The organism is Escherichia sp. E4385, from assembly GCF_963883145.1.
In the GTDB taxonomy this organism is placed as follows: Bacteria; Pseudomonadota; Gammaproteobacteria; order Enterobacterales; family Enterobacteriaceae; genus Escherichia.
Genome location: NZ_CAWOOJ010000019.1, coordinates 1 through 56,659, shown reverse-complemented (window position 1 = coordinate 56,659; position 56,659 = coordinate 1). Strand labels below are relative to the sequence as shown.

General features: G+C 53.1%; 58 protein-coding genes and 5 tRNA genes (1 of these 63 cut by a window edge). 46 read left to right on the top strand and 17 right to left on the bottom strand.

What is annotated here, in order from left to right; all coding sequences use genetic code 11:
• The 11 genes from cysN to rpoS all read left to right on the top strand — a co-directional run.
• Positions 1-1,225, top strand: the 3' portion of a protein-coding gene (gene cysN / locus AACS80_RS19235) for a sulfate adenylyltransferase subunit CysN (RefSeq protein WP_135409703.1). It extends 203 nt beyond the left edge of the window; only the last 1,225 of its 1,428 coding nucleotides appear in the window; its start codon lies off the left edge, out of view; it ends in the stop codon at positions 1,223-1,225.
• A complete protein-coding gene (cysC, locus tag AACS80_RS19230) occupies positions 1,225-1,830 on the top strand; it encodes an adenylyl-sulfate kinase (protein WP_135409709.1) in 606 nt (201 codons plus the stop codon). The genes cysN and cysC overlap by 1 nt, the downstream gene beginning before the upstream one ends.
• A gap of 49 nt (positions 1,831-1,879) precedes the next feature.
• A complete protein-coding gene (locus tag AACS80_RS19225) occupies positions 1,880-2,203 on the top strand; it encodes a DUF3561 family protein (protein ID WP_064528120.1) in 324 nt (107 codons plus the stop codon).
• A 193-nt stretch (positions 2,204-2,396) separates the two neighbouring features.
• Positions 2,397-2,708, top strand: coding sequence for a cell division protein FtsB (ftsB, locus tag AACS80_RS19220; RefSeq protein WP_000517476.1), 312 nt, complete (start codon positions 2,397-2,399; stop codon positions 2,706-2,708).
• A gap of 18 nt (positions 2,709-2,726) precedes the next feature.
• Positions 2,727-3,437 carry a 2-C-methyl-D-erythritol 4-phosphate cytidylyltransferase gene (gene ispD / locus AACS80_RS19215; protein ID WP_130207661.1) on the top strand — a complete coding sequence of 237 codons (711 nt, stop codon included), beginning with the start codon at positions 2,727-2,729 and terminating at the stop codon, positions 3,435-3,437.
• A complete protein-coding gene (gene ispF / locus AACS80_RS19210; RefSeq protein WP_001219242.1) occupies positions 3,437-3,916 on the top strand; it encodes a 2-C-methyl-D-erythritol 2,4-cyclodiphosphate synthase in 480 nt (159 codons plus the stop codon). Before ispD ends, ispF begins: the two co-directional genes overlap by 1 nt.
• Positions 3,913-4,962 carry a tRNA pseudouridine(13) synthase TruD gene (truD, locus tag AACS80_RS19205; RefSeq protein WP_135409702.1) on the top strand — a complete coding sequence of 350 codons (1,050 nt, stop codon included), beginning with the start codon at positions 3,913-3,915 and terminating at the stop codon, positions 4,960-4,962. The genes ispF and truD overlap by 4 nt, the downstream gene beginning before the upstream one ends.
• Positions 4,943-5,704 (top strand): 5'/3'-nucleotidase SurE, encoded by a 762-nt coding sequence (gene surE, locus AACS80_RS19200; RefSeq protein ID WP_001516955.1) that lies wholly within the window; start codon positions 4,943-4,945, stop codon positions 5,702-5,704. Before truD ends, surE begins: the two co-directional genes overlap by 20 nt.
• Positions 5,698-6,324 (top strand): protein-L-isoaspartate O-methyltransferase, encoded by a 627-nt coding sequence (gene pcm, locus AACS80_RS19195; protein ID WP_000254703.1) that lies wholly within the window; start codon positions 5,698-5,700, stop codon positions 6,322-6,324. Before surE ends, pcm begins: the two co-directional genes overlap by 7 nt.
• 193 nt (positions 6,325-6,517) lie before the next feature.
• A complete protein-coding gene (gene nlpD / locus AACS80_RS19190) occupies positions 6,518-7,606 on the top strand; it encodes a murein hydrolase activator NlpD (RefSeq protein ID WP_240727085.1) in 1,089 nt (362 codons plus the stop codon).
• A 62-nt stretch (positions 7,607-7,668) separates the two neighbouring features.
• Positions 7,669-8,661 carry an RNA polymerase sigma factor RpoS gene (gene rpoS / locus AACS80_RS19185; protein ID WP_135409700.1) on the top strand — a complete coding sequence of 331 codons (993 nt, stop codon included), beginning with the start codon at positions 7,669-7,671 and terminating at the stop codon, positions 8,659-8,661.
• A 99-nt stretch (positions 8,662-8,760) separates the two neighbouring features.
• On the opposite strand, the gene AACS80_RS19180 is transcribed toward rpoS, so the two are convergent.
• Positions 8,761-9,168 carry a MarR family winged helix-turn-helix transcriptional regulator gene (locus tag AACS80_RS19180; protein WP_135409699.1) on the bottom strand — a complete coding sequence of 136 codons (408 nt, stop codon included), beginning with the start codon at positions 9,166-9,168 and terminating at the stop codon, positions 8,761-8,763.
• Between the two features lie 146 nt (positions 9,169-9,314).
• Here AACS80_RS19180 and AACS80_RS19175 point away from each other — a divergent pair, with 146 nt between their 5' ends.
• From AACS80_RS19175 to AACS80_RS19165, 3 genes are read left to right on the top strand one after another with little or no spacing between them, the layout of a single operon-like run.
• On the top strand, positions 9,315-9,908 hold the full coding sequence (locus AACS80_RS19175) for a non-oxidative hydroxyarylic acid decarboxylases subunit B (RefSeq protein ID WP_130221533.1): 594 nt from the start codon (positions 9,315-9,317) through the stop codon (positions 9,906-9,908).
• Complete coding sequence (locus AACS80_RS19170) at positions 9,908-11,335, top strand: non-oxidative hydroxyarylic acid decarboxylases subunit C (RefSeq protein WP_135409698.1); 1,428 nt, start codon at positions 9,908-9,910, stop codon at positions 11,333-11,335. The genes AACS80_RS19175 and AACS80_RS19170 overlap by 1 nt, the downstream gene beginning before the upstream one ends.
• Positions 11,336-11,345: 10 nt before the next feature.
• Entirely contained in the window at positions 11,346-11,582 is a 237-nt protein-coding gene (locus AACS80_RS19165) for a non-oxidative hydroxyarylic acid decarboxylases subunit D (RefSeq protein ID WP_130207652.1), read from the top strand.
• Between the two features lie 40 nt (positions 11,583-11,622).
• Here the strand turns inward: AACS80_RS19165 and pphB are convergent, their stop codons facing one another.
• Together pphB and mutS are read right to left on the bottom strand one after the other, a co-directional pair.
• Positions 11,623-12,279, bottom strand: coding sequence for a protein-serine/threonine phosphatase (gene pphB / locus AACS80_RS19160; RefSeq protein ID WP_135409697.1), 657 nt, complete (start codon positions 12,277-12,279; stop codon positions 11,623-11,625).
• A 105-nt stretch (positions 12,280-12,384) separates the two neighbouring features.
• A complete protein-coding gene (mutS, locus tag AACS80_RS19155; protein ID WP_135409696.1) occupies positions 12,385-14,946 on the bottom strand; it encodes a DNA mismatch repair protein MutS in 2,562 nt (853 codons plus the stop codon).
• A gap of 286 nt (positions 14,947-15,232) precedes the next feature.
• Between mutS and AACS80_RS19150 the strand changes: the two genes are divergently transcribed.
• Complete coding sequence (locus AACS80_RS19150; protein ID WP_021560470.1) at positions 15,233-15,577, top strand: nitrous oxide-stimulated promoter family protein; 345 nt, start codon at positions 15,233-15,235, stop codon at positions 15,575-15,577.
• Between the two features lie 40 nt (positions 15,578-15,617).
• Here AACS80_RS19150 and AACS80_RS19145 read toward each other — a convergent pair whose 3' ends face one another.
• From AACS80_RS19145 to hypA, 7 genes are all read right to left on the bottom strand, one after another.
• Positions 15,618-16,046, bottom strand: coding sequence for a TOBE domain-containing protein (locus AACS80_RS19145; protein ID WP_131162378.1), 429 nt, complete (start codon positions 16,044-16,046; stop codon positions 15,618-15,620).
• Between the two features lie 44 nt (positions 16,047-16,090).
• On the bottom strand, positions 16,091-18,169 hold the full coding sequence (gene flhA, locus AACS80_RS19140; protein ID WP_135409695.1) for a formate hydrogenlyase transcriptional activator FlhA: 2,079 nt from the start codon (positions 18,167-18,169) through the stop codon (positions 16,091-16,093).
• 71 nt (positions 18,170-18,240) lie between these two features.
• Positions 18,241-19,251 carry a hydrogenase maturation carbamoyl dehydratase HypE gene (hypE, locus tag AACS80_RS19135; RefSeq protein WP_130207638.1) on the bottom strand — a complete coding sequence of 337 codons (1,011 nt, stop codon included), beginning with the start codon at positions 19,249-19,251 and terminating at the stop codon, positions 18,241-18,243.
• Positions 19,248-20,369: a hydrogenase formation protein HypD gene (gene hypD / locus AACS80_RS19130; protein WP_135409694.1), complete on the bottom strand. Its 1,122-nt coding sequence runs from the start codon at positions 20,367-20,369 to the stop codon at positions 19,248-19,250. Before hypD ends, hypE begins: the two co-directional genes overlap by 4 nt.
• Positions 20,369-20,641, bottom strand: coding sequence for a hydrogenase 3 maturation protein HypC (gene hypC, locus AACS80_RS19125; protein ID WP_000334874.1), 273 nt, complete (start codon positions 20,639-20,641; stop codon positions 20,369-20,371). Before hypC ends, hypD begins: the two co-directional genes overlap by 1 nt.
• Positions 20,632-21,504, bottom strand: a complete 873-nt coding sequence (gene hypB, locus AACS80_RS19120; RefSeq protein ID WP_135409693.1) for a hydrogenase nickel incorporation protein HypB — start codon at positions 21,502-21,504, stop codon at positions 20,632-20,634. Before hypB ends, hypC begins: the two co-directional genes overlap by 10 nt.
• A 3-nt stretch (positions 21,505-21,507) precedes the next feature.
• Positions 21,508-21,858: a hydrogenase maturation nickel metallochaperone HypA gene (hypA, locus tag AACS80_RS19115; RefSeq protein WP_130207634.1), complete on the bottom strand. Its 351-nt coding sequence runs from the start codon at positions 21,856-21,858 to the stop codon at positions 21,508-21,510.
• A 211-nt stretch (positions 21,859-22,069) separates the two neighbouring features.
• On the opposite strand from hypA, the gene hycA reads away from it, so the two are divergent.
• The 12 genes from hycA (at position 22,070) to AACS80_RS19055 (ending at position 31,619) form a co-directional block, all read left to right on the top strand.
• Entirely contained in the window at positions 22,070-22,531 is a 462-nt protein-coding gene (gene hycA / locus AACS80_RS19110) for a formate hydrogenlyase regulator HycA (protein WP_130207632.1), read from the top strand.
• A gap of 124 nt (positions 22,532-22,655) precedes the next feature.
• Positions 22,656-23,267, top strand: a complete 612-nt coding sequence (hycB, locus tag AACS80_RS19105; protein ID WP_135409692.1) for a formate hydrogenlyase subunit HycB — start codon at positions 22,656-22,658, stop codon at positions 23,265-23,267.
• Positions 23,264-25,090, top strand: a complete 1,827-nt coding sequence (hycC, locus tag AACS80_RS19100) for a formate hydrogenlyase subunit 3 (RefSeq protein WP_135409691.1) — start codon at positions 23,264-23,266, stop codon at positions 25,088-25,090. Before hycB ends, hycC begins: the two co-directional genes overlap by 4 nt.
• 2 nt (positions 25,091-25,092) lie before the next feature.
• On the top strand, positions 25,093-26,016 hold the full coding sequence (gene hycD / locus AACS80_RS19095) for a formate hydrogenlyase subunit HycD (protein WP_138183927.1): 924 nt from the start codon (positions 25,093-25,095) through the stop codon (positions 26,014-26,016).
• 17 nt (positions 26,017-26,033) lie between these two features.
• A complete protein-coding gene (hycE, locus tag AACS80_RS19090; RefSeq protein WP_001288122.1) occupies positions 26,034-27,743 on the top strand; it encodes a formate hydrogenlyase subunit HycE in 1,710 nt (569 codons plus the stop codon).
• Positions 27,744-27,752: 9 nt separating this feature from the next.
• On the top strand, positions 27,753-28,295 hold the full coding sequence (gene hycF / locus AACS80_RS19085; RefSeq protein WP_000493785.1) for a formate hydrogenlyase subunit HycF: 543 nt from the start codon (positions 27,753-27,755) through the stop codon (positions 28,293-28,295).
• On the top strand, positions 28,295-29,062 hold the full coding sequence (gene hycG, locus AACS80_RS19080; RefSeq protein WP_000067399.1) for a formate hydrogenlyase subunit HycG: 768 nt from the start codon (positions 28,295-28,297) through the stop codon (positions 29,060-29,062). Before hycF ends, hycG begins: the two co-directional genes overlap by 1 nt.
• Positions 29,059-29,469, top strand: a complete 411-nt coding sequence (hycH, locus tag AACS80_RS19075; RefSeq protein WP_135409690.1) for a formate hydrogenlyase assembly protein HycH — start codon at positions 29,059-29,061, stop codon at positions 29,467-29,469. The genes hycG and hycH overlap by 4 nt, the downstream gene beginning before the upstream one ends.
• A complete protein-coding gene (hycI, locus tag AACS80_RS19070; RefSeq protein WP_135409689.1) occupies positions 29,462-29,932 on the top strand; it encodes a hydrogenase maturation peptidase HycI in 471 nt (156 codons plus the stop codon). Before hycH ends, hycI begins: the two co-directional genes overlap by 8 nt.
• A gap of 42 nt (positions 29,933-29,974) precedes the next feature.
• A complete protein-coding gene (locus AACS80_RS19065; RefSeq protein ID WP_135409708.1) occupies positions 29,975-30,730 on the top strand; it encodes a hypothetical protein in 756 nt (251 codons plus the stop codon).
• A 161-nt stretch (positions 30,731-30,891) separates the two neighbouring features.
• The gene (locus tag AACS80_RS19060; RefSeq protein WP_000547557.1) at positions 30,892-31,203 is read left to right on the top strand and encodes a type II toxin-antitoxin system HigB family toxin; all 312 of its coding nucleotides are present in this window, start codon (positions 30,892-30,894) and stop codon (positions 31,201-31,203) included.
• On the top strand, positions 31,200-31,619 hold the full coding sequence (locus tag AACS80_RS19055) for a helix-turn-helix domain-containing protein (protein ID WP_000126294.1): 420 nt from the start codon (positions 31,200-31,202) through the stop codon (positions 31,617-31,619). The genes AACS80_RS19060 and AACS80_RS19055 overlap by 4 nt, the downstream gene beginning before the upstream one ends.
• A 113-nt stretch (positions 31,620-31,732) precedes the next feature.
• Here the strand turns inward: AACS80_RS19055 and ascB are convergent, their stop codons facing one another.
• Both ascB and ascF read right to left on the bottom strand, forming a co-directional pair.
• Positions 31,733-33,157 (bottom strand): 6-phospho-beta-glucosidase AscB, encoded by a 1,425-nt coding sequence (gene ascB, locus AACS80_RS19050; protein WP_138183926.1) that lies wholly within the window; start codon positions 33,155-33,157, stop codon positions 31,733-31,735.
• An 8-nt stretch (positions 33,158-33,165) separates the two neighbouring features.
• Positions 33,166-34,623, bottom strand: coding sequence for a PTS cellobiose/arbutin/salicin transporter subunit IIBC (gene ascF / locus AACS80_RS19045; protein WP_135410318.1), 1,458 nt, complete (start codon positions 34,621-34,623; stop codon positions 33,166-33,168).
• Positions 34,624-34,882: 259 nt separating this feature from the next.
• Here ascF and ascG point away from each other — a divergent pair, with 259 nt between their 5' ends.
• The 3 genes from ascG (at position 34,883) to hypF (ending at position 38,974) form a co-directional block, all read left to right on the top strand.
• Complete coding sequence (ascG, locus tag AACS80_RS19040; protein WP_167852413.1) at positions 34,883-35,893, top strand: DNA-binding transcriptional regulator AscG; 1,011 nt, start codon at positions 34,883-34,885, stop codon at positions 35,891-35,893.
• Positions 35,894-36,041: 148 nt separating this feature from the next.
• A complete protein-coding gene (hydN, locus tag AACS80_RS19035; RefSeq protein WP_001078777.1) occupies positions 36,042-36,569 on the top strand; it encodes an electron transport protein HydN in 528 nt (175 codons plus the stop codon).
• A 152-nt stretch (positions 36,570-36,721) separates the two neighbouring features.
• A complete protein-coding gene (gene hypF / locus AACS80_RS19030) occupies positions 36,722-38,974 on the top strand; it encodes a carbamoyltransferase HypF (protein WP_135410316.1) in 2,253 nt (750 codons plus the stop codon).
• A 175-nt stretch (positions 38,975-39,149) separates the two neighbouring features.
• Here hypF and norW read toward each other — a convergent pair whose 3' ends face one another.
• Together norW and norV are read right to left on the bottom strand one after the other, a co-directional pair.
• Positions 39,150-40,283, bottom strand: coding sequence for an NADH:flavorubredoxin reductase NorW (gene norW / locus AACS80_RS19025; protein ID WP_135410315.1), 1,134 nt, complete (start codon positions 40,281-40,283; stop codon positions 39,150-39,152).
• A complete protein-coding gene (gene norV / locus AACS80_RS19020; RefSeq protein WP_138183925.1) occupies positions 40,280-41,719 on the bottom strand; it encodes an anaerobic nitric oxide reductase flavorubredoxin in 1,440 nt (479 codons plus the stop codon). The genes norW and norV overlap by 4 nt, the downstream gene beginning before the upstream one ends.
• A gap of 186 nt (positions 41,720-41,905) precedes the next feature.
• Here norV and norR point away from each other — a divergent pair, with 186 nt between their 5' ends.
• The gene (norR, locus tag AACS80_RS19015) at positions 41,906-43,420 is read left to right on the top strand and encodes a nitric oxide reductase transcriptional regulator NorR (protein ID WP_135410314.1); all 1,515 of its coding nucleotides are present in this window, start codon (positions 41,906-41,908) and stop codon (positions 43,418-43,420) included.
• Here norR and gutQ read toward each other — a convergent pair.
• On the bottom strand, positions 43,417-44,382 hold the full coding sequence (gutQ, locus tag AACS80_RS19010; RefSeq protein ID WP_016159596.1) for an arabinose-5-phosphate isomerase GutQ: 966 nt from the start codon (positions 44,380-44,382) through the stop codon (positions 43,417-43,419). The genes norR and gutQ overlap by 4 nt on opposite strands.
• Before the next feature lie 253 nt (positions 44,383-44,635).
• On the opposite strand from gutQ, the gene mltB reads away from it, so the two are divergent.
• Entirely contained in the window at positions 44,636-45,721 is a 1,086-nt protein-coding gene (gene mltB, locus AACS80_RS19005) for a lytic murein transglycosylase B (protein ID WP_130207614.1), read from the top strand.
• A gap of 45 nt (positions 45,722-45,766) precedes the next feature.
• Here mltB and AACS80_RS19000 read toward each other — a convergent pair whose 3' ends face one another.
• Positions 45,767-46,000 carry a hypothetical protein gene (locus tag AACS80_RS19000; RefSeq protein ID WP_240730957.1) on the bottom strand — a complete coding sequence of 78 codons (234 nt, stop codon included), beginning with the start codon at positions 45,998-46,000 and terminating at the stop codon, positions 45,767-45,769.
• Positions 46,001-46,180: 180 nt separating this feature from the next.
• Between AACS80_RS19000 and pncC the strand changes: the two genes are divergently transcribed.
• The 14 genes from pncC to luxS all read left to right on the top strand — a co-directional run bounded on the left by pncC (position 46,181) and on the right by luxS (position 56,075).
• A complete protein-coding gene (pncC, locus tag AACS80_RS18995) occupies positions 46,181-46,678 on the top strand; it encodes a nicotinamide-nucleotide amidase (RefSeq protein ID WP_130214441.1) in 498 nt (165 codons plus the stop codon).
• A gap of 79 nt (positions 46,679-46,757) precedes the next feature.
• A complete protein-coding gene (gene recA / locus AACS80_RS18990) occupies positions 46,758-47,819 on the top strand; it encodes a recombinase RecA (RefSeq protein ID WP_135410313.1) in 1,062 nt (353 codons plus the stop codon).
• A gap of 68 nt (positions 47,820-47,887) precedes the next feature.
• Complete coding sequence (gene recX / locus AACS80_RS18985) at positions 47,888-48,388, top strand: recombination regulator RecX (RefSeq protein WP_135410312.1); 501 nt, start codon at positions 47,888-47,890, stop codon at positions 48,386-48,388.
• A 127-nt stretch (positions 48,389-48,515) separates the two neighbouring features.
• Positions 48,516-51,146, top strand: a complete 2,631-nt coding sequence (gene alaS, locus AACS80_RS18980; RefSeq protein WP_135490238.1) for an alanine--tRNA ligase — start codon at positions 48,516-48,518, stop codon at positions 51,144-51,146.
• A 234-nt stretch (positions 51,147-51,380) separates the two neighbouring features.
• Positions 51,381-51,566, top strand: a complete 186-nt coding sequence (csrA, locus tag AACS80_RS18975) for a carbon storage regulator CsrA (protein ID WP_000906486.1) — start codon at positions 51,381-51,383, stop codon at positions 51,564-51,566.
• Positions 51,567-51,880: 314 nt separating this feature from the next.
• Positions 51,881-51,973, top strand: a tRNA-Ser gene (locus tag AACS80_RS18970).
• Between the two features lie 3 nt (positions 51,974-51,976).
• Positions 51,977-52,053 (top strand) — tRNA-Arg (locus AACS80_RS18965).
• Between the two features lie 61 nt (positions 52,054-52,114).
• Positions 52,115-52,191 (top strand) — tRNA-Arg (locus AACS80_RS18960).
• Positions 52,192-52,253: 62 nt separating this feature from the next.
• Positions 52,254-52,330: transfer RNA gene (locus tag AACS80_RS18955), tRNA-Arg, on the top strand.
• 101 nt (positions 52,331-52,431) lie between these two features.
• A tRNA-Arg gene (locus AACS80_RS18950) sits at positions 52,432-52,508 on the top strand.
• A gap of 281 nt (positions 52,509-52,789) precedes the next feature.
• Positions 52,790-53,356, top strand: a complete 567-nt coding sequence (yqaB, locus tag AACS80_RS18945; RefSeq protein ID WP_135410311.1) for a fructose-1-phosphate/6-phosphogluconate phosphatase — start codon at positions 52,790-52,792, stop codon at positions 53,354-53,356.
• On the top strand, positions 53,353-53,781 hold the full coding sequence (locus tag AACS80_RS18940) for a YqaA family protein (protein ID WP_064529936.1): 429 nt from the start codon (positions 53,353-53,355) through the stop codon (positions 53,779-53,781). The genes yqaB and AACS80_RS18940 overlap by 4 nt, the downstream gene beginning before the upstream one ends.
• A 72-nt stretch (positions 53,782-53,853) precedes the next feature.
• The gene (gene gshA / locus AACS80_RS18935) at positions 53,854-55,410 is read left to right on the top strand and encodes a glutamate--cysteine ligase (protein WP_000611804.1); all 1,557 of its coding nucleotides are present in this window, start codon (positions 53,854-53,856) and stop codon (positions 55,408-55,410) included.
• 149 nt (positions 55,411-55,559) lie between these two features.
• Entirely contained in the window at positions 55,560-56,075 is a 516-nt protein-coding gene (gene luxS, locus AACS80_RS18930) for an S-ribosylhomocysteine lyase (RefSeq protein ID WP_001130211.1), read from the top strand.
• Positions 56,076-56,194: 119 nt separating this feature from the next.
• On the opposite strand, the gene AACS80_RS18925 is transcribed toward luxS, so the two are convergent.
• Positions 56,195-56,659, bottom strand: a 465-nt coding sequence (locus AACS80_RS18925) for an autotransporter outer membrane beta-barrel domain-containing protein (protein ID WP_138183923.1), incomplete at its 5' end; no start/stop codon positions are given.

Sequence of the window (56,659 nt, the reverse complement as noted above, 5' to 3'; positions counted from 1 at the left end):
TCACGGCACCCAGGGCGAAAAACTGGATCTGGCGCTGCTGGTGGACGGCCTGCAAGCGGAACGCGAACAGGGCATCACAATCGATGTGGCTTATCGCTATTTCTCCACCGAGAAGCGTAAATTTATTATCGCCGATACCCCTGGGCATGAGCAGTACACCCGCAATATGGCGACCGGCGCGTCAACGTGTGAGCTGGCGATCTTATTGATCGACGCCCGTAAAGGCGTGCTCGATCAAACCCGTCGTCACAGTTTTATCTCCACGCTGTTGGGGATCAAACATCTGGTTGTAGCGATCAACAAAATGGATCTGGTGGATTACAGTGAAGAGACATTCACCCGCATTCGTGAAGACTACCTGACTTTTGCCGAACAATTGCCGGGCAATCTGGATATTCGCTTTGTGCCGCTCTCTGCGCTGGAAGGCGACAATGTAGCTTCGCAAAGTGAAAGAATGCCGTGGTACAGCGGCCCAACATTACTTGAAGTGCTGGAAACCGTGGAGATTCAGCGAGTGGTTGATGCCCAGCCGATGCGCTTCCCGGTTCAGTACGTTAACCGCCCGAATCTCGATTTTCGTGGCTATGCCGGAACGCTGGCATCCGGTCGTGTGGAAGTCGGGCAGCGTGTCAAAGTGCTGCCCTCTGGTGTGGAGTCAAGCATCGCGCGGATCGTCACTTTTGATGGTGATCGCGAAGAAGCTTTTGCTGGAGAAGCGATCACCCTGGTGCTGACGGACGAGATCGACATCAGCCGTGGCGATCTGCTGCTGACAGCAGATGAAGCGTTATCGGCGGTGCAGAGAGCGTCAGTTGATGTGGTATGGATGGCGGAACAGCCGCTTTCCCCAGGCCAGAGTTATGACATCAAAATTGCCGGTAAGAAGACGCGTGCTCGTGTTGATGGCATTCGTTATCAGGTTGATATTAATAACCTTACCCAACGCGAAGTTGAAAACCTGCCGCTGAATGGGATAGGCCTCGTGGATCTCACCTTTGACGAGCCGCTGGTGTTAGATCGTTATCAACAAAATCCGGTGACGGGTGGGCTGATTTTTATCGATCGCCTGAGCAACGTGACTGTTGGTGCCGGTATGGTGCATGAGCCGAAAAACGAGGCCGCCGTTGCGCCGTCGGAATTTAGCGCATTCGAGCTGGAACTGAATGCGTTAGTACGCCGCCACTTCCCGCACTGGGGCGTGCGCGATTTACTGGGAGGAAAATGATGGCGCGGCATGACGAAAACGTCGTCTGGCATAGCCACCCAGTAACTCCGCAACAGCGTGAACAACACCACGGCCATCGTGGTGTTGTACTGTGGTTTACCGGCCTCTCTGGTTCCGGTAAATCAACGGTCGCGGGGGCGCTGGAGGAGGCGTTACATAAACTTGGCGTCAGTACATATTTACTGGATGGCGACAATGTCCGCCACGGTTTATGCAGCGATCTCGGTTTTAGCGATGCCGATCGCAAAGAAAATATCCGTCGGGTCGGTGAGGTGGCGAATTTAATGGTCGAAGCCGGATTGGTGGTGCTGACGGCGTTTATCTCACCACACCGCGCCGAACGGCAGATGGTTCGCGAACGTGTAGGAGAAGGGCGGTTTATCGAAGTGTTTGTCGATACGCCGCTGGCGATTTGTGAGTCTCGCGATCCAAAAGGCTTATATAAAAAAGCACGCGCTGGTGAACTGCGTAACTTTACCGGAATAGATTCCGTTTACGAAGCGCCTGAATCGGCAGAAATTCATCTCAATGGTGAACAATTAGTAACAAATTTGGTTCAGCAATTATTAGATCTACTGAGACAGAACGATATTATCAGATCCTGAGACACCACCGGGTTTTCATGCCCGGTTCGTCAAAGTAACAGGATCTGATATGCGTAATAGCCATAACATTACACTAACAAATAGTGATAGCCTTACCGAGGATGAAGAAACCACATGGTCGCTACCAGGGGCCGTGGTCGGTTTTGTGTCCTGGCTGTGTGCACTGGCGATTCCGATGTTGATTTATGGCTCTAACACGCTGTTTTTCTTTATCTACACCTGGCCTTTCTTTCTGGCGCTGATGCCTGTTGCGGTGGTGGTAGGTATTGCGCTGCATTCCTTGATGGACGGGAAATTACGCTACAGTATTGTTTTCACTTTTATCACCGTTGGCATTATGTTTGGTGCACTGTTTATGTGGTTGTTGGGCTAATCTGTTCTTTCCTGTTCATTCTGTCCATAATTCAAACCGTAACCAATAATGAGATTATGTTCTGCGCGCCCTGGGTATACGTAACAGTGGACAAATGTGGTACATTTGCCCGCGTTGTCGCGGTATCCCCAACAGAGGATGTAGAGTCGTCTTCGGATGCATGGGATGAGGATGCCGTTTTTCAGGGGGCAGGATGGGTAAACTAACGCTGCTGTTGCTGGCTATTCTGGTCTGGCTACAGTATTCGCTGTGGTTCGGTAAGAACGGTATACATGACTATACCCGCGTCAATGATGATGTGGCGGCACAGCAAGCTACAAACGCGAAACTTAAAGCGCGAAACGATCAGCTTTTTGCCGAAATTGACGATCTCAATGGCGGCCAGGAGGCGCTCGAAGAGCGTGCGCGTAATGAACTCAGCATGACCAGGCCGGGCGAAACTTTTTATCGTCTGGTGCCTGACGCGTCGAAGCGCGCGCAGTCTGCGGGGCAAAACAATCGATAAATCAGCCCAGGAATTAACATGGCAACCACTCATTTGGATGTTTGCGCCGTGGTTCCGGCGGCCGGATTTGGCCGCCGAATGCAAACGGAATGTCCTAAGCAATATCTCTCAATCGGTAATAAAACCATTCTTGAACACTCGGTGCATGCGCTGCTGGCGCATCCCCGGGTGACGCGTGTCGTCATTGCAATAAGCCCTGGCGATAACCGCTTTGCTCAACTTCCTCTGGCGAATCATCCGCAAATCACCGTTGTTGCTGGTGGTGAAGAGCGTGCTAATTCCGTGCTGGCAGGTCTGAATGCCGCTGGCGATGCGCAGTGGGTGTTAGTGCATGACGCCGCTCGCCCTTGTCTGCATCAGGATGACCTCGCGCGCCTGTTGGCGTTGAGCGAAACCAGCCGTACGGGGGGCATTCTCGCCGCGCCGGTGCGCGACACGATGAAACGCGCCGAGCCAGGCAAAAATGCCATTGCTCACACCGTTGATCGCAACGGCTTATGGCACGCGCTTACGCCGCAATTTTTCCCTCGTGAGCTGTTACATGACTGCCTGACACGCGCTTTAAATGAAGGCGCTACCATTACTGACGAAGCCTCAGCGCTGGAATACTGCGGTTTTCATCCGCAGCTTGTCGAGGGCCGAGCGGATAACATTAAAGTCACGCGCCCGGAAGATTTGGCGCTTGCCGAATTTTATCTCACCCGAACCATCCATCAGGAGAATACATAATGCGAATTGGACACGGTTTTGATGTTCACGCCTTTGGCGGCGAAGGCCCAATTATCATTGGTGGCGTGCGCATCCCTTATGAAAAAGGGCTGCTGGCACATTCTGATGGCGACGTGGCGCTGCACGCGCTGACCGATGCATTACTTGGTGCAGCGGCGCTGGGGGATATCGGCAAGCTATTCCCGGATACCGATCCGGCATTTAAAGGCGCTGACAGCCGCGAGCTGCTACGCGAAGCCTGGCGACGCATTCAGGCGAAGGGCTATACCCTCGGCAACGTCGATGTCACTATCATCGCTCAGGCACCGAAGATGCTGCCACATATTCCACAAATGCGCGTGTTTATTGCCGAAGATCTCGGCTGCCATATGGATGATGTTAACGTGAAAGCCACTACTACGGAAAAACTCGGATTTACCGGACGTGGGGAAGGGATTGCCTGTGAAGCGGTGGCGCTACTCATTAAGGCAACAAAATGATTGAATTTGATAATCTCACTTACCTCCACGGCAAACCGCAAGGAACCGGGCTGCTGAAAGCCAACCCGGAAGACTTTGTGGTGGTGGAAGATTTAGGCTTTGAGCCTGATGGTGAAGGTGAGCATATCCTGGTGCGAATCCTCAAAAACGGCTGTAATACCCGTTTTGTGGCCGACGCACTGGCGAAATTCCTGAAAATTCATGCTCGCGAAGTCAGTTTCGCCGGGCAGAAAGACAAACATGCCGTTACGGAACAATGGTTATGCGCTCGGGTACCGGGCAAAGAGATGCCTGATCTGAGCGCGTTTCAACTGGAAGGCTGCCAGGTACTGGAGTATGCGCGCCACAAACGTAAACTGCGTTTAGGGGCGCTGAAAGGCAATGCCTTTACCCTGGTGCTGCGAGAAGTGAGCAATCGTGATGACGTTGAACAGCGACTGATCGATATTTGCGTGAAAGGTGTACCGAATTACTTTGGCGCGCAACGTTTTGGTATTGGCGGTAGTAACTTGCAGGGGGCGTTGCGCTGGGCGCAAACCAATACTCCGGTGCGCGATCGCAATAAGCGTAGTTTTTGGTTGTCGGCTGCTCGTAGTGCGTTGTTTAATCAGATTGTTGCTGAGCGTCTCAAAAAAGCAGAAGTTAATCAGGTTGTTGACGGTGATGCGCTACAATTAGCCGGGCGCGGCAGCTGGTTTGTTGCCACGAATGAAGAACTGGCGGAATTACAGCGTCGCGTGAACGATAAAGAGCTGTTCATTACCGCTGCAATGCCGGGTAGCGGCGAATGGGGAACCCAGCGTGAGGCGCTGGCATTCGAACAAGCAGCTGTCGCCGAAGAAACGGAATTACAAGCCTTACTGCTGCGCGAAAAAGTTGAGGCGGCGCGCAGAGCGATGCTGTTATATCCGCAACAATTAAGCTGGAACTGGTGGGATGACGTCACCGTCGAAATCCGTTTCTGGCTTCCGGCAGGAAGCTTTGCAACCAGCGTTGTCAGGGAACTTATCAACACAACAGGTGATTATGCGCATATTGCTGAGTAATGATGACGGGGTACATGCACCCGGTATACAAACGCTGGCGAAAGCTCTGCGTGAGTTTGCTGACGTTCAGGTGGTCGCCCCCGATCGTAATCGCAGCGGCGCTTCAAATTCTCTGACGCTGGAATCCTCCCTGCGCACGTTTACCTTTGAAAATGGTGATATCGCCGTGCAAATGGGAACCCCGACCGATTGTGTCTATCTTGGCGTGAATGCTCTGATGCGTCCGCGCCCGGATATTGTGGTTTCGGGTATTAACGCCGGGCCGAATCTGGGTGATGATGTTATTTATTCCGGCACGGTAGCCGCCGCGATGGAAGGCCGTCATTTAGGCTTTCCGGCACTGGCCGTTTCACTTGACGGGCATAAACATTACGACACTGCTGCAGCAGTCACCTGTTCCATTTTGCGTGCACTGTGTAAAGAGCCGCTGCGTACCGGACGTATTCTCAATATCAACGTACCTGATTTACCGCTGGATCAGATTAAAGGTATCCGCGTGACTCGCTGCGGTACACGACATCCGGCAGATCAAGTGATTCCGCAGCAGGATCCGCGCGGTAATACGCTGTACTGGATTGGCCCGCCGGGCGGTAAGTGTGATGCCGGTCCGGGGACCGATTTTGCTGCGGTAGATGAAGGCTACGTCTCCATCACGCCGCTGCATGTAGATTTAACCGCGCACAACGCGCAAGATGTGGTTTCAGACTGGTTAAACAGCGTGGGAGTTGGCACGCAATGGTAAGCAGACGCGTACAAGCACTTCTGGATCAATTACGTGCGCAAGGTATTCAGGATGAGCAGGTGCTTAATGCACTTGCTGCCGTGCCGCGTGAAAAATTCATCGATGAAGCGTTTGAACAAAAAGCCTGGGACAATATCGCATTGCCGATAGGTCAGGGGCAGACAATTTCGCAGCCGTATATGGTGGCGCGAATGACTGAATTACTTGAACTGACGCCGCAGTCGCGAGTGCTGGAGATCGGCACTGGTTCAGGATATCAAACAGCAATTCTGGCACATCTTGTCCAGCATGTATGCTCGGTCGAGCGGATTAAAGGGTTGCAGTGGCAGGCGCGCAGGCGTCTGAAAAATCTTGATTTACACAATGTTTCAACCCGTCACGGCGATGGATGGCAAGGTTGGCAAGCACGTGCGCCGTTTGACGCTATCATTGTAACGGCTGCACCGCCCGAAATTCCGACAGCGTTAATGACGCAACTGGACGAAGGCGGCATTCTCGTCTTACCCGTAGGGGAAGAGCACCAGTATTTAAAGCGGGTGCGTCGTCGGGGAGGCGAATTTATTATCGACACCGTGGAGGCTGTGCGCTTTGTTCCCTTAGTAAAGGGGGAGCTGGCTTAGCGCGTGAGGAAAATACCTGGAATTTTCCTGGTTATTTTGCAGCAGGTCAGCGTATCGTGAACATCTTTTCCAGTGTTCAGTAGAGTGCCTTGCACGGTAATTATGTCACTGGTTATTAACCAATTTTTTTCCTGGGGGATAAATGAGCGCGGGAAGCCCAAAATTCACCGTTCGCCGTATTGCGGCTTTGTCACTGGTTTCGCTATGGTTGGCTGGCTGTTCTGACACTTCAAATCCACCGGCACCTGTCAGCTCCGTCAATGGCAATGCACCTGCAAATACCAATTCTGGTATGTTGATTACGCCGCCACCGAAGATGGGGACGACGTCTACAACGCAGCAACCGCAAATTCAGCCGGTACAACAGCCACAAATTCAATCGGCTCAACAGCCGCAAATCCAACCGGTACAGCCTGTTGCCCAACAACCTGTGCAAATGGAAAACGGACGCATTGTCTATAACCGTCAGTACGGAAATATTCCGAAAGGCAGTTATAACGGCAGTACTTACACCGTGAAAAAAGGCGACACGCTTTTCTATATCGCCTGGATTACCGGCAACGATTTCCGTGACCTTGCCCAACGCAACAATATTCAGGCGCCTTACGCTCTGAACGTAGGTCAGACCTTACAGGTGGGGAATGCTTCCGGTACGCCAATCACTGGCGGAAATGCCATTACCCAGGCCGACGCAGCAGAGCAAGGAGTTGTGATCAAGCCTGCACAAAATTCCACCGTTGCTGTTGCGTCGCAACCGACAATTACGTATTCTGAATCTTCGGGTGAACAGAGTGCTAACAAAATGTTGCCGAACAACAAGCCAACTGCGACCACGGTCACAGCGCCTGTAACGGTACCAACAGCAAGCACAACCGAGCCAACTGTCAGCAGTACAACAACCAGTACGCCGATCTCCACCTGGCGCTGGCCGACTGAGGGCAAAGTGATTGAAACCTTTGGCGCTTCTGAGGGAGGCAACAAGGGGATTGATATCGCAGGTAGCAAAGGACAGGCAATTATCGCGACCGCAGATGGCCGCGTTGTTTATGCCGGTAATGCGCTGCGCGGCTACGGTAATCTGATTATCATCAAACATAATGATGATTACCTGAGTGCCTACGCCCATAACGACACAATGCTGGTCCGGGAACAACAAGAAGTTAAGGCGGGGCAAAAAATAGCGACCATGGGTAGCACCGGAACCAGTTCAACACGCTTGCATTTTGAAATTCGTTACAAGGGGAAATCCGTAAACCCGCTGCGTTATTTGCCGCAGCGATAAATCGGCGGAACCAGGCTTTTGCTTGAATGTTCCGTCAAGGGATCACGGGTAGGAGCCACCTTATGAGTCAGAATACGCTGAAAGTTCATGATTTAAATGAAGACGCGGAATTTGATGAGAATGGAGTTGAGGTTTTTGACGAAAAGGCCTTAGTTGAAGAGGAACCCAGTGATAACGATTTGGCCGAAGAGGAGCTGTTATCGCAGGGCGCAACACAGCGTGTGCTGGATGCGACTCAGCTTTATCTTGGTGAGATTGGTTATTCGCCACTGTTAACGGCCGAAGAAGAAGTTTATTTTGCGCGTCGCGCACTGCGTGGTGATGTCGCCTCTCGCCGCCGGATGATCGAGAGTAACTTGCGTCTGGTGGTAAAAATTGCCCGCCGTTATGGCAATCGTGGTCTGGCGCTGCTGGACCTTATCGAAGAGGGCAACCTGGGGCTGATCCGCGCGGTTGAGAAGTTTGACCCGGAACGTGGTTTCCGCTTCTCAACTTACGCAACCTGGTGGATTCGCCAGACGATCGAACGGGCCATCATGAACCAAACCCGTACTATTCGTTTGCCGATTCACATCGTAAAGGAGCTGAACGTTTACCTGCGAACCGCACGTGAGTTGTCCCATAAGCTGGACCACGAACCGAGTGCGGAAGAGATCGCAGAGCAACTGGATAAGCCAGTTGATGACGTCAGCCGTATGCTTCGTCTTAACGAGCGCATTACCTCGGTAGACACCCCATTGGGTGGTGATTCCGAAAAAGCGTTGCTGGATATCCTGGCCGATGAAAAAGAGAACGGTCCGGAAGACACCACGCAAGATGACGATATGAAACAAAGCATCGTCAAATGGCTGTTCGAACTGAACGCCAAGCAGCGTGAAGTGCTGGCACGTCGATTCGGTTTGCTGGGATACGAAGCGGCAACACTGGAAGATGTAGGTCGTGAAATTGGCCTCACCCGTGAACGTGTTCGCCAGATTCAGGTTGAAGGCCTGCGCCGTCTGCGTGAGATTTTGCAGACTCAGGGGCTGAATATCGAAGCGCTGTTCCGCGATTAAGCAAGCATCTGTCAGAAAGGCCAGTCTCATATGAGGCTGGCCTTTTTCTTTTGTATAGGGAGTTGGTGTGTTTTGTCGCCTGGATAAGATGCGACAGCGTTATGTGTTCATCATTTTTCGCACCAGCTGCATAAACAGCTCTTGCTCATCTCTACTCAAACGCCCCAAAAATTCTTCATCCACGCCGTCACCAATGGGGATAGCTGCCGCAAGTACCTTTTCTCCTTCGGCAGTCAGCCAGACAAAGCGACGCCGCTTATCGATGGTGTCATGCTCTCGTCTGACCAGGCCACGATTTTCCATTCTTGCCAACATTTCCGCCAGCGTTGCCTTTGTGCTGACAGCTGCTTCTATCAGCGCAACCTGCTCTATACCGGGGTGTTCAGCAATAGCGCGCATCACCGCATACTGCGGTTTGGTCAGTTCAGGTAACTCATGCTGCCAGCGAGACGTGTGTTGCTGAAAAAGCTGTCGTAACTGATGGAACGCTTTATTTCGTAACGCCATGTAAACTCCGGGCTAACTTTCTGTCGCTATCATAGCGGTTTTTTAGTGACGAAGAAGATGTTGTTACTTTTCCGCACTTGCCGCTACGTGAATAGAAGGGTATGTTAATAATAACGTTCGTGTACGAACAATTAAGGGAATAAAAAATGAGACTGATCGTCGGGATGACTGGGGCTACAGGTGCGCCTCTTGGTGTGGCATTACTGCAAGCACTAAAGAAGATGCCCGGTGTTGAAACACATCTTGTGATGTCGAAGTGGGCGAAAACCACCATTGAACTGGAAACGCCCTACAGCGTCCACGATGTCGCGGCCCTGGCAGACTATTGCCATAACCCGGCGGATCAGGCGGCGACTATCTCCTCAGGTTCCTTTCGTACCGATGGCATGATCGTTATTCCGTGCAGCATGAAGACGCTGGCTGGTATTCGTGCTGGCTATGCCGATGGGCTGGTGGGGCGCGCAGCTGATGTTGTTCTCAAAGAAGGGCGCAAGCTGGTGCTGGTGCCGCGTGAAATGCCGCTCAGTACTATCCACCTTGAAAATATGCTCGCGCTTTCCCGTATGGGCGTGGCGATGATACCGCCCATGCCTGCCTTCTATAACCATCCCGAAACGGTAGATGACATTGTCCACCACGTGGTTGCCCGCGTGATGGATCAGTTTGGCCTCGAACATCCTCAAGCCAGGCGCTGGCAAGGATTGCCGCAGTCCGGGAGTTTTTCTCTGGAGAATGAATAATGGCTTTTGATGATTTACGCAGCTTTTTACAGGTACTTGACGACCAGGGGCAATTGCTGAAAATCAGTGAAGAGGTTAACGCCGAGCCAGATCTGGCCGCTGCTGCCAACGCCACCGGGCGTATCGGCGACGGCGCACCCGCGCTGTGGTTTGATAATATTCGCGGCTTTACCGATGCCCGCGTGGCGATGAACACCATTGGGTCCTGGCAGAACCACGCGATTTCCCTCGGCCTGCCGCCGAACACGCCGGTTAAAAAACAGATTGATGAGTTTATCCGCCGCTGGGATAACTTCCCGATTGCCCCGGAGCGCCGCGCCAATCCAGCCTGGGCGCAGAACACTGTCGATGGCGAAGAGATTAACCTGTTCGATATTCTGCCGCTGTTTCGCCTGAACGATGGCGATGGCGGTTTCTATCTCGATAAAGCCTGCGTGGTTTCCCGCGATCCGCTCGACCCGGATAACTTCGGCAAGCAGAATGTCGGCATCTACCGTATGGAAGTGAAGGGCAAGCGTAAGCTCGGCCTGCAACCGGTGCCAATGCACGATATCGCCCTGCATCTGCATAAAGCGGAAGAGCGTGGAGAAGATTTGCCGATAGCCATCACCCTTGGTAACGATCCGATCATCACGCTGATGGGCGCTACACCGCTGAAATACGATCAGTCTGAGTACGAAATGGCGGGCGCACTGCGCGAAAGCCCATACCCGATCGCTACCGCCCCGCTGACCGGTTTTGATGTGCCGTGGGGCTCGGAAGTAATCCTCGAAGGGGTTATCGAAAGCCGCAAACGCGAGATTGAAGGGCCGTTCGGTGAGTTTACCGGCCACTACTCCGGCGGGCGCAACATGACCGTGGTGCGCATTGATAAAGTCTCTTACCGCACGAAACCGATTTTCGAATCGCTCTATCTCGGTATGCCGTGGACTGAAATCGACTACCTGATGGGGCCAGCCACCTGTGTGCCGCTGTATCAGCAACTGAAAGCCGAGTTCCCGGAAGTGCAGGCGGTGAACGCCATGTACACCCACGGCCTGCTGGCGATAATCTCCACCAAAAAACGCTACGGCGGCTTTGCCCGCGCGGTGGGCCTGCGTGCGATGACCACGCCGCACGGTCTGGGCTATGTGAAGATGGTGATTATGGTCGATGAAGACGTTGATCCGTTCAACCTGCCGCAGGTGATGTGGGCGCTCTCGTCGAAAGTGAACCCGGCGGGCGACCTGGTGCAGTTGCCAAATATGTCAGTGCTGGAACTCGACCCAGGCTCAAGTCCGGCGGGGATCACCGACAAGCTGATTATCGACGCCACCACGCCTGTCGCCCCGGACAACCGTGGTCACTACAGCCAGCCGGTGGTGGATTTACCGGAAACTAAAGCCTGGGCTGAAAAACTGACCGCTATGCTGGCCGCACGTAAATAAGGAGAACAAGATGATTTGTCCACGTTGTGCCGATGAACAGATTGAAGTGATGGCGAAATCGCCGGTGAAAGATGTCTGGACGGTCTACCAGTGCCAGCATTGCCTTTATACCTGGCGCGATACCGAACCGCTACGCCGCACCAGCCGTGAACATTATCCGGAGGCGTTCCGTATGACGCAAAAAGATATTGATGACGCGCCGATGGTGCCGAGCATTCCGCCGCTGCTGGCGACAGATAAGCGTTAATAAAAAATGCCGGGTAGAGGATTTACTTTACCCGGCTACGTTATTTAATTTTATAAAACGACAGGCGTCCGCTTTTCGGCGATCCGGTATCAATGTAAATCTGGTTAGCGAACGTCTGAATGTTATCAAACATCATATGTCCAAATATAAAATAGTCAGCGCCGTTTATTTCTTCTAACTCGCCATTAAGCGATTTCTGCACACGATCAACAGGCCAGAGTAATTCGCTTTCCGCTATTTCTTTTCCGAACTGATATTCATTACCCGGATAATCAGCATGTGCGATGACATATTTTATGATGTCGTTAGTGATTTCAATAATGTGCGGGAGATGATGGAATTTCAGCAACAGATCTATTGCCTCCTGCTGTTCCGTATCATTTAAATCGAAAAACCAGTTGCCACCGCTGGCAAGCCACATATTGCCATCGCCAGTCTCGAATGCCTCAAGCGCCATCGCTTCGTGGTTGCCTTTTACGGTGTTAAACCAGGGCTGGTTTAACAGGCGCAGCACATTAAGACTCTCCGGCCCACGATCGATGTTATCGCCGACAGAAATAAGTAAGTCTGTTTCAGGGCAAAAAGAGAGTTGATGTAAGCGGGATTGTAATAATGGATAGTCACCATGAATATCACCAACGGCCCAGATATGGTGATAATTATGAGTGTCGATTTTTTGATAGCGTGTAGATGGCATGGTTATACCCTGTAAAATAAGAACTACTATTATACAGGGTATGTTTATTTGATTCTTTAGTTGTTGTTAATATTCCCGATAGTCTTTTACTATCGGGAATTATTTTTACACCAAACTTTTCAACCGATAAATCCACTCTAACGCCTGACGCGGGGTGAGTGAATCTGGATCAAGATTTTCCAGAGCTTCGACCGCAGGCGAAGTTTCTTCTGGTACTGATAGCAAAGACATTTGTGTACCATCCACCTGCGTAGCGGCTACATTCGGCGAAATGCTTTCCAGCTCGCGCAGTTTTTGCCGCGCGCGTTTGATCACCTCTTTCGGCACGCCTGCTAGCGCAGCAACCGCCAGGCCGTAGCTTTTGCTCGCCGCGCCGTCCTGCACGCTGTGCATAAAGGCGATGGTGTCGCCGTGCTCCAGCGCATCGAGGTGCACGTTAGCGACGCCTTCCATTTTCTCCGGTAGTTGAGTCAGCTCGAAGTAGTGAGTGGCAAACAGCGTCAATGCCTTAATCTTATTCGCCAGATTTTCCGCGCACGCCCATGCCAGTGACAGACCATCGTAAGTGGACGTCCCGCGTCCAATCTCATCCATCAACACCAGACTGTACTCGGTGGCGTTATGCAGAATATTAGCGGTTTCGGTCATCTCCACCATAAAGGTTGAACGCCCGGATGCCAAATCGTCCGCCGCGCCCACACGGGTAAAGATACGGTCAATCGGGCCAATCTCGACTTTTTGTGCCGGTACATAGCTGCCGATATAGGCCATCAGCGCAATCAGTGCGGTCTGGCGCATATAGGTACTTTTACCGCCCATATTCGGGCCAGTAATGATTAACATGCGACGCTGTGGCGACAGGTTCAGCGGGTTAGCGATAAACGGCTCGTTCAGCACCTGTTCAACCACCGGATGGCGGCCTTCGGTAATGCGAATGCCAGGTTTATCAATAAAGGTCGGGCAGGTGTAGTTCAGGGTATAGGCCCGTTCTGCCAGGTTCACCAACACGTCGAGTTCTGCCAGCGCGCTCGCGCTCTGTTGCAGCGCTTCCAGATGCGGCAACAGCAGGTCGAACAACTCTTCATAAAGCTGTTTTTCCAGTGCTAGTGCTTTGCCTTTTGAAGTGAGGACTTTGTCTTCGTACTCTTTCAGCTCTGGAATAATGTAACGTTCAGCGTTTTTCAGCGTCTGGCGGCGCATATAGTTGATTGGCGCCAGATGGCTTTGCCCACGGCTGATCTGAATGTAATAACCATGAACCGCGTTAAAGCCGACTTTCAGCGTGTCCAGGCCGGTACGTTCACGCTCGCGGATTTCCAGACGCTCCAGATAATCGGTCGCGCCGTCAGCCAGCGCCCGCCACTCATCCAGTTCTTCGTTATAGCCTGGTGCGATAACACCACCGTCGCGTACCAAGACCGGCGGCGTGTCGATGATTGCGCGCTCCAGCAGATCGCGCAGCTCGGCAAACTCGCCCATCTTCTCACGTAGCGCCTGTACCGGTGCACTATCGACAGTTTCTAACTGCGCGCGCAGTTCCGGCAGTTGCTGGAAGGCGTGGCGCATACGAGCCAGATCGCGCGGGCGAGCAGTACGCAACGCCAGACGCGCCAGAATACGTTCCAGGTCGCCCACCTGACGCAGTACCGGCTGTAACTCAGCGGTGAAATCCTGCAATGCGCCAATAGTTTGCTGGCGCTCAAGTAACACACGGGTGTCGCGCACTGGCATATGCAGCCAGCGCTTCAGCATACGGCTACCCATCGGCGTGACGGTGCAATCGAGCACGGAAGCCAATGTATTTTCCGCGCCGCCCGCCAGATTCTGGGTGATTTCCAGGTTACGACGTGTCGCAGCATCCATAATGATGCTGTCCTGCTCACGTTCCATAGTGATAGAACGGATATGCGGCAGGGTGGTGCGTTGGGTATCTTTCGCATACTGTAACAGACAACCGGCAGCACAAAGCCCGCGAGGCGCGTTCTCGACGCCGAAACCAATCAGATCACGAGTGCCAAATTGCAGGTTCAACTGCTGGCGCGCGGTGTCGATTTCAAACTCCCACAGCGGGCGACGACGCAGGCCGCGACGACCTTCAATCAGCGACATCTCGGCGAAATCTTCTGCATACAGCAGCTCTGCCGGATTGGTGCGTTGCAGCTCTGCCGCCATCGTTTCGCGGTCAGCCGGTTCGCTCAGACGAAAACGCCCGGAGCTGATATCCAGCGTCGCATAGCCAAAACCTTTGCTGTCCTGCCAGATAGCCGCCAGCAGGTTATCCTGGCGCTCTTGCAACAGGGCTTCATCACTGATAGTCCCCGGCGTGACGATACGGACAACCTTGCGCTCAACCGGCCCTTTGCTGGTTGCAGGATCGCCAATCTGTTCGCATATAGCGACGGACTCGCCCTGATTCACCAGTTTGGCGAGATAGTTTTCCACTGCATGGTAGGGGATACCCGCCATCGGGATCGGCTCGCCCGCAGACGCGCCGCGTTTGGTCAGCGAAATATCCAGCAGCTGCGACGCCCGTTTTGCGTCGTCATAAAATAGCTCGTAAAAGTCACCCATCCGGTAGAACAGCAGGATCTCAGGATGCTGGGCTTTCAGCTTGAGATACTGCTGCATCATAGGCGTATGGGCGTCGAAATTTTCTATTACACTCATGGAATTAGATCCGGTTCCCTGATGTTAAATGTAGTGTGATGGTTTTTATTTTCGTTGTAATCACATAAGGCGCACATGATACCGGAGTTAATCATTTCAGGGGAAGACGCGAAAGGTCAGTTCTTGATGCCGGTTCCGCGAAAAATGCTGCTTTGCAGCTTTTGCGTGATGACTATGAAACAAGATCGCAAAATTACATCGGTTGAAGAAACCTCCTCCTTCAGAGCCATAGTCCCCTTTAGAATTAAGTTGTAATATAAATGCACCTTAAGAGTATGGAGGCAGCATGTCCGGCAAGCGTATCTCTCGTGAAAAACTGACGATTAAAAAAATGATCGATCTTTATCAAGCGAAATGCCCGCAGGCGTCAGCGGAGCCGGAGCATTACGAGGCGTTGTTTGCTTATGCGCAAAAGCGGCTGGATAAATGTGTGTTTGGCGAAGAGAAACCGGCGTGTAAGCAGTGTCCGGTGCACTGTTATCAGCCAGCGAAGCGTGAGGAGATGAAGCAGATTATGCGGTGGGCGGGGCCGAGAATGCTGTGGCGTCATCCGATCTTAACCGTGCGTCATCTGATTGATGATAAACGTCCAGTACCAGAACTGCCGGAAAAATATCGCCGGAAGAAATAAATTTGCCGGAGGAATTTATTCTCTCCGGCAAATACGGCGCTTACGCTTTGGTCGCAATCAGGATTGCTGATGCCTTGATCAATGCAATAACGCGCGATCCTGTGGTGAGTTTCATTTCATCCTGGCTTTCATTGGTTACCACTGCCACAACTTCAAAACCCGCATCTGTTTTGATATGGACAGTGGCATTCACTGCGCCTTCGGTGATTTTCGAAACGCTGCCAGCAAACTGGTTGCGAGCAGAGAATTTCAGTCCACAGTCTTCCGTTGCCAGCGTTACCCACGGGGCTTTAATCAGGGCAATCGCTTCTTTCCCTTTTGCCAGCCCCAGGGCTTGCTGGCTACTGTGAGTAACAACCGCTACCAGCTTTGCGCCACCTGCCAGCGTCAGTTCTACTTCATCATTCACCGCGCCCATTGCGACTGCGCTAACTGTTCCGGTTAATTGATTTCTTGCTGAAACTGCCATACTGCCTCCTTTCATTGAATGTTGATCGAGTATAACCACATCTGTTAAACCAATGCCGCTTTATCTATCCCCAGCCGCTTCATCCGTGACAGCAGAGTGGTGCGTTTTAACCCCAGACGTTGTGCAGCGCCTTTTGGCCCGGCAACCACGCCATTAGTCTCTTTTAATACGCGGACAATCAGTTGATATTCATCTTCGCCTTCCTGGGCGACGACCGTCGCGGCCGGTGGTGTTTCAGGTTCTGACAGAGGGATATCGGGTAAAGAGAGTTGTAGAACGTTACCGCGAGTCAGCAACACCGCGCGCTCAATGACGTTTTCCAGTTCGCGCACGTTACCTGGCCATTCCATATTGCTCAATGCGCGCAGAGTCTCGGCAGGAATGCTGTCAATATTACGACCCAGGCGGCGGGCAATTTTAAATGTAAAGGCTTTAGCCAGCAGCGGAATATCTTCCGGGCGCTCGCGCAGCGGCGGCAGATGAATCGGGAAGACGTTCAGGCGGTAGTAGAGATCGCTACGGAACTCGCGGTCGGCGACCATTTTTTTCAGATCGCGGTTAGTCGCGGCGATTAAACGCACGTCCGTCTGAATGATTTTATTGCTCCCGAGGCGTTCAAACTCCTGTTCCTGCAATACGCGCAGCAACTTCGGCTGTAACTCCAGTGGCATATCGCCCACTTCATCGAGGAACAGCGAGCTTTTATCCGCCAGTTCAAAACGACCAATGCGCTGAGCGCTGGCACCAGTAAAGGCACCACGCTCATGACCAAACAGGTCACTTTCCAGTAATCCGGCAGGCATGGCGGCGCAGTTCATCTTCACCATTCGCCGATCATTGCGGTTGCTGAGATTGTGGATCGCGCGGGCAATCAGTTCCTTACCCGTCCCCGTTTCACCGAGAATGAGTACGGTACTGTCGCTTTGCGCTACCATCTCAACCTGCTTGAGCACGCTATACATGGCTTCGCTGCGACCAATAATCTCGCCAAATTCGCTATCCACATTATTGAGCTGTTCGGTCAGAGCAAGGTTTTCGTCAACCAGGCGCTCTTTCAGTCGGTGGATTTCCTGATAGGCGAGGGCGTTATCCACGGCAATCGCCACACGTTCCGCAATCTGGCGCAGCAAACTCAGGTTAGTGGTGGTAAAGGTTTTCTCTTCGCACTGCGCCAGTTTCAGCACGCCCAGCATGGTGTTGCCAGACATCAACGGTAGCAGGCACAGCGTCTGGATCTGGTTGCCCCAGGTGTCGAACAACATGCGTTCGTAGGGGGCTAAATTGTCTCGCTCGTGGAGATTAAGCAGCAGCATCTCTTTGCTTTTAAATACGCGCTCGGTGAGGGTTCCGGCCTCATCAACTTCACTCTGTTCGTGAGTGGGATGCTGTTTATCGAGATAGTGAGTAGAGTAAACGTTGAGTTTGTTTTTGCGGTGGCTACGTAAGACGATGCTGATATCGTCGATATCGAAGTAGTAGTGGATTTCTTTAGCCACTTCGCTGACCAGCTCGTCCATGTCCAGGCGAGAAAGTACCGCGTTGGTGATGGCAACCAGGATGCGGAAGTTATCCCGTTCCCGGCATAGCAGTTCGTAGTCGACATTGTTGATGACGCGGCTCTGAATTTGCTCGCTGACAACAGAAACAATCTGCGTAAATGTTTGCAGTCGATTGAACTCTTTTTCGCTCCACGGGCGATCGTCATAACGAATAAATTCACAACCGCCAAAAATATGTCCTTCCGCGGCCTGCGGCATCAGGCAATAGTGACCAAATTTGGGGTATAGCCCACTCGTAGCCAGTTGCGGCCAGGTGTCACAAAATTCTTCGTAGCTGCAGTGCAGTGTGTCAGGGCGCGATAAAATGCTGCGCACCGGACCATGTGCCAGAATGGTTTCGTCTTCGTATTTAATGGGATTGTCTTTGTCACGCGACGCGTAATAAGTCGCACGTTGAGTCTGCGCTTGCCACAACACAATAGCTGCGTTGTCGGCGAGCGCAGAACGCTTTACCAGTTGCGAAAGAGCCTCACACAGCGAGGCCAGATCGGGCTGCTGCAATAGTGTCCGAGTGATGTCGAACAACCCTTGTTGCCCGAGATCACTCATCGGTGTATACGACATGTTGTTCTTCCAGGAAAGCACCGCTAAGCGGTGCAAAAGGTAAATGACAAATTCCAGGGGCTAGATTTTTATTAGCATATACGAGGTAGCGGTTCGGCGTGTGGTAGATCGAGAGTTCGTTTCACGCCATAAAGCCCAGCGAGACGAACACCTTTACGCTCAACCACTTCGCCAATTAATGCTGCATCTTGTCCCAGTGGGTGGGAACGCAGCGCCGCCAGCACTTGCTCTGCCGCGTTACGCTCTACAGCAATCACCAGCTTACCTTCGTTGGCAAAGTTGAGGGCATCAAGACCCAGCAGCTCGCAAACGCCACGCACGGCAGGTTTAACCGGCAGCGCTGCTTCTGAAAGTTCAATACCGCAACCGCAGGCTGCCGCGAACTCATGAACTACCGCGTTCACTCCACCACGGGTAGCATCGCGCAGCGCTTTCACGCCGGGAATGTCGCGCAGCGTCTGAATCAGCGGCGTCAGTACCGCGCAATCGCTGACCAGTTCGCCGTCCAGCCCCAGCTGCTCGCGCAGGTTAAGGATAGTTGCTCCGTGGTCGCCGAGCGTACCGCTAACCAGCAGAACATCGCCTGCGGTGAGAGTTTGTGCTCCCCAGTGAATATTCGCCGGAATTGCACCCATGCCTGCGGTGTTGATAAACAGTTTATCTGCCGCCCCACGCTGTACCACTTTAGTGTCGCCAGTGACGATGGCGATTCCTGCCGCGCGGGCGGTTTCTGCCATGCTGGTCACTACCGCTTTCAGCGTCTCCATCGGCAATCCTTCTTCGAGGATAAATCCACAGGAGAGATAACGTGGGATAGCGCCGCTGACCGCAACGTCATTGGCCGTGCCGCAAATCGCCAGCTTGCCGATATTACCGCCAGGGAAGAACAGCGGGTCGATGACGTAGCTGTCAGTGGAGAAGGCCAGACGATCGCCTTCTGCCATTAATTGCGCCAGGTCAAGACGAGCCTGATCTTCCTGTTCTGCCAGCCACGGATTAGCAAACGCCTCCATAAACAGGCTGTTGATTAATTGCTGCATCGCCTGGCCGCCGCTGCCGTGGGCGAGTTGGATATTATTCACACTTCACTCTCCTGCTGACGATACTGATACCATGCGGCACATGCTCCTTCGGAGGAAACCATAAGTGCGCCGAACGCGGTTTGAGGATTACAGGTGTTACCAAACAGCGGGCATTGATGCGGCTTACATTTGCCGGTCAATACTTCACCACAACGTGCGCGCGGGTCATCACAAACCTGCTGCGGTGCCGGGCGGAAATGTGCTTCGGCATCGAATCGTTGATAATCCGGCGTCAGGTGCACACCAGAAGATTCAATCACGCCTAAGCCGCGCCATTCGCTGTCGCCATTGACGCAGAAGACGTCAGCAATCGCCTGTTGTGCCAGCAAATTACCCGCATCTGGCACCACTCGCCGGTACTGATTCTCTACTTTGCTGTGGGCCGCTATTTTCTGCTCTACCAGCATCACCACGCCTTGCAGTAGATCAAGTGGTTCGAAACCAGCGACCACCAGAGGACGATGAAAATCGCGGGCGATAAAATTATAGGCGTCGGTGCCGATTACCATACTGACGTGGCCCGGCGCGAGGAACGCGTCGATGCCATTGTCCGGCTGTTCCAGCAAACTGCGCAGCGTGGGGATCAGCGTAATGTGCTGGCAGAAGAAGTAAAAATTCTGCACATCGCGGGCTTTTGCCTGTTGCAGCGTGATTGCGGTGGTCGGCATGGTGGTTTCAAACCCTAAGCCGAAAAACACCACTTTACGAGTTGGGTTCTCCTGCGCCAGTTTCAACGCATCCATTGGCGAGTAGACGATGCGCACATCAGCACCGCGTGCTTTTGCCTGCAACAACGACCCCTGTTTCCCCGGTACGCGCATGGCGTCGCCAAAAGTACAGAAGATGACTTCCGGATGGCTGGCAATCTCCACGCAGGTGTCGATTCTGCCCATCGGCAGAACGCACACGGGGCAACCAGGTCCGTGGATAAACTCAACGTTTTCCGGCAGTAACTGGTCGAGGCCGAATTTAAAGATGGCGTGGGTATGACCGCCGCACACTTCCATAATCCGCAGAGGGCGTTCGGCGGTGTATGAAAGATGTGAAGCACGTTCGCGCAGATGCTCAATTAACTGCATCACCTGTTCCGGCGCGCGATATTCATCAACAAAACGCATTATTTTTCCTCGCCATACAACAGCGCGCCGACATCCGGCTCAACGTCAAACATGTTTTGTAAGGCGTCGAGAGTGTCGCGCGCTTCGGCTTCATTAATTACGCTCATGGCAAAGCCAACGTGAACCAGTACCCACTGGCCCACGCGTGGCTGACCGTTTTCATCGCAGCTGCCGACTAACGTTAAATCGACATCGCGCTGAATGCCGCAGACGTCGACTTTCGCCAGGTTGCCGTCAATGGTGCGAATCTGGCCAGGAACGCCTATGCACATCGCTGTGCCTCCAGCCAGTTCAGCCACTGGTCCATCCCTTCGCCGCTGGTGGCGGAAATAAGGATGATTTCAATTTCTGGATTGACTTCGCGGGCGCAGGCGATGCACTTCTCAACGTCGAAATTGAGATACGGCAGCAAGTCAACTTTGTTGAGCAGCATCAGCGAGGCGGCGGCAAACATATGCGGATATTTCAGCGGTTTGTCTTCACCTTCGGTAACGGAAAGCACCGCCACTTTGTGTTTTTCACCGAGATCGAAGCTGGCCGGGCATACCAGGTTGCCAACGTTTTCGATAAACAGAATACCGTTATCGTCCAGTGGCAGGCGCGGCGCGGCGTCGGCAATCATCTGAGCGTCAAGATGGCAGCCTTTACCAGTGTTCACCTGAATCGCTGGTGTGCCGGTAGCGCGAATGCGGGCGGCATCGTTCACAGTTTGCTGGTCGCCTTCAATCACCGCACACGGAACGCTGTCTTTCAGGCGCATTAAGGTTTCCGTCAGCAGCGTGGTTTTACCGGAACCAGGGCTGGAAACCAGGTTGAGCACCAACTGATTGCGGGCAGCAAAGCGCGCGCGGTTGCGTTCAGCCAGACGGTTGTTTTTGTCCAGCACGTCAATTTCGACTTCCAGCATCCGACGCTGGCTCATACCTGGCGCATGAGTGCCCGCTTCGCCGTGACCATAATGCAGGTCGCCTTTTTCGGTCTGGCTGGGGGTAAATTCAGGCGCTTTAATGCCGGTGATTTTCATCTTCGGCCGTGCCGCCGGGGCAAATGGCGCGCTACGAAACGCGGAATGAGGGTTATGTTCATCACCCTCGATATACAGGTTGCCTTCACCGCAACCGCATGTTGTACACATCGCTCACTCCTGGTCTATTTCTATCCGCCGAATCTGTAAACCGTCGTCTGCCACAATGCGCAGCATGTCGCCATGACACTGTGGACAGCGGCGGACGCGCTGGGTCAGTAGCGTCACATACTGCTGGCATGTTTCACACCAGCACTCGGCCTCTTGTTCTTCGAGGTGCAGTTTACAACCTTCTGCCACGCTGCCGCGGCAAACCAGATCAAAACAAAAGGCAAGAGAGCTGGTTTCGACACAAGAAAATGCGCCAATTTTGAGCCAGACCGCAGTTACGCGTTTTGCGCCGTGCTGTATGGCCTGCTGTTCGATCAATTCCAGTGCCCGCTGGCAGAGGGTTATTTCGTGCATATCGCCTCCCATTAACTGTTGCCCGTGATAAGCAATAATTATGCCAGTGTTGATTATCCCTGATGTGAACAATGTCGATGATGTCGAAATGACACGTCGTCATGGCGTCGAAAGTCGGTTGTCTTATGAAAAATATATAAATAACAGTGAGATAAAAATTGGCACAAAAAATGCTTAAGGCAGGCATCTCTGTTAAACGGGTAACCTGACAATGACTATTTGGGAAATAAGCGAGAAAGCCGATTACATCGCACAGCGGCATCGTCGCCTACAGGACCAGTGGCATATCTACTGCAATTCGCTGGTTCAGGGGATCACGTTATCAAAAGCGCGTCTGCACCACGCCATGAGTTGCGCGCCAGATAAAGAACTCTGTTTCGTACTTTTTGAACATTTTCGCATCTACGTCACCCTAGCGGATGGTTTTAACAGCCACACCATCGAGTACTACGTCGAAACGAAAGACGGCGAAGACAAGCAGCTGATTGCACAGGCTCAGTTAAGCATTGACGGCATGATTGATGGCAAGGTCAACATCCGCAATCGCGAACAGGTTCTGGAACACTATCTCGAAAAAATCGCTGGTGTTTACGACAACTTATACACCGCCATTGAGAACAATACGCCGGTGAATTTAAGCCAACTGGTAAAGGGACAAAGCTCAGCAGCATGAGCTGAGGCTTTGTCCGGTTTGCAGGCATCATGCCTGTTTGGGGATGGGCGTGTCGATGAGTGTCGAAAATGACATTTCATCGGCATGTTTTCGTCAAAAATGACAATCACCTGAGGAATGCCCGGTGAATCGTTTTGTAATTGCTGACTCCACGCTCTGTATCGGCTGCCACACCTGTGAGGCCGCCTGTTCAGAGACGCATCGCCAGCACGGCCTTCAGTCTATGCCGCGCCTGAGAGTGATGCTAAATGATAAAGAATCTGCGCCGCAGCTCTGTCACCACTGTGAAGATGCACCTTGTGCGGTAGTCTGCCCGGTTAACGCCATCACTCGTGTTGATGGGGCCGTGCAGCTGAATGAAAGCCTGTGCGTAAGCTGCAAACTGTGCGGCATCGCCTGCCCGTTTGGCGCAATTGAATTTTCCGGCAGCCGTCCGCTGGATATTCCTGCAAATGCCAATACCCCGAAAGCGCCACCGGCACCGCCTGCTCCGGCGCGTATCAGTACGCTGCTTGACTGGGTGCCGGGTATTCGCGCGATCGCCGTCAAATGTGACCTTTGCAGTTTTGATGAACAAGGTCCGGCCTGCGTGCGGATGTGCCCGACCAAGGCCCTGCATCTGGTGGATAACACCGATATCGCCCGCGTTAGCAAACGTAAGCGTGAGCTGACCTTTAACACGGACTTTGGCGATCTCACCTTGTTTCAGCAGGCTCAAAGTGGAGAGGCTAAATGAGCGCAATTTCCCTGATCAATAGTGGCGTGGCGTGGTTTGCCGCCGCCGCTGTTCTGGCATTTCTCTTTTCTTTTCATAAGGCACTAAGCGGCTGGATTGCCGGAATTGGTGGCGCAGTCGGTAGCCTGTACACGGCAGCAGCGGGCTTCACTGTACTGACTGGCGCGGTTGGCGTGAGCGGTGCGCTGTCGCTGGTAAGCTACGATGTGCAAATCTCTCCGCTTAACGCGATTTGGTTGATTACGCTCGGTCTGTGCGGTCTGTTTGTCAGCCTCTACAACATTGACTGGCATCGCCACGCGCAGGTGAAGTGCAACGGCTTGCAGATCAATATGTTGATGGCTGCCGCCGTCTGCGCCGTCATCGCCAGCAACATCGGCATGTTCGTGGTAATGGCCGAAATCATGGCCCTGTGCGCGGTGTTCCTCACCAGCAACAGCAAAGAGGGCAAACTGTGGTTTGCGCTGGGGCGTCTTGGCACTCTGCTGCTGGCGATTGCCTGCTGGCTGGTCTGGCAGCGTTACGGCACGCTGGATCTGCGCCTGCTGGATCTGCGCGTGCAGCAACTGCCGCTCGGTTCCGATATCTGGCTGCTCGGCGTGATTGGCTTTGGCCTGCTGGCCGGGATTATCCCGCTGCACGGCTGGGTGCCGCAGGCACATGCGAACGCCTCTGCGCCAGCTGCCGCGCTGTTTTCCACGGTGGTGATGAAAATTGGCCTGCTGGGCATTTTAACCCTGTCGCTGCTGGGCGGTAACGCGCCGCTGTGGTGGGGGATCGCGCTGCTGGTGCTCGGTATGATCACCGCGTTCGTCGGCGGTCTGTATGCGTTGATGGAGCACAACATCCAGCGCCTGCTGGCTTACCACACCCTGGAAAATATCGGCATCATCCTGCTGGGGCTGGGCGCTGGCGTAACGGGTATCGCGCTCGAACAACCGGCGCTGATTGCCCTTGGTCTGGTCGGTGGTCTGTACCATCTGCTTAACCATAGCCTGTTCAAAAGCGTACTGTTCCTTGGTGCGGGGAGCGTCTGGTTCCGTACCGGTCATCGCGATATCGAAAAACTCGGTGGTATTGGCAAGAAAATGCCGGTTATCTCCATCGCCATGTTGGTCGGGCTGATGGCAATGGCTGCGCTGCCGCCGCTGAACGGGTTTGCCGGGGAATGGGTTATCTATCAATCCTTCTTCAAATTGAGCAATAGTGGCGCGTTTGTTGCCCGTCTGCTGGGGCCGCTGCTCGCTGTGGGTCTGGCGATTACCGGGGCGCTGGCGGTGATGTGTGTGGCGAAAGTCTATGGCGTCACGTTCCTCGGCGCGCCGCGTACCAAAGAAGCTGAAAACGCCACCTGTGCGCCGCTCCTGATGAGCGTCAGCGTGGTGGCACTGGCGATTTGCTGCGTAATTGGCGGTGTTGCTGCGCCGTGGCTACTGCCGATGCTGTCTGCTGCTGTACCTCTGCCGCTGGAGCCTGCTAACACCACCGTTTCTCAACCAATGATCACGTTGCTGCTAATTGCCTGCCCGCTGCTGCCATTCATCATTATGGCGATTTGCAAAGGCGATCGTTTGCCATCGCGTTCCCGCGGCGCGGCCTGGGTGTGCGGCTACGACCACGAAAAATCAATGGTGATTACCGCTCACGGTTTTGCCATGCCGGTTAAACAGGCGTTTGCGCCAGTGCTGAAACTGCGCAAATGGCTGAATCCGGTGTCGCTGGTGCCGGGCTGGCAGTGCGAAGGCAGTGCGTTGCTGTTCCGCCGGATGGCGCTGGTTGAACTGGCGGTACTGGTGGTGATTATTGTTTCACGAGGAGCCTGAGAATGAGTGTTTTATATCCGTTAATTCAGGCGCTGGTGCTATTTGCCGTTGCGCCGCTGCTCTCCGGTATAACCCGCGTGGCGCGCGCCCGCTTACATAACCGTCGCGGGCCGGGTGTGTTGCAGGAGTATCGCGACATTATCAAACTGCTGGGTCGCCAGAGCGTTGGCCCGGATGCCTCCGGCTGGGTGTTCCGCCTGACGCCGTATGTGATGGTGGGCGTCATGCTGACTATCGCTACTGCGCTGCCGGTGGTGACCGTTGGTTCTCCACTGCCGCAACTGGGCGATTTGATCACCTTACTGTATCTCTTTGCCATCGCGCGTTTCTTCTTTGCCATTTCCGGTCTGGATACTGGTAGCCCGTTTACCGCTATCGGCGCGAGCCGTGAAGCGATGCTGGGTGTGCTGGTTGAGCCGATGTTGCTGCTTGGTCTGTGGGTCGCCGCACAGGTTGCCGGTTCCACCAACATCAGCAACATCACCGACACCGTTTATCACTGGCCGCTGAGCCAGAGCATCCCGCTGGTGCTGGCACTTTGTGCCTGTGCATTCGCTACCTTTATCGAAATGGGCAAACTGCCGTTCGACCTGGCGGAAGCCGAGCAGGAGTTGCAGGAAGGTCCGCTCTCTGAGTACAGCGGCAGCGGCTTTGGCGTCATGAAATGGGGTATCAGCCTGAAACAGCTGGTGGTGCTGCAGATGTTCGTCGGGGTGTTTATTCCGTGGGGACAAATGGAAACCTTCACCGTCGGTTGGCTGCTGCTGGCGTTGGTGATTGCCATCGTCAAACTGGTGGTCGGCGTCCTGGTTATCGCGCTGTTCGAAAACAGCATGGCCCGTCTGCGTCTTGATATTACTCCGCGCATTACCTGGGCTGGGTTTGGCTTTGCATTTTTAGCGTTCGTCTCCTTGCTGGCGGCGTGATTAAAGAGAGTTTGAGCATGTCTGAAGAAAAATTAGGTCAACATTATCTCGCCGCGCTGAATGAGGCATTTCCGGGCGTCGTGCTGGACCACGCCTGGCAGACCAAAGATCAGCTGACCGTGACCGTGAAGGTGAACTATCTGCCGGAAGTGGTGGAGTTTCTCTACTACAAACAGGGTGGCTGGCTGTCGGTGCTTTTTGGTAACGACGAACGCAAACTGAATGGTCATTACGCCGTTTATTACGTGCTGTCGATGGAGAAGGGGACTAAGTGCTGGATCACGGTTCGCGTCGAAGTTGACGCCAACAAACCGGAGTATCCGTCCGTGACGCCGCGCGTTCCGGCGGCGGTGTGGGGCGAGCGCGAAGTGCGCGATATGTACGGTTTGATTCCGGTTGGTTTGCCGGATGAACGCCGTCTGGTGCTGCCGGATGACTGGCCGGATGAACTCTACCCGCTGCGTAAAGACAGCATGGATTACCGTCAGCGTCCGGCACCGACCACCGATGCTGAAACCTACGAGTTCATCAACGAACTGGGCGACAAGAAAAACAACGTCGTGCCGATTGGTCCGCTGCATGTCACTTCCGACGAACCGGGCCACTTCCGTCTGTTCGTCGATGGCGAAAACATTATCGACGCCGACTACCGCCTGTTCTACGTCCATCGCGGCATGGAAAAACTGGCGGAAACCCGCATGGGTTACAACGAAGTGACCTTCCTCTCTGACCGTGTGTGCGGGATCTGCGGCTTCGCCCACAGCACCGCCTACACCACGTCAGTGGAAAACGCGATGGGTATTCAGGTGCCAGAACGCGCGCAGATGATCCGCGCCATTCTGCTGGAGGTGGAGCGCCTGCACTCACATCTGCTCAACCTCGGCCTCGCCTGCCACTTTACCGGCTTTGACTCCGGCTTTATGCAGTTCTTCCGCGTGCGTGAAACCTCCATGAAAATGGCAGAGATCCTCACCGGTGCGCGTAAAACCTACGGCCTGAACCTGATCGGCGGGATTCGTCGCGATCTGCTGAAAGACGACATGATCCAGACTCGCCAGCTGGCGCAACAAATGCGTCGTGAAGTGCAGGAGCTGGTGGATGTGCTGCTGAGCACACCGAACATGGAACAGCGCACTGTCGGCATTGGTCGTCTGGACCCGGAAATCGCCCGCGATTTCAGTAACGTTGGCCCGATGGTCCGCGCCAGCGGTCACGCCCGCGATACCCGTGCCGATCACCCGTTTGTGGGTTATGGCCTGCTGCCAATGGAAGTCCACAGCGAGCAGGGCTGCGACGTGATTTCCCGTCTGAAGGTGCGTATCAACGAAGTCTATACCGCGCTGAACATGATCGACTACGGTCTGGATAACCTACCGGGCGGCCCGCTGATGGTGGAAGGCTTTACCTACATTCCGCACCGTTTCGCGCTGGGCTTTGCCGAAGCGCCGCGCGGCGATGATATCCACTGGAGCATGACCGGTGACAACCAGAAGCTGTACCGCTGGCGCTGCCGTGCCGCGACCTACGCGAACTGGCCGACCCTGCGCTACATGCTGCGCGGCAACACCGTTTCCGATGCGCCGCTGATTATCGGTAGCCTGGACCCTTGCTACTCCTGTACCGACCGCATGACCGTGGTCGATGTGCGTAAGAAGAAGAGCAAAGTGGTGCCGTACAAAGAACTCGAGCGTTACAGCATTGAGCGTAAAAACTCGCCGCTGAAATAAGGAATCGCCATGTTTACCTTTATCAAAAAAGTCATCAAAACCGGCACGGCGACCTCGTCTTATCCGCTGGAGCCGATTGCGGTTGATAAAAACTTCCGTGGTAAGCCAGAGCAGAACCCGCAGCAGTGCATCGGCTGCGCGGCCTGCGTCAATGCCTGCCCGTCAAACGCCTTAACGGTTGAAACCGACCTCGCCACAGGAGAGCTTGCGTGGGAGTTCAATCTTGGACGCTGCATCTTCTGTGGACGCTGCGAAGAAGTCTGCCCGACGGCGGCGATCAAACTGTCACAAGAGTACGAACTGGCGGTGTGGAAGAAAGAAGACTTCCTGCAACAGTCCCGTTTCGCGCTGTGTAACTGCCGCGTCTGCAATCGTCCTTTCGCCGTCCAGAAAGAGATCGACTACGCCATTGCGCTGCTTAAGCACAACGGCGACAGCCGCGCGGAAAACCACCGCGAAAGCTTTGAGACTTGCCCGGAATGTAAGCGCCAGAAATGCCTGGTGCCGTCCGACCGTATTGAACTGACTCGCCATATGAAAGAGGCCATCTGATGAGCAATTTATTAGGCCCCCGTGACGCCAACGGCATTCCGGTCCCGATGACGGTGGATGAATCCATCGCCAGCATGAAGGCGTCTTTACTGAAAAAAATCAAACGTTCTGCCTACGTTTACCGCGTGGACTGCGGTGGCTGCAACGGCTGCGAAATCGAAATTTTCGCCACGCTTTCGCCGCTGTTTGATGCAGAACGCTTCGGCATTAAAGTCGTTCCGTCACCGCGTCATGCGGATATTTTACTGTTTACCGGCGCGGTCACCCGTGCAATGCGATCCCCTGCGCTGCGTGCGTGGCAGTCCGCGCCGGACCCGAAAATCTGTATCTCCTACGGTGCCTGCGGTAACAGCGGTGGCATTTTCCACGATCTCTACTGCGTGTGGGGCGGTACGGATAAAATCGTCCCGGTAGATGTCTACATCCCTGGCTGCCCGCCAACACCAGCCGCCACGCTGTACGGCTTTGCAATGGCACTCGGCCTGCTGGAGCAGAAAATTCACGCCCGTGGCCCGGGTGAGCAGGATGAACAACCGGCTGAGATCCTGCATGGCGATATGGTGCAGCCGCTGCGCGTGAAAGTGGATCGCGAAGCACGCCGCCTGGCGGGTTACCGCTACGGTCGTCAGATTGCCGATGATTTCCTGACACAGTTAGGGCAGGGTGAAGAGCAGGTTGCACGCTGGCTGGAAGCGGAAAACGATCCGCGTCTGAACGAGATTGTCAGCCATCTGAATCATGTTGTAGAAGAGGCGCGTATCCGATGAGTGAAAAGGTGGTGTTCAGTCAACTGAGCCGTAAATTTATTGATGAGAACGATGCCACGCCCACCGAGGCGCAGCAGGTAGTCTATTACAGCCTGGCGATTGGTCACCACCTTGGGGTTATCGATTGCCTGGAAGCGGCGCTCACCTGCCCGTGGGATGAATATCTGGCATGGATTGCCACTCTGGAGGCGGGCAGCGAAGCCCGCCGCAAAATGGAAGGCGTGCCGAAATATGGTGAGATCGTCATCGACATTAACCATGTGCCGATGCTGGCCAACGCATTCGATAAAGCCCGGGCAGCGCAAACTTCGCAGCAGCAGGAATGGAGTACAATGTTGTTAAGTATGCTGCATGATATTCATCAGGAAAACGCCATCTATTTGATGGTGAGGAGACTGCGTGACTGACGTTTTACTCTGTGTTGGCAATAGCATGATGGGCGATGATGGCGCAGGTCCGCTGCTGGCGGAAAAGTGCGCCGCCGCGCCGAAAGGCAACTGGGTGGTGATTGACGGCGGTAGCGCACCGGAAAACGACATCGTCGCCATCCGCGAACTGCGCCCGACACGACTGCTGATTGTCGACGCCACGGATATGGGGCTAAACCCCGGCGAGATCCGCATCATCGACCCGGATGATATCGCCGAGATGTTTATGATGACTACCCATAACATGCCGTTGAACTACCTTATCGATCAGTTGAAAGAAGACATTGGCGAAGTGATTTTCCTCGGCATCCAGCCGGATATCGTCGGCTTTTACTACCCGATGACCCAGCCGATTAAAGATGCGGTAGAAACCGTTTATCAACGACTGGAAGGCTGGGAAGGGAACGGCGGCTTCGTGCAGTTAGCGGTGGAAGAAGAGTAGTTTTTCAGTAAGGAATTCAGGGAATTGAACATCAGAACAGGGATGTACGCTTTTTTATTGAGCTTAGTGCTGCCTGCACAGGCCACCAGCTTTACCGAATATCTGCCGATGAGTGACAGCGAATACGCGCAAAAGCGGGCGCTGAAACCTCTCCTGACCATGCCTTATTTTACCGAGCAAAACTGGCATTTTAGAAAAGTCGGCGTTGCTGGCGTGACGCTTGAGAAGATGCCAAATGAAGAAGATTACTGGCAATTAACCGCTAAAGACCGCGCCGGTAAATCCTGGACTGTGCCTGTGGGTATGCTGGCAAACATAGCGGGCAAAGGGCAGCTCTATCGCGCCGATCTTGATCGTAACGGCATTCAGGATCTGGTTATCTGGTTGCCAAGTGCCGGTAATGGTCTGGCTCCTTATGCACATTTAATCCTCATGACGTTCACGCACGAAGGTCGTCCCTGTGTCTTTGAACCCTGGGGATTCTACACCGCAAGCAAAACTGGCGTAGATGATTTGCTGGATTTGCAAGGCAATGGCCACACGCAATTGTTGGATATGCAGTTTGATTCCGGTTACTGGATAACCAGTCTGTATCAGGTAAAAGACGCCAAATGGCAGCGCGTTCACGGCTGGTTTGGCAAGTTAAGCTATCCCGCGCTCACGCGTTTTACTTATACCCCCAACCGTAAACTCGTCCTCAAACCCATCGCCGGACGCGACCCGCAAACGGAAGATCTGTCGCTGACGCAGCGTTGTTTGATAAAGGGGGATGTGCTTGATGGGGTGAATCAGCTCTGAATTTTTGCAGAGTGGCTATGAGGATTTTTGGGGTAATTATATCACGCACAAGTGTTTACATATTGTGAACTTGGATTTGATGAGCTATAGTTTCCGAACACATAAGGATAGAACTCGCAGATGTGACTGTTTACTTACTATAAGGAAGTTAAAACTTAAAAATGCACATCATTTCTAAAGCGCCATTTGAAGAGTGTGCGCGCAAATATCCTAACGACGCTCTGGCTCTACACTCATTGTATCGGGTTATTAAGGAAACGGATTTTTCTACACCAGAAGAAATGCGAACGGCGTTTCCCAACCTCGACAATTTTAGATATCGCAACAAATGGTACGTTCTGGATGTCGGCGGGAACAATCTTAGGGTTATTGCCTACATAAACTTTGTTAATAAGCGGTTCTTTGTGAAGCACATAACGAATCACGCAGAGTATGACAAACTGACACGTTACTACAGAGAGAACAAAGAATGACTGCTAATGCTGCACGCGCTGTTAAAGCAACAAGAGAACTGGTCAATGCAGTCCCCTTTCTGGGAGGCAGTGACTCAGAAGATGATTATCGTGAAGCACTGGAACTGGTCGAATATTTGATTGAAGAAGATGACACCAATCCACTTATCGACTTTCTGGCGAGCCGCATTGCAGAGTATGAAAACAACAACGAAAAGTTTGCAGAGTTCGACAAAGCCGTTGCGGCAATGCCGGTTGGCGTGGCGTTACTTCGCACGTTGATTGATCAACATAATCTGACCTATGCGGATTTGAAGAACGAAATCGGCTCTAAATCCCTGGTCAGTCAGATTTTGTCTGGACAACGATCCCTGACGATATCCCACATTAAGGCACTTTCAGCCCGATTTGGCGTTAAGCCGGAATGGTTTCTTTGATTTTGACTGATGCCAAACCCCAGATTGCCCGATGCGCTGCGCTTATCGGGCCTACCTGGTTCGTGCGACACGTAGGCCGGATAAGGCGTTCACGCCGCATCCGGCACTGTTACTCACTCTAAATCTTCACCGTTACTGGCAATCACTTTTTTATACCACCAGAACGATTTCTTACGCGTGCGCGTCAGCGTACCGTTGCCTGCGTCGTCACGGTCTACGTAGACAAAACCGTAGCGCTTGCTCATTTCACCCGTTGAGGCGGAAACCAAATCAATACAGCCCCAGGTGGTGTAGCCCATCAGCGGAATGCCGTCTGCAATCGCTTCGCCCATTGCGCGGATATGTTCGCGTAAATAGCTGATGCGATAGTCATCGTTAATCTCACCATTGGCAGCAAATTCATCTTTTGCGCCCAGGCCGTTTTCCACCAGAAACAGCGGCTTCTGATAACGGTCGTACATCATGTTCATAGTGATGCGCAGACCGAGTGGATCAATACCCCAGCCCCAGTCGCTCACCTGTAGATACGGGTTACGCAGCGATTTCACCACGTTCGCTGCACTGCTGTTATTGGCGTTCATCTCCGCCGAGGCGCAGCGCGAGGCGTAATAGCTGAAAGAGACAAAATCGACGGTGTTTTTCAGGATCTCATCATCGCCCAGCGCTTTATCTATGGTTACCCCTTTTTCGCGAAATACGCGGGCAGAGTAAGCCGGATACGCGCCCCGCGCCTGCACATCGATAAAAAACAGGTTTTCCCGATCTTTCTCCAGCGCCGTCCAGACATCTTCCGGCTTGCAACTGTAAGGGTAGAAGTTACCGCCCGCCAGCATACAGCCCACCTGATTTTGCGGGTTAACCTCATGGGCGATTTTGGTGGCTAATGCACTGGCAACCAGCTGGTGATGCGCAGCCTGATATTTCACCTGATCCTGATTTTCCCCTTCTTCAAACACCAGACCCGCGCCGGAGAACGGGCTATGCAACATAATGTTGATTTCATTGAAGGTAAGCCAGTATTTCACCAGACCATCAAATGCTTCAAAACAGGTTCTGGCGTAGCGGCTGAAAAACTCCACCAGCTTGCGGTTACGCCAGGAGCCATATTCGGTGACCAGATGCATCGGCACATCGAAGTGGCACAACGTGACCAGCGGTTCGATACCGTACTTTTTACACTCTTCAAAGACAGAACGGTAAAAAGCAATGCCCTGCGGGTTGGGCGTCAGTTCATCGCCCTGCGGGAAGAGGCGGCTCCAGGCAATTGAGGTACGGAACACTTTGAATCCCATCTCAGCCATCAGGGCGATATCTTCTTTATAACGATGATAAAAATCCGTCGCCTCATGGCTGGGATAAAACTCGTCATCGCGCAACTGAAAACGTTTTTCCAGCCCCAGTTTCACCGCCATTCGATGCTCGCCATGTGGGATCATATCGACCGTGGTCAGCCCTTTGCCGCCTTCACGGTACGCGCCTTCAGACTGGTTGGCGGCAAGCGCGCCGCCCCATAAAAAACCTTGCGGAAATACTGACATTTTCATCCTCAATTAAGACTTACTTCTTTGGCGACGGTCGGTTGTGCGCTCTGATGCTTTCGCGCCTCGGCAGCCGCTTCCTCAACAGGAATATCCTCAAAGCCGAGCAACAGTGTGAGGATAAACGACAGCACCACCGCCAGCGCCATGACCGCGAACACCCAGACGATACTCATTGGATTCGCCGGATCGAAGAACTGCACGCTGGTAAATAACCCCGGCGCTGCCATTGAGTGGCTGGCAAGCCCCGCCATACCGGCAACCGCGCCGCAAATAAAACCGCTGATAAGACTGGCGATAAGCGGACTTTTCAGGCGGATCGCCACGCCGTATAACGCCGGTTCGGAAATCCCCGCCATAATGGCTGATGCCGCTGCAGCCAGCGCCGTCTGGCGCAGTTCCGGGTTTTTCGTTTTCCACGCCACCGCCAGCGATGAACCGCCCAGCGACAGGTTAGCGCCGATCTCGGACGGCATGACCATCCCTTCTTTGCCGGTTTCGGCAATGGTCTGAATGATGGTTGGCGTAAAGACGCGGTGCATCCCGGTCATTACCAGCAGAGGCCACAGCGCGCCCATAATGGCGACTGAAAGCCAGCCCAGATAACCATGGATGGTGTAAACCAGCGCCGAAATGGCGCTACCGATCCAGATACCAATCGGGCCAATTAGCAGGATTGCCAGCGGTGCGGCAATCAACACAATCAGCATCGGCTTGAGGAAGTTTTTGGTCACCGCCGGTGTAATGCTGTCCACCCAGCGTTCGATATATGACAGGCACCAGGTCATCACCAGCGCCGGGATCACCGTGTAGGTATATTTCACCGCGGTGACCGGAATCAGGGCAAATTCGACATGTTCACCCTGGGCCGCTTTCGCCATCAGTTCAATAAAACTCGGATGTACCAGCACACCCGCGATGGCAATCGCCAGCGACATATTGGTTTTAAATTTGATGGCGGCCGAAGCCGCGACCATCAGCGGCAGGAAGAAGAAAGCACCGTCACCAATCACATTCAGAATGGTTAAGGTCGGCGATCCTTTTGTCAGCACGCCGCTCATCTCGAGGATCATCGCCAGCAGTTTGACCATCGATCCGCCGATAATCGCCGGGATCAGCGGTGACATGGTGCCGATCAGCGCATCAAGGATCCCCGCACCAATGCGACGTAGCGTGAGTTTGGGTTTACCCACGGGCTGTGCGGGCTGCATATCTCCCGGCAGCAGACTGACGACTTCCTGAAAGGCTTGCGAAACGGTATTGCCGATAATTACCTGACACTGGTTGTCACTACGTACCACGCCGAGCACGCCGGGGATGGTTTTTAACGTCGGGCTGTCGATAAGCTGGTCATCTTTGATAACAAAGCGCAAACGCGTCATACAGTGCGTGACTGCCGAGATGTTATCAACGCTGCCCAGTGCTGCTATCACCGAGCGTGCCAGCGCCGCATAATTTTTGGCCATCGGATTTTATCCTGTTATCAGTAGGGTAGATGTAGTTGTTATCAGTCGACGGGACGGAAAAATGCCGATGCTGAAACGGAATTAAGAAACCGGTTTCATAAAATCATGAATAGTTGTCAAAAAATAAGCAAGAGAGTTAATTGTTCATTTTTTATATTTGTGAAACCGGTCACCTGAATATTTTTCCCGCCGATTGCGCAAGGACAATCGGCAAACGGTGCAGTACACTCCGTTGATTGCGTGTAAAGGGATGAAAATGATGACGACGATGCTGGAAGTGGCGAAGCGCGCCGGGGTTTCAAAAGCGACCGTTTCCCGCGTGCTTTCAGGTAATGGCTACGTCAGCCAGGAGACTAAAGATCGCGTGTTTCAGGCGGTAGAAGAGAGCGGTTACCGCCCAAACTTGCTGGCGCGTAATCTGTCGGCGAAGAGTACTCAGACGCTGGGGCTGGTAGTGACCAACACGCTTTACCACGGCATTTATTTTAGTGAATTACTGTTTCATGCCGCGCGAATGGCGGAAGAGAAAGGGCGACAGTTGCTATTGGCAGATGGCAAACATAGCGCCGAAGAAGAGCGCCAGGCGATTCAGTATCTGCTGGATTTGCGCTGCGACGCCATCATGATTTACCCGCGTTTTTTAAGCGTGGATGAGATCGATGACATCATTGACGCGCACAGTCAGCCGATAATGGTGCTTAATCGCCGCCTGCGCAAAAACAGCAGCCATAGCGTCTGGTGCGATCATAAACAGACCAGCTTTAACGCCGTGGCAGAGTTGATAAACGCCGGACATCAGGAGATTGCTTTCCTTACCGGGTCGATGGATTCCCCCACCAGCATTGAACGCCTTGCCGGATATAAAGACGCGCTGGCGCAGCATGGTATTGCGCTCGATGAAAAACTTATCGTTAACGGTAAATGGACGCCCGCCAGCGGGGCCGAAGGGGTAGAAACGTTACTCGAACGTGGGGCTAAATTTAGCGCGTTAGTTGCCAGTAACGACGATATGGCGATTGGTGCGATGAAAGCGTTACACGAGCGCGGCATAGCGGTGCCAGAGCAGGTGTCAGTTATCGGATTCGATGATATCGCAATTGCCCCCTACACCGTTCCGGCGCTCTCCAGCGTAAAAATTCCGGTGACTGAGATGATTCAGGAAATTATTGGACGGCTGATTTTTATGCTCGATGGTGGGGATTTCTCACCGCCGAAAACCTTCAGCGGAAAACTGATCCGCCGCGACTCACTCATTGCTCTTTCGCAATAAACACTGTCATCACATGTCATCGTCACTAGTGTCGATGACATCTTTTTTCCTGCATTACAGAATTTAATTTCCTTAAATAACAGTAAATTAAAAACTGGCATGATTTGTGAATGTATCGGCGCATTAACTGTCATTGCTGGAGAATTTGATGAACCGTTTCATCATTGCTGACGCGAGTAAATGTATTGGTTGCCGTACCTGTGAAGTGGCGTGCGTGGTTTCTCATCAAGAGAATCAGGACTGTGCATCGCTGACCCCGGAAACTTTTTTACCGCGAATCCATGTCATTAAAGGTGTGAACATTTCCACGGCAACAGTCTGCCGTCAGTGTGAAGATGCACCGTGCGCTAACGTCTGCCCGAATGGTGCTATCAGCCGTGATAAAGGGTTTGTTCATGTGATGCAGGAACGTTGCATTGGTTGCAAAACCTGCGTTGTGGCTTGCCCGTATGGCGCGATGGAAGTGGTGGTACGTCCGGTGATTCGCAACAGCGGCGCGGGGCTTAATGTACGGGCTGACAAAGCTGAAGCCAATAAATGCGACCTCTGTAACCATCGTGAAGACGGCCCGGCGTGTATGGCGGCTTGCCCGACTCATGCGCTGATTTGTGTCGATCGTAATAAACTTGAACAACTGAGCGCAGAAAAACGTCGCCGTACGGCGCTGATGTTCTAAAAATCTTACAGAACTGTTCTGGCATCAAAGGAATTCCCGGAAATATTCGTAGAATACGGAGCGGGCGGTATCGCCGACCTGTGACTGCCGGATGCGACGCTGTCGTGTCCGGCTGGGCGGGTTACGCAATTCATGATGGCGGGAATAACTCAATGGCAAAAAACACATCTTGCGGTGTCCAACTGCGTATTCGAGGCAAAGTGCAGGGCGTCGGTTTTCGTCCGTTTGTCTGGCAGCTGGCACAGCAATTAAATCTTCACGGCGATGTCTGTAATGACGGCGATGGCGTAGAAGTGCGGCTGCTGGAAGACCCGGAAACGTTTCTTGTTCAATTGCATCAGCACTGCCCGCCGCTGGCGCGTATTGATAGTGTCGAGCGTGAGCCGTACATCTGGTCACAACTGCCCACTGAGTTCACCATCCGCCAGAGCGCGGGCGGTGCCATGAATACGCAAATTGTCCCGGATGCTGCCACTTGCCCTGCTTGCCTTGCCGAAATGAATACCCCAGGCGAGCGGCGTTATCGTTATCCGTTTATCAACTGTACCCACTGCGGCCCGCGTTTCACCATTATTCGCGCGATGCCTTACGACCGCCCGTTTACCGTGATGGCGGCGTTTCCGCTGTGTCCGGCCTGTGACAAAGAGTACCGTGACCCGCTCGATCGTCGCTTCCACGCCCAGCCGGTGGCCTGCCCGGAGTGTGGTCCGCATCTTGAATGGGTAAGTCATGGCGAACGTGCCGAACAAGAGGCGGCATTACAGGCGGCTATCGCACAGCTAAAAGCGGGCAACATTGTCGCCATCAAGGGAATTGGCGGATTTCATCTCGCCTGCGATGCGCGTAACAGTAATGCGGTGGCGACACTTCGGGCGCGCAAACATCGCCCGGCGAAACCGCTGGCGGTTATGTTGCCAGCGGCAGACGGTTTACCAGACGCTGCCCGCCAGTTGCTCACCACGCCCGCCGCGCCGATTGTGCTGGTGGATAAAAAATACGTTCCTGAGCTTTGTGATGATCTCGCCCCTGGCCTTAACGAAGTCGGGGTGATGTTGCCTGCGAATCCGCTCCAGCATTTGCTGTTACAGGAATTGCAATGCCCGCTGGTGATGACCTCCGGCAACCTGAGCGGTAAACCACCGGCTATCAGCAACGAACAGGCGCTGGAGGATTTGCAGGGCATTGCCGACGGATTCTTGATACATAACCGCGACATCGTGCAGCGGATGGATGATTCAGTGGTGCGCGAAAGCGGCGAAATGCTGCGCCGTTCGCGGGGGTATGTGCCGGATGCGCTGGCTTTGCCTCCGGGCTTTAAAAATGTTCCGCCTGTGCTGTGTCTCGGCGCGGATCTGAAAAATACCTTCTGCCTGGTGCGCGGTGAACAAGCGGTGTTGAGTCAGCATCTGGGCGATTTAAGTGACGATGGCATCCAGATGCAGTGGCGCGAAGCGTTACGCCTGATGCAAAACATCTACGATTTTACCCCGCAATACGTTGTGCATGACGTGCATCCGGGCTATGTCTCCAGCCAGTGGGCGAGCGAAATGAATCTGCCGACGCAAACGGTGCTGCATCATCATGCTCACGCGGCGGCGTGTCTGGCAGAACATCACTGGCCACTGGATGGCGGGGATGTCATTGCTTTGACGCTCGACGGTATCGGTATGGGGGAGAACGGCGCTTTGTGGGGCGGCGAGTGTCTGCGGGTGAACTATCGCGAATGCCAGCACTTGGGCGGCTTGCCTGCAGTGGCGCTTCCGGGGGGCGATTTGGCTGCAAAGCAGCCGTGGCGAAACCTGTTGGCGCAGTGCCTGCGCTTTGTGCCGGAGTGGCAGAATTATCCTGAAACGGCAAGTGTGCAACAGCAAAACTGGAGCGTGCTGGCGCGGGCCATTGAGCGTGGAATTAACGCGCCGCTGGCGTCATCGTGTGGGCGGTTGTTCGATGCTGTGGCGGCGGCACTGGGCCGTGCGCCAGCCACGTTAAGTTATGAAGGTGAAGCGGCTTGTGCTCTGGAGGCACTCGCAGCTTCGTGCCACGGAGTGACGCATCCGGTGACGATGCCGCTGGTGGACAATCAACTGGATCTCGCCACTTTCTGGCAGCAGTGGCTGAACTGGCAGGCTCCGGTTAATCAACGCGCGTGGGCGTTTCATGATGCGCTGGCGCAGGGTTTTGCCGCGTTGATGCGTGAGCAGGCCACGATGCGTGGTATCACTACGCTGGTATTTAGCGGTGGGGTTATTCATAACCGTTTGCTGCGTGCACGTCTGGCGCATTATCTCGCTGATTTCACGTTGCTCTTTCCGCAGAGTTTACCGGCGGGTGATGGCGGATTGTCTCTGGGGCAGGGGGTTATTGCTGCGGCTCGTTGGTTAGCGGGTGAAGTCCAGAACGGATAAAACGTGTTGCATTTGGCCACCATTGCCGGATGCGCTCCCCGTAGGTCGGATAAGACACGCGAGCGTCGCATCCGACATTTTGGGTACAGTAGCTGGATGCGACATGAACGCATTATGTGACCAACACATGCGCTCCCCGTAGGTCGCATCCGGCATTTTAGGCACAGTAGCCCGCCTACATCGGCAACGTTTTCAACAATCCAAATGCCTCTTTCATCCGATCCTCACTGACCACAAAGGCGCGAAGCTGGTCAGCATCGTCAACACCGCGCGCCACCATTCCCTGGCGTTCGGTATTAATCTGCCAGCGTAAATCCTGACGCTGGGTTTCGCCTGCCAGATGCAGCGGTAATTCCGGCGTTTTGATTTTCACCAGCATCGCCGGTAGTTTCAGCGGCGTGTTATTGCCGAGAAGATTTTTTGCCAGCACCATCGCGCTAAGTTGAATCGGCTGGAGGAACGGCAATACCTGACCGTTAATTTCCACGCAATCGCCCAGCGCATAAATATCGGCATTACTGGTTTGCAGATAACTGTCGACGCAAACGCCGCGATTAATCGTCAGCCCGGCGCGTCGTGCCAGGGCGGTTTCCGGGCGCAGTCCGGTGGCGGCAATTACCGCATCCACTTCGATGCTACGCTGGCGGTTCAGCGTTGCCAGAATGCCAGAATCCGTTTTTTCCAGCCCCTGCAACTGAGATTTTAACAGCAGATGAACGCCCATCTCCGTCAACCGATGCTGCAAGCGGCTGCTTACTTCCGGCGGCATTAACGACGCCAGAATGCTGGCGGCGTTATCAATCAGCGTGACCGCTTTGCTTGCCCGACAAAAATCCATCGCCAGTTCGCTACCAATCAAACCACCGCCGACAATCAACACGCGTCGGGCATCCTGCAGTTGTGTTTCACAGGCGCGATACTCTTGCTGACTATTTAACGTCAGCATTAACTCACGCCCAGGCACTGGCGGGACAAAGGCGCTGGCACCGGTTGCCAGCACTAACTTGTCGTATTGCCACTGATTATTCTGACTTTTCACCACATGGGCTTCGGCATCGATATCCGTTACCCAGGTGTGCGGAAACAGGCGCAGATTAAACTGCTCGGCAAATTCACCTGCCGTCTGGCGGGTAAGGTCGTCGGCACGTTGCCCCTGACTGATAACATGGCTGAGGTCAGGTTTGTTGTACTCATCCATGCTGTCGGCGGCAATCAGGGTTAATGGAATACTGGCGTCCTGTTTGCGAATATTTTTCACCAGTTGGCGGGCGGCGAAGCCCGAACCAATGATCACAATGCCGTTGCTCATTTTGCCTCCGATGCCAGTTCGTCAAAGACGTCTTTGCCGAGAGAGCATTCCGGGCAGAGGAAGTTATCCGGAACTTCACTCCACGGCGTTCCCGGCGCGACGTCCTGCATTGGCTCGCCTTTTGCCGGATCGTAAATCCACTGACAGACGCTGCACTGCATCCGTGGGCCGAGGTCAGCCGTCGTGGTGGCAGAGGTTTCTTCTTCAACCACCGTATTCACCGTGCTCTGCGGCAGCGGCGCGAGCGCCCACTGACGGGCGATTTCGCGACCGTGTTCACGGCATAACTCCAGAGCGTCCTGGTCTGGTCGCCATTTGGCTTTCAGGCTAAGTGACATTTCGAAACCTGCATCCTGCAAGCGCGTGGAAAGACGATCCACCGCACCGCCGCTCCAGCCGTGAGAGCCGAAAGCACTGGCGCGTTTGTTACGGAAGCGTAATCCGGTCATCTCCTCCACCAGCCCGGCGATTTTCGGCATCATCACGTTATTCATCGTCGAAGTGCCGACCAGTACGCCTTTTGAGCGGAAGACATTGGTCAGGATTTCGTTTTTATCGCTTCGGGCGACGTTGAAAATTTTCACCACTACGCGCGGGTCGGTTTCCGCGATCCCCTGGGCGATAGCGTCAGCCATCATGCGGGTATTATTCGACATGGTGTCGTAGAAAATGGTGATTCTGTCTTCCTGATAATCCGCCGCCCATTTCAGGTACAGCTCGACAATTTGCGTCGGGTTATCGCGCCATACCACGCCGTGAGAGGTCGCTATCATATCGACTGGCAAGTTAAAGCCCAGGATCTCGGTAATTTTCGGCGTTACCAGGCGGCTGAACGGCGTCAGGATATTGGCGTAGTAACGCTGGCACTGCTCGAAAAGCTCCGTCTGATCCACTTCATCGTTGAACAGATGTTCGTCGCAGTAGTGCTGACCGAAAGCATCGTTACTGAACAGCACCGCGTCGCCTGTCAGGTAAGTCATCATGCTGTCCGGCCAGTGCAACATTGGCGTTTCGACAAAAATGAGCTGTTTGCCGTTGCCGATATCCAGCGTGTCGCCTGTTTTCACCACATTAAAATTCCACTCCGGATGATGGTGATGACCATTTATCGAGTCGATAGCGTTGGCAGTACAGTAGATCGGCGTATCGGGAATTTGCGCCATCAGTTCAGTCAGCGCCCCGGCGTGGTCCTCTTCTGCATGGTTAATAACGATGTAGTCGATATCCGCCAGATCGATTTCATTACGCAGGTTCTGCACAAATTCGCGGCTGAATTTATGGTCGACGGTGTCGATCAGCACGTTTTTTTCTTCGCGGATGAGGTAGCTGTTGTAGCTGCTGCCGCGCAGCGTTTTATATTCTGTACCGTGAAAATCACGCACTTCCCAGTCACGTTGACCCACCCAATGAATGTTATTTTTCACCACAATAGACATAGCAACCTCAATTTATTCAGCGTGTTCTAAAAAGATGTCTTGCTAATTGCAGATTGCGTGCCAGTTTTTTATCTAATTGTTTTTACAATATAAATAAAATCATGCTCATTAATGAGTAGTCAAAATGACTATTAATGAAATGGTCGATATGACAATATCTATAGTCAAATTGACAGTGAGGCAAAGATGAGTTTTTCCGTTGATGTGCTGGCGAATATCGCCATCGAATTGCAGCGTGGGATTGGACATCAGGATCGTTTTCAGCGCCTGATCACCACGCTGCGTCAGGTGCTGGAGTGCGATGCGTCCGCGTTGCTACGTTACGACTCGCGGCAGTTTATTCCGCTTGCCATCGACGGGCTGGCGAAGGATGTACTCGGTAGACGCTTTGCGCTGGAAGGTCATCCGCGGCTGGAAGCGATTGCCCGCGCGGGTGATGTGGTGCGTTTTCCCGCAGACAGCGAATTGCCCGATCCGTATGACGGTTTGATTCCCGGGCAGGAGAGTCTGAAGGTTCACGCCTGTGTTGGTCTGCCGTTGTTTGCCGGACAAAACCTGATCGGCGCACTGACGCTCGACGGGATGCAGCCCGATCAGTTCGATGTTTTCAGCGATGAAGAGTTACGGCTGATTGCTGCGCTGGCGGCGGGAGCGTTAAGCAATGCGTTGCTGATTGAACAACTGGAAAGCCAGAATATGCTGCCAGGCGATGCCGCGCCGTTTGAAGCGGTGAAACAGACGCAGATGATTGGTTTGTCCCCAGGCATGACGCAATTGAAAAAAGAGATTGAGATTGTGGCGGCATCCGATCTCAACGTTTTAATTAGCGGTGAGACGGGAACCGGTAAGGAGCTGGTGGCGAAAGCGATTCATGAAGCCTCGCCACGGGCGGTGAATCCGCTGGTCTATCTCAACTGTGCCGCACTGCCGGAAAGTGTGGCGGAAAGTGAGTTGTTCGGGCATGTGAAAGGGGCGTTTACTGGTGCTATCAGTAAACGCAGCGGGAAGTTTGAAATGGCGGATAACGGCACGCTGTTTCTCGATGAGATCGGCGAGTTGTCGTTGGCATTGCAGGCCAAGCTGCTGAGGGTGTTGCAGTATGGCGATATTCAACGCGTTGGCGATGACCGCAGTTTGCGGGTAGATGTGCGCGTGCTGGCGGCGACTAACCGTGACTTACGCGAAGAGGTACTGGCAGGGCGATTTCGCGCTGACTTGTTCCACCGCCTGAGCGTGTTTCCACTTTCAGTGCCGCCGCTGCGTGAGCGGGGCGATGACGTCATTCTGCTGGCGGGGTATTTCTGCGAGCAGTGTCGTTTGCGGCTGGGGCTCTCCCGCGTGGTATTAAGTGCCGGAGCGCGAAATTTACTGCAACACTACAATTTTCCGGGGAACGTTCGTGAACTGGAACATGCTATTCATCGGGCGGTAGTGCTGGCGAGAGCCACTCGCAGCGGCGATGAAGTGATTCTTGAGGCGCAACATTTTGCTTTTCCTGAGGTGACGTTGCCGCCGCCAGAAGTGGCGGCGGTGCCCGTTGTTAAGCAAAACCTGCGTGAAGCGACAGAAGCGTTCCAGCGTGAAACTATTCGTCAGGCACTGGCACAAAATCATCACAACTGGGCTGCCTGTGCGCGAATGCTGGAAACTGACGTCGCCAACCTGCATCGGCTGGCGAAACGTCTGGGAATGAAGGATTAAATAATCCCGGCCTGATAGAAATCCTGCAGGTTAATTGCGCCGGTGAGTTTGCCGTTTTCATCCACCACCGGTGCGGCAGTGATTTTGCGCTTCATCAGGATCTCTTTGGCGTCGATGGCGCGACTTTGTGCCTGTAATGTGGTGCCGCCTGTCGTCATCGCTTCATTAACTGGCGTGGTGAGTGCGCCGCCGCCAACCAGCCAGCGGCGTAAATCGCCGTCGGTAAAGACGCCTTGTACCTGTTGTTGGGCGTCACATACCGCCACCAGCCCCAGACCGGTGCGGCTGAGTTCCAGCATCGCGTCCATCACGCTGGCGGTTAACGCCACCTGCGGGATGGCATCGTCACGACGCATAAGATGATGCACTTTGTTCAGCAAGCGAGCGCCCAGTGCCCCGGCTGGGTGGGAGCGGGCAAAATCTTCTTCATTAAATCCGCGCGCCTGCATGACTGCCATCGCCAACGCGTCGCCCATCATCAGGGTATTTACAGTGCTGGAAGTCGGCGCAAGGTGCATCGGGCAGGCTTCGCGTTCTACGGAGATATCCAGCACCGCTTTCGCCGCGAGTCCCAGCGGTGACGTCGGTTTGCCGGTCATCGCCAGCAGCGCGATAGATTTGTCTTCCAGACGCGGAATAATCAGATCCAGTTCCTTCGCGCCACCGGAGTAAGAGATAAACAGCATCACATCGCGGCTTTCAATCATCCCCAGATCGCCGTGCAGTGCTTCTGCCGGATGGACAAAAAAAGCCGGTGTGCCGGTGCTGGCAAGTGTTGCGGCGATTTTCTTACCAATGTGGCCCGATTTGCCAATTCCCGAAACCACCACTTTGCCTTCGCAGTGCAGGATGATATTGGCGGCGCGAACAAAATCATCGCCCAGACGTTCCGGTAAACGGCTTGCTTCCTGCAACTCCAGTATTAACGTCTGACGTCCCGCGTTCAGTAGTGCTTCACTCATTGCTCTCTCCGGTTAAGGTCCATTTATTTATTCCAGCCAAGGATTGATGGCCGGAATGAGCGCTCATTATCCAGCGCTATGGGAAGGGAAACAACATATGTGAATTTAGTTACAACATACTTTAAGAAAAAATATGAACTGAAAGAAGAGACTAAAGAGAAATGGAGTGCCGAAAACAGACTACCGCTTCCTTGTGCTGGGCGGGATGCTTTACCATACTTGCCCCTGGTTGAATTTGTTAAATGGACCCCTCATGTTCAAGCATCGTTATGTAACATTGCTTCCCCTTTTTGTGTTACTTGCCGCCTGTAGCAGCAAGCCAAAACCGACTGAGACTGAAACAACCACCGGAACGCCGTCCGGCGGCTTCCTGCTTGAGCCGCAGCACAATGTGATGCAGATGGGCGGAGATTTTGCCAATAACCCCAATGCCCAGCAGTTCATCGAAAAAATGGTGAACAAACATGGTTTCGATCGTCAGCAATTGCAGGAAATTCTCTCTCAGGCGAAACGTCTGGATTCGGTACTGCGGCTGATGGATAACCAGGCACCAACCACATCGGTGAAACCGCCATCTGGCCCGAACGGCGCATGGCTGCGTTATCGCAAAAAATTTATTACGCCGGATAACGTGCAGAACGGCGTGGTTTTCTGGAATCAGTATGAAGATGCGCTGAATCGCGCGTGGCAGGTGTATGGCGTACCGCCGGAAATTATCGTCGGGATTATCGGCGTCGAAACCCGCTGGGGGCGCGTGATGGGGAAAACCCGCATCCTCGATGCGCTGGCAACGCTGTCATTTAACTACCCACGCCGCGCGGAGTATTTCTCTGGCGAGCTGGAAACCTTCCTGCTGATGGCGCGCGATGAGCAGGACGATCCGCTCAATCTGAAAGGTTCCTTTGCTGGGGCGATGGGCTACGGACAGTTTATGCCGTCGTCTTACAAACAATATGCGGTAGATTTCAGCGGCGACGGGCATATCAACCTGTGGGATCCGGTTGATGCGATCGGTAGCGTGGCGAACTATTTCAAAGCGCACGGCTGGGTAAAAGGCGATCAGGTCGCGGTAATGGCAAACGGTCAGGCTCCAGGCTTGCCAAATGGCTTCAAAACCAAGTACAGCATTTCGCAGCTTGCCGCGGCAGGTTTAACGCCACAGCAGTCGCTGGGCAACCATCAACAGGCCAGCCTGCTGCGTTTGGATGTTGGAACAGGTTATCAGTATTGGTACGGTCTGCCGAACTTCTACACCATTACCCGTTATAACCACAGCACCCATTACGCAATGGCGGTCTGGCAGTTAGGACAAGCCGTGGCGCTGGCGCGCGTACAGTAACTATCTGCAAGAGGGAGGTTAAACTTCCCTCTGCTTTCTTACTGTTTATTCGAATGACGTAATTGCTTGATTTTTTTTCGACAGCGATATCGCATATCCTAGGCAGACAACGCCTAACGCAGCCTGACCGAAGTCGAAAGGTTCAAGATAGCCAGAAGATAAAATCTTACATATCACTGAAACCAGTGCGCTGATGCCACCAATGATGACCCACATACGCATTTGCGTGGTCTGTTTAAGCACGTTTTGGGGGGGGTTATCCGTTTTCTTTGTTGTCATTATTTTTCTCTCCTTGTGAATACCTGGCAATATGAACGCTGCATGGTAGCGTTTTTCTTTACCGGTTGGCCGCAATAGTCTTATTTCGGAATGCGACTCGTAAAATGAATCGCTGGTCCCCATCTTCTGCGGGAAAGTGCTATCTTGTCCGGCATAAATTTTTGACTGACAGAGGTTGTGATGACTGACAGTGAACTGATGCAGTTAAGCGAGCAGGTAGGGCTGGCGCTGAAATCCCGTGGTGCAACCGTAACAACCGCTGAATCCTGTACTGGCGGTTGGGTAGCGAAAGTGATTACCGATATTGCCGGCAGTTCCGCCTGGTTTGAACGCGGATTTGTCACCTACAGTAACGAAGCCAAAGCGCAGATGATCGGCGTACGCGAAGAGACGCTGGCGCAGCATGGCGCGGTGAGTGAACCTGTTGTGGTGGAAATGGCGATAGGCGCACTGAAAGCGGCTCGTGCTGATTATGCGGTTGCTATCAGTGGCATCGCCGGACCGGATGGCGGCAGCGAAGAGAAGCCTGTCGGCACCGTCTGGTTTGCTTTTGCCACAGCCCGCGGCGAAGGCATTACCCGCCGGGAATGCTTTAGCGGCGACCGCGATGCCGTGCGTCGTAAGGCGACGGCTTATGCCTTAAATACGCTGCGGCAACAATTTCTACAAAACACTTGATACTGTATGACTATACAGTATAATTGCTTCAACAGAACATATTGACTATCCGGTATTACCCGGCATGACAGGAGTAAAAATGGCTATCGACGAAAACAAACAGAAAGCGTTGGCGGCAGCACTGGGCCAGATTGAGAAACAATTTGGTAAAGGCTCCATCATGCGCCTGGGTGAAGACCGTTCCATGGATGTGGAAACCATCTCTACTGGTTCGCTTTCACTGGATATCGCGCTCGGAGCAGGTGGTCTGCCGATGGGCCGTATCGTCGAAATCTACGGACCGGAATCTTCCGGTAAAACCACGCTGACGCTGCAGGTGATTGCCGCTGCCCAGCGCGAAGGTAAAACCTGTGCGTTTATCGATGCTGAACACGCGCTGGACCCAGTCTATGCACGTAAATTGGGTGTCGATATCGACAACCTGCTGTGCTCCCAGCCGGACACCGGCGAGCAGGCACTGGAAATCTGTGACGCTCTGGCGCGTTCTGGCGCAGTAGACGTTATCGTCGTTGACTCCGTGGCGGCACTGACGCCGAAAGCGGAAATCGAAGGCGAAATCGGCGACTCTCACATGGGCCTTGCAGCACGTATGATGAGCCAGGCGATGCGTAAGCTGGCGGGTAACCTGAAGCAGTCCAACACGCTGCTGATCTTCATCAACCAGATCCGTATGAAAATTGGTGTGATGTTCGGTAATCCGGAAACCACTACCGGTGGTAACGCGCTGAAATTCTACGCCTCTGTTCGTCTCGACATCCGTCGTATCGGTGCGGTGAAAGAGGGCGAAAACGTAGTGGGTAGCGAAACCCGCGTGAAAGTGGTGAAGAACAAAATTGCAGCGCCGTTTAAACAGGCTGAATTCCAGATCCTCTACGGCGAAGGTATCAACTTCTACGGCGAACTGGTTGACCTGGGCGTGAAAGAGAAGCTGATCGAGAAAGCAGGCGCGTGGTACAGCTACAAAGGTGAGAAGATCGGTCAGGGTAAAGCGAATGCGACTGCCTGGCTGAAAGATAACCCGGAAACCGCGAAAGAGATCGAGAAGAAAGTACGTGAGTTGCTGCTGAGCAACCCGAACTCAATGCCGGATTTCTCTGTAGATGATAGCGAAGGCGTAGCAGAAACTAACGAAGATTTTTAATCGTCTTGTTTGATACACAAGGGTCGCATCTGCGGCCCTTTTGCTTTTTTAAGTTGTAAGGATATGCCATGACAGAATCAACATCCCGTCGCCCGGCATATGCTCGCCTGTTGGATCGTGCGGTACGCATTCTGGCGGTGCGCGATCACAGTGAGCAAGAACTGCGACGTAAACTCGCGGCACCGATTATGGGCAAAAATGGCCCGGAAGAGATTGATGCTACGGCAGAAGATTACGAACGCGTTATTGCCTGGTGCCATGAACATGGCTATCTCGATGACAGCCGATTTGTTGCGCGCTTTATCGCCAACCGTAGCCGCAAAGGTTATGGACCTGCGCGTATTCGTCAGGAACTGAATCAGAAAGGTATTTCCCGCGAAGCGACAGAAAAAGCGATGAGTGAATGTGACATCGACTGGTGCGCACTGGCGCGCGCTCAGGCGACGCGAAAATATGGCGAACCTTTGCCAACTGTCTTTTCAGAAAAAGTTAAGATCCAGCGTTTTCTGCTCTATCGCGGCTATCTGATGGAAGATATCCAGGATATTTGGCGAAATTTTGCCGACTGAACGCATACGGTATTTTACTTCCCAGTCAAGAAAACTTATCTTATTCCCACTTTTCAGTTACCAGCCCGGCGGTTAAGACACGCTGGAGCTGGTGGCGATATTTCGTTAGCTTGATTTCAGGATAATTATGAGCAAGAGCACCGCTGAGATCCGTCAGGCGTTTCTCGACTTTTTCCATAGTAAGGGACATCAGGTAGTTGCCAGCAGCTCCCTGGTACCCCATAACGACCCAACTTTGTTGTTTACCAACGCCGGGATGAACCAGTTCAAGGATGTGTTCCTTGGGCTCGACAAGCGTAATTATTCCCGCGCTACCACTTCTCAACGCTGCGTGCGTGCGGGTGGTAAACACAACGACCTGGAAAACGTCGGTTACACCGCGCGTCACCATACCTTCTTCGAAATGCTGGGCAACTTCAGCTTCGGCGACTATTTCAAACACGATGCCATTCAGTTTGCATGGGAACTGCTGACCAGCGAAAAATGGTTTGCCCTGCCGAAAGAGCGTCTGTGGGTTACCGTCTATGAAAGCGACGATGAAGCCTACGAAATCTGGGAAAAAGAAGTAGGGATCCCGCGCGAACGTATTATTCGCATCGGCGATAACAAAGGTGCGCCATACGCATCTGACAACTTCTGGCAGATGGGTGACACTGGTCCGTGCGGCCCGTGCACCGAAATCTTCTACGATCACGGCGACCACATTTGGGGTGGCCCTCCGGGAAGCCCGGAAGAAGACGGTGACCGCTACATTGAGATCTGGAACATCGTCTTCATGCAGTTCAACCGCCAGGCAGATGGCACGATGGAACCGCTGCCGAAGCCGTCTGTAGATACCGGTATGGGGCTGGAGCGTATTGCCGCCGTGCTGCAACACGTAAACTCCAACTATGATATCGACCTGTTCCGTACGCTGATTCAGGCGGTGGCTAAGGTGACTGGCGCGACCGATCTGAGCAATAAATCGCTGCGCGTTATCGCTGACCACATTCGTTCTTGTGCGTTCCTGATCGCGGATGGCGTAATGCCGTCCAACGAAAACCGTGGTTATGTGCTGCGTCGTATCATTCGTCGCGCAGTGCGTCACGGCAATATGCTGGGCGCGAAAGAAACCTTCTTCTACAAACTGGTTGGTCCGCTGATCGACGTTATGGGCTCTGCGGGTGAAGACCTGAAACGCCAGCAGGCGCAGGTTGAGCAGGTGCTGAAGACTGAAGAAGAGCAGTTTGCCCGTACTCTGGAGCGCGGTCTGGCACTGCTGGATGAAGAGCTGGCAAAACTTTCTGGTGATACGCTGGATGGTGAAACAGCTTTCCGCCTGTACGACACCTACGGCTTCCCGGTTGACCTGACGGCTGACGTTTGCCGTGAGCGCAACATCAAAGTTGACGAAGCTGGTTTTGAAGCAGCAATGGAAGAGCAGCGTCGTCGTGCGCGCGAAGCCAGCGGCTTTGGTGCCGATTACAACGCAATGATCCGTGTTGATAGTGCATCTGAATTTAAAGGCTATGACCATCTGGAACTGAACGGCAAAGTGACCGCGCTGTTTGTTGATGGTAAAGCGGTTGATGCCATCAATTCAGGCCAGGAAGCTGTGGTCGTGCTGGATCAAACGCCATTCTATGCAGAATCCGGCGGTCAGGTTGGCGATAAAGGCGAACTGAAAGGCGCTAACTTCTCCTTTGCGGTGGAAGATACGCAGAAATATGGCCAGGCGATTGGTCACATCGGTAAACTTGCTGCGGGTTCTCTGAAAGTGGGCGACGCGGTACAGGCGGATGTAGATGAAGCTCGTCGCGCTCGTATTCGTCTGAATCACTCCGCAACGCACCTGATGCACGCTGCGCTGCGTCAGGTTCTGGGTACTCATGTCTCCCAGAAAGGTTCGCTGGTTAATGACAAGGTGCTGCGTTTTGACTTCTCGCATAACGAAGCGATGAAACCAGAAGAGATTCGTGCTGTCGAAGATCTGGTGAACGCGCAGATTCGTCGTAACTTGCCTATCGAAACCAACATCATGGATCTCGAAGCGGCGAAAGCGAAAGGTGCGATGGCGCTGTTCGGCGAGAAGTATGATGAACGTGTACGTGTGCTGAGCATGGGCGATTTCTCCACCGAGCTGTGTGGTGGTACTCACGCCAGCCGCACCGGTGATATTGGTCTGTTCCGTATCATTTCTGAATCGGGTACTGCTGCAGGCGTTCGTCGTATCGAAGCGGTAACCGGAGAAGGTGCTATCGCCACCGTTCATGCAGACAGCGATCGCTTAAGCGAAGTCGCGCATCTGCTGAAAGGCGATAGCAATAATCTGGCTGATAAAGTGCGCTCAGTACTGGAACGTACGCGTCAGCTGGAAAAAGAGTTACAACAGCTTAAAGAACAGGCTGCCGCACAGGAGAGCGCAAATCTTTCCAGTAAGGCAATTGATGTTAATGGTGTTAAGCTGTTGGTTAGTGAGCTTAGCGGTGTTGAGCCGAAAATGTTGCGCACCATGGTTGACGATTTAAAAAATCAGCTGGGGTCGACAATTATCGTGCTGGCAACGGTAGCCGAAGGTAAGGTTTCTCTGATTGCAGGCGTATCTAAGGACGTCACAGATCGCGTGAAAGCAGGGGAACTGATTGGTATGGTCGCTCAGCAGGTGGGCGGCAAGGGTGGTGGACGTCCTGACATGGCGCAAGCCGGTGGTACGGATGCTGCGGCCTTACCTGCAGCGTTAGCCAGTGTGAAAGGCTGGGTCAGCGCGAAATTGCAATAATATAAGTGTCAGGCAATGCCGTGGACTTGCTTCACGGCATTCGCATCGACGCTATCGACAATGATAAAGTCAGGTTGAAGTTGTGTATATCGGCTAAACTTAGGTTTAACAGAATGTAATGCCATGACTGCTTAGATGTAATGTGTTTGTCATTGCTTACTTTTTGGCGTTATATGATGGATAATGCCGGGATACAGAGAGACCCGACTCTTTTAATCTTTCAAGGAGCAAAGAATGCTGATTCTGACTCGTCGAGTTGGTGAGACCCTCATGATTGGGGATGAGGTCACCGTGACAGTTTTAGGGGTAAAGGGCAACCAAGTACGTATTGGCGTAAACGCCCCGAAGGAAGTTTCTGTTCACCGTGAAGAGATCTACCAGCGTATCCAGGCTGAAAAATCCCAGCAGTCCAGTTACTAATCTTTCCGCGTCTCATCTTTAACGGTGAGACGCACCCTCAAAATTTCTCTTTCACTTCATTTTTTTTCGCGTTACTCCCGTTCATTTAACTTTTGCCTTCATTTTTCTCTATCACTGCTACCTGTCAGAGGCCTGTTTTTCTGTTGATAAAACACTCTTTTTGACGTTTTTACAGACTAATTGAGCGCGAAGTGTGCAAACGATAAAAGTGTGGGAAAAATTGTTTGACTTATAAGTCTCAGAAAGTAATATGTGCGCCACGCAGCGACGATGAGCGATAAACAAGTTCTTCGAAGCACTCGTAAGAGGCGTGTGGTGAGGTGGCCGAGAGGCTGAAGGCGCTCCCCTGCTAAGGGAGTATGCGGTCAAAAGCTGCATCCGGGGTTCGAATCCCCGCCTCACCGCCATTTGCATCCGTAGCTCAGCTGGATAGAGTACTCGGCTACGAACCGAGCGGTCGGAGGTTCGAATCCTCCCGGATGCACCATCTCTTACTGATATGGCTTTAGTAGCGATATCAAAATCTGCAGTAAAGTAAGTTTCCCGATGCATCCGTAGCTCAGCTGGATAGAGTACTCGGCTACGAACCGAGCGGTCGGAGGTTCGAATCCTCCCGGATGCACCATCTCTTACTTGATATGGCTTTAGTAGCGATATCAATATCAGCAGTAAAATAAATTTCCCGATGCATCCGTAGCTCAGCTGGATAGAGTACTCGGCTACGAACCGAGCGGTCGGAGGTTCGAATCCTCCCGGATGCACCATATTCTCCGTAATCATCAGTGATGATGGTTAAGAAGGATTTTCTTACTTGATATGGCCTTAGTAGCGATATCAATATCAGCAGTAAAATAAATTTCCCAATGCATCCGTAGCTCAGCTGGATAGAGTACTCGGCTACGAACCGAGCGGTCGGAGGTTCGAATCCTCCCGGATGCACCATATTCTCCGAAATCATTCAGCGATGAAGGTATGGAAAAAGTAGCGGTACTAACCGCAGGCACCAGGGAGAATAACGTTGCGCCAGCAACGGCCCGAAGGGCGAACGCCAGTGAGTCATCCTCCCGGATGCACCATCTTCTCCAAAAAATTTCCTTCAAAAATATCTCATTTCTAAATAACTATTTTATCCATATCCTGAATAATCTTCCCTTTCGCCATCAGCGACAAAATCAAGCAATTACGCTAAAGTAGCGTCATATTTTTCGACTTGCGAGAAGACCATGTACGAGCGTTATGCAGGTTTAATTTTTGATATGGATGGCACAATCCTGGATACGGAGCCTACGCACCGTAAAGCGTGGCGCGAAGTATTAGGGCATTACGGTCTTCAGTACGATGTTCAGGCGATGATTGCGCTTAATGGCTCGCCCACGTGGCGTATTGCTCAGGCGATTATTGAGCTGAATCAGGCCGATCTCGACCCGCATGCGTTAGCGCGTGAAAAAACAGAAGCAGTAAGAAGTATGCTACTGGATAGCGTCGAACCGCTTCCTCTTATTGAAGTTGTGAAAAGCTGGCACGGACGTCGACCAATGGCTGTTGGTACGGGGAGTGAAAGCGCTATCGCTGAGGCATTGCTGGCGCACCTGGGATTACGCCGTTATTTTGATGCGGTCGTTGCCGCCGATCACGTCAAACACCATAAACCTGCGCCAGACACATTTTTGTTGTGCGCACAGCGTATGGGCGTGCAACCAACGCAGTGTGTGGTCTTTGAAGATGCTGATTTCGGTATTCAGGCTGCTCGCGCTGCAGGCATGGACGCTGTGGATGTTCGCTTGCTGTGAGTGAAGCTTTATCGCTTTTCTCGTTGTTTGCCAGTAGTTTCCTCAGCGCTACACTATTACCCGGTAATTCCGAAGTCGTCCTGGTTGCAATGTTACTTTCCGGGGTAAGTCATCCCTGGGTTTTAGTGTTAACAGCAACAATGGGTAATAGCCTTGGAGGGCTAACTAACGTTATCCTTGGGCGTTTCTTTCCACTGCGCAAAACATCGCGCTGGCAAGAGAAAGCCATCGGCTGGCTGAAACGATATGGTGCAATCACACTATTATTAAGCTGGATGCCCGTGGTTGGCGATTTACTGTGTCTGTTAGCGGGATGGATGCGCATCTCGTGGGGACCAGTAATCTTTTTTTTGTGCCTTGGTAAAGCGTTACGCTATGTTGCGATTGCAGTAGCTACCGTTCAGGGCATGATGTGGTGGCACTAATTGTAGGCCTGCACACATGGCCACCATTACAGTTATGCTAAATAAAACGATTTTGACAGGCGGGAGGTCAATTTGATCCCGGACGTATCACAGGCGCTGGCCTGGCTGGAAAAACATCCTCAGGCGTTAAAGGGGATACAGCGTGGGCTGGAGCGCGAAACTTTGCGTGTTAATGCTGATGGCACACTTGCAACAACAGGTCATCCTGAAGCATTAGGTTCCGCACTAACGCATAAATGGATAACCACCGATTTTGCGGAAGCATTGCTGGAATTTATTACACCAGTGGATGGTGATATTGAACATATGCTGACCTTTATGCGCGACCTGCATCGTTATACGGCGCGCAATATGGGCGATGAGCGGATGTGGCCGTTAAGCATGCCATGCTACATCGCAGAAGGTCAGGACATCGAACTGGCACAGTACGGCACTTCTAACACCGGACGCTTTAAAACGCTGTACCGTGAAGGGCTGAAAAATCGCTACGGCGCGCTGATGCAAACCATTTCCGGTGTGCACTACAATTTCTCTTTACCAATGGCATTCTGGCAAGCGAAGTGCGGTGATATCTCGGGCGCTGATGCCAAAGAGAAAATTTCTGCGGGCTATTTCCGCGTTATCCGCAATTACTATCGTTTCGGTTGGGTTATTCCTTATCTGTTTGGTGCGTCTCCGGCGATTTGTTCTTCTTTCCTGCAAGGAAAACCAACGTCGCTGCCGTTTGAGAAAACCGAGTGCGGTATGTATTACCTGCCGTATGCGACCTCTCTTCGTTTGAGCGATCTTGGCTATACCAATAAATCGCAAAGCAATCTCGGTATTACCTTCAATGATCTCTACGAGTACGTCGCAGGGCTCAAGCAGGCTATCAAAACGCCGTCGGAAGAGTACGCGAAGATTGGTATTGAGAAAGACGGTAAGCGGCTACAAATCAACAGCAACGTGCTGCAGATTGAAAACGAACTGTATGCGCCGATTCGTCCAAAACGCGTTACTCGCAGCGGAGAATCGCCTTCTGATGCGCTATTACGTGGCGGCATTGAATATATTGAAGTGCGTTCGCTGGACATCAACCCGTTCTCGCCGATTGGTGTAGATGAACAGCAGGTGCGTTTCCTCGACCTGTTTATGGTCTGGTGTGCGCTGGCTGATGCACCGGAAATGAGCAGTAGCGAACTTGCCTGTACACGCGTTAACTGGAACCGAGTGATCCTAGAGGGTCGTAAACCAGGCCTGACGCTGGGTATCGGTTGCGAAACTGCGCAGTTCCCGTTGCCGCAGGTGGGGAAAGATCTGTTCCGCGATCTAAAACGCGTCGCGCAAACGCTGGATAGCATTAACGGCGGCGAAGCGTACCAGAAAGTGTGTGATGAACTGGTCGCCTGCTTCGATAATCCTGATCTGACTTTCTCTGCGCGTATCTTAAGGTCTATGATTGATACTGGCATTGGCGGAACAGGTAAAGCGTTTGCAGAAGCCTACCGTAATCTTCTGCGTGAAGAGCCGCTGGAAATTCTGCGCGAAGAGGATTTTGTAGCCGAGCGCGAGGCGTCTGAACGTCGCCAGCAGGAAATGGAAGCCGCTGATACCGAACCGTTTGCGGTGTGGCTGGAAAAACACGCCTGACAGAAAAGAAAAAGGCCACTCGTGAGTGGCCAAAATTTCATCTCTGAATTCAGGGATGATGATAACAAATGCGCGTCTTTCATATACTCAGACTCGCCTGGGAAGAAAGAGTTCAGAATATTTAAAAAAAATTTACCGGAGGTGGCTAAATGCCGTTGTTAGATAGCTTCACAGTCGATCATACCCGGATGGAAGCGCCTGCAGTTCGGGTGGCGAAAACAATGAACACCCCGCATGGCGACGCAATTACCGTGTTCGATCTTCGCTTCTGCGTGCCGAACAAAGAAGTGATGCCAGAAAGAGGGATCCATACCCTGGAGCACCTGTTTGCTGGTTTTATGCGTAACCATCTTAACGGTAATGGCGTTGAGATTATCGATATCTCACCAATGGGCTGCCGCACTGGTTTTTATATGAGTCTGATTGGTACGCCTGATGAGCAGCGTGTCGCTGATGCCTGGAAAGCGGCAATGGAAGACGTGTTGAAAGTGCAGGATCAGAATCAGATCCCGGAACTTAACGTCTATCAGTGCGGTACTTACCAGATGCACTCTTTGCAGGAAGCACAGGATATTGCGCGTAGCATTCTGGAACGTGACGTGCGCATCAACAGCAATGAAGAACTGGCGCTGCCGAAAGAGAAGTTGCAGGAACTGCACATTTAGTTGGTTAGTGCAGAAGCAGCCGGAGATGCAACAGCACCGTCCGGCTTGCCTGGTGCGCTACGCTTATCTGGTTGACGCAGGGAGCATGCCACCTGTACGTGACAGGTGGCAAAGTGGCATTAAAAGAGATATTTCATGCCCAACATTCCCTGGGTATCACTGTAACCGTTGTCACCCAACTGCTGGGCGACGTTGCCCCACAGTTGCAGACGTGGAGTAATCTGACCTTCCACCCCCGCTTTTAACTCGCCAGTGTTACGCGCGCCGATGATCTCATCGCCGATGTGATCCATCTTCACGCTGTAATTGCGGGAGTTATAAATCCAGTTGACTTCCACGAAAGGCTGGAAAGAACGCTCTTTATGATCATCAATAGCATGATGACCCTGCAGATACGCTTTCACCCCCAGGCGCGTTTGCAGGTTGCCTTCGGTGCTGTCCTCAACCAGCGTGCCATTGTCTTCCGTATGGTTGTCTGCCTTCACATCCATCCATGTCAGTTGCATTTTGGGCTGCAACCAGTAGCTGGTGCGGGCATCAGCGCTTTCACCGAGACGGAAGGTATAACCCGCTTCAATGGCGGC

Excerpts from the sequence above, each read along its gene's own strand:
- mutS (WP_135409696.1), bottom strand. The coding sequence starts at position 14,946 with ATGAGTGTAATAGAAAATTTCGACGCCCATACGCCTATGATGCAGCAG.
- pphB (WP_135409697.1), bottom strand. The coding sequence starts at position 12,279 with ATGCCATCTACACGCTATCAAAAAATCGACACTCATAATTATCACCAT.
- hycH (WP_135409690.1), top strand. The coding sequence starts at position 29,059 with ATGAGTGAAAAGGTGGTGTTCAGTCAACTGAGCCGTAAATTTATTGAT.
- hycE (WP_001288122.1), top strand. The coding sequence starts at position 26,034 with ATGTCTGAAGAAAAATTAGGTCAACATTATCTCGCCGCGCTGAATGAG.
- ascG (WP_167852413.1), top strand. The coding sequence starts at position 34,883 with ATGACGACGATGCTGGAAGTGGCGAAGCGCGCCGGGGTTTCAAAAGCG.
- AACS80_RS19180 (WP_135409699.1), bottom strand. The coding sequence starts at position 9,168 with ATGGCGTTACGAAATAAAGCGTTCCATCAGTTACGACAGCTTTTTCAG.
- ascF (WP_135410318.1), bottom strand. The coding sequence starts at position 34,623 with ATGGCCAAAAATTATGCGGCGCTGGCACGCTCGGTGATAGCAGCACTG.
- hypA (WP_130207634.1), bottom strand. The coding sequence starts at position 21,858 with ATGCACGAAATAACCCTCTGCCAGCGGGCACTGGAATTGATCGAACAG.
- flhA (WP_135409695.1), bottom strand. The coding sequence starts at position 18,169 with ATGTCGTATACACCGATGAGTGATCTCGGGCAACAAGGGTTGTTCGAC.
- ispD (WP_130207661.1), top strand. The coding sequence starts at position 2,727 with ATGGCAACCACTCATTTGGATGTTTGCGCCGTGGTTCCGGCGGCCGGA.
- pncC (WP_130214441.1), top strand. The coding sequence starts at position 46,181 with ATGACTGACAGTGAACTGATGCAGTTAAGCGAGCAGGTAGGGCTGGCG.
- mltB (WP_130207614.1), top strand. The coding sequence starts at position 44,636 with ATGTTCAAGCATCGTTATGTAACATTGCTTCCCCTTTTTGTGTTACTT.
- truD (WP_135409702.1), top strand. The coding sequence starts at position 3,913 with ATGATTGAATTTGATAATCTCACTTACCTCCACGGCAAACCGCAAGGA.
- AACS80_RS19065 (WP_135409708.1), top strand. The coding sequence starts at position 29,975 with ATGTACGCTTTTTTATTGAGCTTAGTGCTGCCTGCACAGGCCACCAGC.
- hycC (WP_135409691.1), top strand. The coding sequence starts at position 23,264 with ATGAGCGCAATTTCCCTGATCAATAGTGGCGTGGCGTGGTTTGCCGCC.
- ispF (WP_001219242.1), top strand. The coding sequence starts at position 3,437 with ATGCGAATTGGACACGGTTTTGATGTTCACGCCTTTGGCGGCGAAGGC.
- norV (WP_138183925.1), bottom strand. The coding sequence starts at position 41,719 with ATGTCTATTGTGGTGAAAAATAACATTCATTGGGTGGGTCAACGTGAC.
- surE (WP_001516955.1), top strand. The coding sequence starts at position 4,943 with ATGCGCATATTGCTGAGTAATGATGACGGGGTACATGCACCCGGTATA.
- hycG (WP_000067399.1), top strand. The coding sequence starts at position 28,295 with ATGAGCAATTTATTAGGCCCCCGTGACGCCAACGGCATTCCGGTCCCG.
- recA (WP_135410313.1), top strand. The coding sequence starts at position 46,758 with ATGGCTATCGACGAAAACAAACAGAAAGCGTTGGCGGCAGCACTGGGC.
- AACS80_RS19165 (WP_130207652.1), top strand. The coding sequence starts at position 11,346 with ATGATTTGTCCACGTTGTGCCGATGAACAGATTGAAGTGATGGCGAAA.
- cysC (WP_135409709.1), top strand. The coding sequence starts at position 1,225 with ATGGCGCGGCATGACGAAAACGTCGTCTGGCATAGCCACCCAGTAACT.
- csrA (WP_000906486.1), top strand. The coding sequence starts at position 51,381 with ATGCTGATTCTGACTCGTCGAGTTGGTGAGACCCTCATGATTGGGGAT.
- yqaB (WP_135410311.1), top strand. The coding sequence starts at position 52,790 with ATGTACGAGCGTTATGCAGGTTTAATTTTTGATATGGATGGCACAATC.
- hycD (WP_138183927.1), top strand. The coding sequence starts at position 25,093 with ATGAGTGTTTTATATCCGTTAATTCAGGCGCTGGTGCTATTTGCCGTT.
- hypC (WP_000334874.1), bottom strand. The coding sequence starts at position 20,641 with ATGTGCATAGGCGTTCCTGGCCAGATTCGCACCATTGACGGCAACCTG.
- AACS80_RS19000 (WP_240730957.1), bottom strand. The coding sequence starts at position 46,000 with ATGACAACAAAGAAAACGGATAACCCCCCCCAAAACGTGCTTAAACAG.
- AACS80_RS19170 (WP_135409698.1), top strand. The coding sequence starts at position 9,908 with ATGGCTTTTGATGATTTACGCAGCTTTTTACAGGTACTTGACGACCAG.
- luxS (WP_001130211.1), top strand. The coding sequence starts at position 55,560 with ATGCCGTTGTTAGATAGCTTCACAGTCGATCATACCCGGATGGAAGCG.
- gutQ (WP_016159596.1), bottom strand. The coding sequence starts at position 44,382 with ATGAGTGAAGCACTACTGAACGCGGGACGTCAGACGTTAATACTGGAG.
- ascB (WP_138183926.1), bottom strand. The coding sequence starts at position 33,157 with ATGTCAGTATTTCCGCAAGGTTTTTTATGGGGCGGCGCGCTTGCCGCC.
- ftsB (WP_000517476.1), top strand. The coding sequence starts at position 2,397 with ATGGGTAAACTAACGCTGCTGTTGCTGGCTATTCTGGTCTGGCTACAG.
- hypD (WP_135409694.1), bottom strand. The coding sequence starts at position 20,369 with ATGCGTTTTGTTGATGAATATCGCGCGCCGGAACAGGTGATGCAGTTA.
- pcm (WP_000254703.1), top strand. The coding sequence starts at position 5,698 with ATGGTAAGCAGACGCGTACAAGCACTTCTGGATCAATTACGTGCGCAA.
- AACS80_RS19150 (WP_021560470.1), top strand. The coding sequence starts at position 15,233 with ATGTCCGGCAAGCGTATCTCTCGTGAAAAACTGACGATTAAAAAAATG.
- AACS80_RS19225 (WP_064528120.1), top strand. The coding sequence starts at position 1,880 with ATGCGTAATAGCCATAACATTACACTAACAAATAGTGATAGCCTTACC.
- norW (WP_135410315.1), bottom strand. The coding sequence starts at position 40,283 with ATGAGCAACGGCATTGTGATCATTGGTTCGGGCTTCGCCGCCCGCCAA.
- AACS80_RS19175 (WP_130221533.1), top strand. The coding sequence starts at position 9,315 with ATGAGACTGATCGTCGGGATGACTGGGGCTACAGGTGCGCCTCTTGGT.
- hydN (WP_001078777.1), top strand. The coding sequence starts at position 36,042 with ATGAACCGTTTCATCATTGCTGACGCGAGTAAATGTATTGGTTGCCGT.
- hypB (WP_135409693.1), bottom strand. The coding sequence starts at position 21,504 with ATGTGTACAACATGCGGTTGCGGTGAAGGCAACCTGTATATCGAGGGT.
- hycA (WP_130207632.1), top strand. The coding sequence starts at position 22,070 with ATGACTATTTGGGAAATAAGCGAGAAAGCCGATTACATCGCACAGCGG.
- hypF (WP_135410316.1), top strand. The coding sequence starts at position 36,722 with ATGGCAAAAAACACATCTTGCGGTGTCCAACTGCGTATTCGAGGCAAA.
- hycF (WP_000493785.1), top strand. The coding sequence starts at position 27,753 with ATGTTTACCTTTATCAAAAAAGTCATCAAAACCGGCACGGCGACCTCG.
- AACS80_RS19060 (WP_000547557.1), top strand. The coding sequence starts at position 30,892 with ATGCACATCATTTCTAAAGCGCCATTTGAAGAGTGTGCGCGCAAATAT.
- norR (WP_135410314.1), top strand. The coding sequence starts at position 41,906 with ATGAGTTTTTCCGTTGATGTGCTGGCGAATATCGCCATCGAATTGCAG.
- AACS80_RS19145 (WP_131162378.1), bottom strand. The coding sequence starts at position 16,046 with ATGGCAGTTTCAGCAAGAAATCAATTAACCGGAACAGTTAGCGCAGTC.
- recX (WP_135410312.1), top strand. The coding sequence starts at position 47,888 with ATGACAGAATCAACATCCCGTCGCCCGGCATATGCTCGCCTGTTGGAT.
- rpoS (WP_135409700.1), top strand. The coding sequence starts at position 7,669 with ATGAGTCAGAATACGCTGAAAGTTCATGATTTAAATGAAGACGCGGAA.
- AACS80_RS19055 (WP_000126294.1), top strand. The coding sequence starts at position 31,200 with ATGACTGCTAATGCTGCACGCGCTGTTAAAGCAACAAGAGAACTGGTC.
- alaS (WP_135490238.1), top strand. The coding sequence starts at position 48,516 with ATGAGCAAGAGCACCGCTGAGATCCGTCAGGCGTTTCTCGACTTTTTC.